Source organism: Frigoribacterium sp. Leaf44 (genome assembly GCF_001421865.1).
Classification (GTDB): Bacteria; Actinomycetota; Actinomycetes; order Actinomycetales; family Microbacteriaceae; genus Frigoribacterium.
The window spans coordinates 1-49,791 of sequence record NZ_LMLG01000007.1; the positions used below are offsets into that span (position 1 = coordinate 1).

Sequence of the window (49,791 nt, forward strand, 5' to 3'; positions counted from 1 at the left end):
GTGCACGCTGTTGAGTTCTCAAGGACCAAACGCACCCGAAACCCGGCCCGTGAAGACCATCGCCCGAAGCTGTTCTGTAACCTTTTGCACTGACCGACGATGTCGAGTCCGTGCCGAAGTCCCTTGCGGAACGAGCCGTAACTCTACATCACTTTGATCAGTGTTCGCAACTCGCTTGGTCCGAGGCTGTGAAGCAACTCGAGGACTTGGAAGTTGGTCCCGCTTGAGGGCCGGGGAAGCTTCGCTCCGCCGCACCTTTGGGGTGACGAGTGATTACTTTACGCAGCCCCTGACGGGTATGGCCAAACGTGCCGCATCCCGGGCGTGTCGCGGTGACGTCCCGAGCGGGGACGGGGCTGCTACCCCAGGGGCAGCACGAGCACGGCGCCCAGGGACACCGAGGCGATGACGATCCACGAGGCCAGGCCCACGAGGACGGCGCGGCCACCGGTGCGGACGAGGCGCTCGAGGCGGATGCTCGACCCGAGGCCGACGAGCGCGAGCCCGAGCATGACCGACTGGACCGTCCCCGCGGTGGCGAGCAGCGCCTCCGGGACCGGCACCACCGTCCGGACGACGACCGCGACGGCGAAGCCGACGACGAACAACGGCACGATGGGCGGCCGGGTGCCCGCGCCGTCACCCCGTCGGCGGACCACGGTCGACGTGATCGCCACGATCGGCGCGAGCATCAGCACCCGCGTGAGCTTGACGATGACCGCGATCGCGAGCGCGGCCGCTCCGGCGGTCTGCGCCGTGGCGACGACCTGACCGACGTCGTGGACGCTCGCTCCGACCCAGGCTCCGAACTCGAGGTCGGTGAGACCGACCCACCCGCCGACCAGGGGCAGGACGGCGATCGCGAGCGTGCCGAACAAGGTGACGAGGGCCACGGGGGTCGCCGCGTCCTTGCCCCGGTCTCGGGTGACGGCACTCATCGCCCCGATGGCCGACGCCCCGCAGATCGAGAAGCCGGCCGCGAGCAAGAGGGGCTGGTCGCCGGGGAGTCGGGCCCATCGGCCGAGCAGGTAGGTGACGCCGAAGGTGATAGCGAGGATCGCGATCACCACGACGACCGTCACCCACCCGAGACCGGCGACATCGATCAGGCTGAGCTGGAGGCCGAGCAACACGACGCCGATGCGCAACAGTCTCTTGGAGGCGAGGGTCAGTCCGGGCTTCCAGCTGCCGTCGAGCACCGGACGGAGGGGCCGGACCTGGGCGACGGCGATGCCCAGCAGGACGCACCAGGTCAGGACGGGCACCGCCGGCAGCACGAGATGCAGGCCCCACGCCACCCCGTACGCGGCCCCGGCGACGAGGAGCCCCGGCACCGGACGCGCGGGCGAGGGCGTGTCGACGGCGCCGGGGCTCACAGGACGGACCTAGACCCGGTTCTTGGCGGGGTTGATCAGCGAGCCGAGGCCCGAGATCGCGACCTCGACGGTCTGGCCCGACGTGAACGGACCGATGCCGGCGGGCGTGCCGGTCAGGATGACGTCGCCGGGCAGAAGGGTGAACACGTCGGTGACGTACTCGATCAGCTCGGGGATCTTGTGGATCATCTGCATCGTCGACTCACGCTGCATGACCTCGCCGTCGACCCGGGTCTCGATGGTGGCGTCCGCCCAGTCGAACTCGTTCTCGATGTAGGGCCCGAGCGGCAGGAACGTGTCGTAGCCCTTGGCGCGGGTCCACTGGCCGTCGGCGTTCTGCACGTCGCGGGCCGTGACGTCGTTGGCCACGGTGTAGCCGAAGACCACGTCCTGGTAGTCCTCGGCCTTCACGCGCTTGGCGATCGAGCCGATGACGATGGCGAGTTCACCCTCGAAGTCGACCCGGCCGACGTCGGGCGGCAGCTGGATCGAGTCGCCGAAGCCGATGACCGTCGTGTTGGGCTTGAGGAACAGGACGGGCGCCTCGGGCGCGGACTGGCCGAGCTCGTCGGCGTGGTCCTGGTAGTTCAGGCCGACCCCCACGACCTTGGAGCGCGGGATGACCGGCGCCAGCAGTTTGGCCTGACGCAGGGACACCCGCTCGCCCGTCGTCTCGTACCCGCTGTACATCGGGTCACCGGCGAGGACGATGAGCTCGCGCTCGTCGACGATGCCGTAGCGGGGGTCTTCTCCGGGCGTGGCAAAACGGGCGATCTTCACGCGTCGAGCCTAGTCATCCAGCCGTGGACGTCGGGACGCCGGCCGTACTGGATGTCGGTCAGCTCTTCACGCAGTGACATGGTCAGTTCGCCGCCGGACGCGGCAGGCGACCCGATGTGGATGCCCTCACCCTTGAGCTCGGCGATGGGGACGACGACCGCGGCCGTGCCGCAGGCGAAGACCTCGACGATGTCACCGGACTCGACGCCGTCCCGCCACTCGTCGATCGTCACGCGACGGCGTTCGACGCGGTGCCCCCGGGCCTCGGCCAGCTCGAGGATCGAGTCGCGCGTGATGCCCTCGAGGATCGAGTCGCTGTCGGGCGTGACGAGGGTGCCGTCCTTCTTGACGAGCACCACGTTCATGCCGCCGAGTTCTTCGATGTAGTTGCTCTCGGACGAGTCGAGGAAGAGCACCTGCTGGCAGCCGTTCTCGTAGGCCTCTTGCTGGGGAAGCAACGACGACGCGTAGTTGCCGCCGGTCTTGGCGGCACCCGTGCCGCCCTTGCCGGCGCGGGCGTAGTTCGTGGTCAGCCAGATCGAGACGGGAGAGACGCCGCCGCTGAAGTAGGCGCCGGCCGGGCTCGCGATGACGTGGTACGACACCTCGTGCGCGGCCCGGACCCCCAGGAACGCCTCGGTGGCGATCATGAACGGTCGCAGGTAGAGGCTCGTCTCGGGGGCCGACGGCACCCACCCGAGATCGGCCCGGACGAGCTGGCGGACGGACTCGACGAAGTCGTCCGTGCTGAGCTCGGGCAGCGCGAGTCGGCGGGCTGAGCGCTGCAGGCGGCGACCGTTGGCGTCCGGCCGGAACGACCAGACCGAGCCGTCCGCGTGCCGGTAGGCCTTCATGCCCTCGAAGATCTCTTGCGCGTAGTGCAACACCGACGCCGACGGATCGAGCTGCAGCGGACCGTACGGGTGGACGGACGCCGCGTGCCACCCGTCGGCGAGGGTCCACTCGATGGTCACCATGTGGTCGGTGAAGTGCTTGCCGAAGCCGGGGTCGCTGAGGATCGTCTCGCGTTCGGCGTCGTCGCGAGCCGTCTCGGACGGCGTCAGCTCGAACTGCAGCGGGAAGTCGGCCGAGTCGTCGGTCGGGGCGGAGACGTTGTCGGTGGTGGTCATGATGCCCTTCAGGCGGAGGCAGACGGGGACAGGGTGCGCACGCGGTCGGCGATCGCCGTGCCGATCTCGGCCGTGCGGCGGGCGGGGACGGACGCGTCACGCGAGGCGCGGTCGGCGATGTCGGCGTCGACGGCCAGGGTGACGCGGGCCGCCGCGTCGGACAGGCCGAGGTGGTCGAGCAGGAGCGCGACCGAGAGGATCGCCGCCGTCGGGTCGGCCTTCTGCTGACCGGCGATGTCGGGAGCCGAGCCGTGCACGGGCTCGAACATGCTCGGGAAGGCGCCGTCGGGGTTGAGGTTGCCCGAGGCCGCGAGCCCGATGCCGCCGCTGATGGCGCCGGCGAGGTCGGTGAGGATGTCGCCGAAGAGGTTGTCGGTGACGATGACGTCGAATCGGGAGGGGTCGACCACGAGGTGGATGGTGGCCGCGTCGACGTGCTGGTAGTCGACGGCGACGTCGGGGTACTCGGTGGCCACGGCGTCGACGGTGCGCTGCCAGAGGCTGCCCGAGAACACGAGCACGTTGGTCTTGTGCACGAGGGTCAGGCGACCACGACGGCTGCGGGCCTTCTCGAAGGCGAAGCGCACCACGCGCTCGACGCCGTATGCCGTGTTGACGCTGACCTCGTTCGCGATCTCGTGCGGCGTGCCCTGCCGCAGCACGCCTCCGTTGCCGACGTAGGGGCCCTCCGTGCCCTCGCGCACGACGACGAAGTCGACCTCGCCGGGCGCCGAGAGGGGCGAGGCGACGCCGGGATAGACCTTGGTCGGGCGCAGGTTGACGTAGTGGTCGAGGGCGAAGCGCAGCTTCAGCAGCAGGCCGCGCTCGATGATGCCCCCGGCCAGCCGCGGGTCGCGGGGGTCTCCGCCCACCGCGCCGAGCAGGATCGCGTCGTGCGAGGCGACGGCCGACAGGTCGTCGTCGGTGAGGATGTCGCCCGTCTCGAGGTAGCGTGCCGCACCGAGCGAGAACGTCGTGACGTCGAAGGCCGCGTCGTCGCCCGCCGCGACCTCGAGCACCTTGAGCGCCTCGGCGACGACCTCGGGGCCGATGCCGTCTCCGGGGATGGCGGCGAGTCTGACGGTGCGGGGCATGGTTCTCCTGGCGTCTCGGGGGGCTCGCCACACTTTACCCGTGGGCAGGAGGGCCGCGCGGGCCGGGCGGCAGGGTCGGTCCACCCGTGCCGGGGTGGCCCGGCACGGCCCGGGCCTCAGTCGGCCGAGGAGGCGCGGCGGAGGGTCGTGAGCGCGACCACCACCGCGGCGACCATCACCAGTGCCCCGACCCCGGCCGTGGCGACGAGGCCCTGGTCGAAGGCGTCGGTGGCGGCGCGCAGCAGGGGCCCGGCGAGCGACTCGGGCAGCCCGTCGGAGACCGCCACCGCGCCTCCCAGGGTCTCGCGGGCGGCCTCGCCGGCCTCGGCGGGAACGCCGGCGGGGACGACGAGTGCACCCCGGTAGATGGCGGTGAGCATGCTGCCGAGCACCGCGGTGCCGAGCACGGCGCCGACCTCGTAGGCCGTCTCGGACACGGCGGAGGCCGCCCCGGCCCGGTTCGCGGGCACCGCCGCGATGATCAGGTCGTTCGAGATCGTCTCGGCAGCGCCCACGCCCAGACCCACGAAAGCGAAGGCCACGACGAACACGACCACCGGGGCCCCGGCGCCGGTGGCGAAGACCGCCCCGTAGGCCAGCGCGGCGGAGGCGAGGCCGATCGCGACGATGGTGCGCGGGCGCAGCCACCGGACGACCCGCACGACGCCGAGACCGGCGAGGATCATGACGACGAGGCCGGGCACCAGCGTCAGCGCGGCCTGCAACGGCCGCAACCCCACGACGAGCTGCAGGTGCTGGGTCGTGAAGAACAGGAAGGCCACGAGCGCCACCACGGCGAGCAGGTTGACCATGACCGAGCCGGCGAACACCGGGTTCGTGAAGAGCCGCACGTCGAGCAGCGGACGCGGGCGGGCGAGCTGGCGCCTGACGAACAGCCAGCCCGAGCCCACTCCCACCACGGCCAGGGCGGCGACGGGCCAGACGAAGCCGTCGGTCGCGAGCAGCTTGATCGCCGCCACGACCGGCGCCATGGCCGCGAGCGACAGCAGCACCGAGAACGGGTCGGCGGGCCCCGGCGCGGGATCGCGGCTCTCGGTCAGCAGCAGCGGGCCGGCGATCAGCAGGGGGACGAGCACGGGCACCGCGATGAGGAACACCGAACCCCAGGCGAAGTGCTCGAGGAGCACGCCGCCGACGATCGGGCCCAGGGCCGACCCGGCGGCGAAGCCCGAGGCCCAGACGGCGATCGCGAGCCGGCGCTGCTCTCGGTCGAGGAAGGTGCTGCGCAGCAGCGAGAGGGTCGCCGGCATGATCATCGCGCCGAAGAAGCCCAGCACGGCTCGTGCCGTGATGAGCTGCTCGGCGCTCGTGGAGAACGCTGCGAGCACCGAGACGACGGCGAATCCGCTCGCACCGATCAGCAGCAGCTTGCGGCGGCCGAACCGGTCGCCCATCGACCCCATGGCCACGAGCAGGCCGGCGAGGACGAGCGAGTAGACGTCGACGATCCAGAGCTGACCTGCGGCGCTCGGCTGCAGGGCGGTCGAGATCTCGGGCAGCGCGAAGCTCAGCACCGTGTTGTCGACCGAGACGAGCAGCACCGGCAGCATGAGCACGACCAGCGCGGCCCACTGTCGTCGGCCGGCACGCGGCGGGACGCCGGTCGGGGTCGTGGCGGTGACGGTGGCGGGGCGGGTCATGGCGTTCTCTCGCGGTCGGTGGAGCGGCGGGTCGGTCGACGGTGCGCCACCGTCGCGCGTCGGCGGCCCGCCGAGGGCAGGAGGCGCGCGTGCCGACCGTCCGGACGGTACAGTTACACCGTCCAGACGGTACAGTAACAGAATGAGCCCTCGACCGTCAGCCCGGGAATCGATGCTCGACACGTTCGAGACGCTCGTCGTCGACGACGGCGAACGCGCCGCGACCTTCGACGCCGTGGCCGCTGCGGCCGGAGTCTCGAAGGGCGGCCTGCTCTACCACTTCCCCACGCGCGAGGCACTGGTCGACGCCCTCGTCGACCGCCTCACCGCGCTGCTCGACGACGACGTCGCGGCGATGACCAGCGCACCGGAGGGCGTCGTGGACTACTTCGTCCGCACCTCGTCACCCGCGGCCATCCCGGCCGACGACCCGCTCGACCGCTGCATCACCGCCGTCTCGAACCTCGCGTCGAGCGGACGCCACCCCCGGGCGCTCGAGGCCCTCACCGCCATGCAGTCCCGCTGGCACCAGGTCGTGCTCGACGCCGTCGGCGACCCCGCGGTCGCCCGGGTGGTGTCGCTCGTGTCCGACGGGCTCTACTTCACGCCGCGGCCCTTCTCACCGGTGGACTCGGGCGGCGACCCGCGCCACGACACGTCGATCGACGACGTCATCGCCGTGCTGCAGCGGCTCGTGCCGCGACGCTGACCCGCGCCTCCTGCGGCCCGGTCAGACGGCGACGATGCAGGCGGGGCTGCCGAGGGTGAACAGGTCGACGGGAGCGCCGGGCAGACCGGTCGTCTCGTCGAGCGGCAGCACCGAGACGGTGTCGGAGCCCTGGTTGGCACAGTAGAGCAGGCCGTCGGCGATGGCGAAGTGTCGAGGCCAGTCGCCACCACAGGGCACCTGCCCGACCAGGCGGAGCCGCGACGACTCGCCACCGTCGGAGCCACCCTCGGCGTCGACCGAGGTCTCGAGCACGCTGATCGTGTCGCGTCCGCGCGTGGCGACGTAGACCCGCGAGCCGTGCACGGCCAGGTGCGACGGGAGGTCGCCCCGCTCGTTCGGCTCGCCCTCGACGACCGCCACCGAGTACGGGATGACGAGTTCGTCGCCCTGGCGGCGGACGACGTACAGCCGGGCGTCGAGCTCGCCCACGACGAGCAGGTCGTCACCGAGCCAGGCGAGGTGTCGCGGGCCCGAGCCGGCGGGCATCGGGTGGACGGCGACGATCGACGGCTCGAGCGTGACGACGTCGACGGCGACCTCGATCAGCCGGTCGGTGCCCAGGTCGCTGACCAGATGCGTGCCCCACGGCGTCGCGACGACCTGGTGGGCGTGCGGCCCGCCCTGGCGATCGGCGACCGGGCCGGAGCCCGACGGGAGCGCGACGGTCGCGGTGACGCGCGCGGGATCGGTGGCCTCGGAGCTCAACACCCCGAAGGTGCCGCCGACGTAGTTCGCGACGAGCAGGGCGTTCGAGGCCGGGTCGTGCGCGATGTGGCAGGGCGAGGCACCGCCGGACGCGGCGACGCCGGCCTCGACCAGGCGGCCCGCCGCGATCGTGTACGACAGCACACGGCCCTCGTTCGTCTCGGCGACGGCGTGCAACGCCCCCTCGGTGACGACCAGGAACGACGGGTCGTCGGCCTCGACGACCTGCCCGGCCTGCCAGCGCCCGTCGGCCCGCGACCGCTCGAGGACGGTGATGCCGACGCCGTGGCCACCGCTGACCGCGGTGTACGAGCCGACGTAGAGGCGCGTCGGGGCGGACGGGTCGGGGTCGCTCACGCGCGGCCCGCCGTCGGGTCGTCGCCCGCGGCGATGCGCTCGTGGTGGTGGATCACCTCGGCGACGATGAAGTTCAGGAAGGACTCGGCGAAGGCCGGGTCGAGGCGGGCCTCTTCAGCCAGGCGGCGCAGGCGCTGGATCTGCACGCGCTCACGTTCGGGGTCGCTCGCCGGCATGCCCGCCGCCGCCTTGAGCAGGCCGACGGACTGCGTGTACTTGAACCGCTCGGCGAGCATGTGGACGAGGGCGGCGTCGATGTTGTCGATGCTCTGGCGGATGCCCGCGAGTTCGTCGATCGCGCCCTGGTCGGCCGAGCTGAGGGGGCTGTCCGCCCCGAGAGGACTGTCGAGTGCCATGCCCCGACCCTATCGGCGCGCCCGTCGGTGAGACCACCGACGGACCGCCCACGCACGAAGGAGGCGCGTCCCGCTCTCGCAGGACGCGCCTCCTTCAGGCCGGGTCGGCCCGGGTGGGTTCAGTCGACCAGCGTGAGCGTGACCTCGACGTTGCCGCGCGTGGCGTTCGAGTACGGGCACACGTGGTGGGCGGCGTCGGCGAGCTCTTGACGACGCTCGGGGTCGACGTTCGGGGTGTAGATGTCGAGCTCGACCGCGAGGCCGAACCCGCCCTCGCCGTTGCCGCCGATGCCGACGCTCGCCGAGACCTCGGCGTCCTTGGTGTCGACGCCGAGCTTCTTGCCCGCGCCGTGCATGGCGCTGAGGAAGCAGGCGGCGAAGCCCGCGGCGAACAGCTGCTCGGGGTTGGTGCCCTCGCCGGAGCCACCGAGTTCTTTGGGGGGCCGCGTGTCGAAGTCGAGTCGGTCGTCTTCGCTGCGGACGTGGCCGTCACGACCCCCACCGGTGGCGTGGGCGATGGCGGTGTAGGCGATGTCGAGTGTCATGAGGAGAAGACCATACCTAGATTCTGGGAGTTGGCTCGGTGGCGGGTGAGTGTGGTAGCGCGGCTCAGCCCAGCAGGTCGTGACGCTGCACGATGGCGTCCCGGCCCGGGCCCACGCCGATCGCCGAGATGCGGGCGCCGCTCATCGCCTCGACGGCGAGCACGTAGTCCTGCGCGGCCTTCGGCAGGTCGTCGAAGTCGCGGGCCCCGGTGATGTCTTCGGTCCAGCCGGGGAACTCTTCGTAGATGGGCGTGGCGTGGTGGAAGTCGCTCTGCGAGACGGGCACCTCGTCGTGGCGGACGCCGTCGACGTCGTAGGCGACGCAGACCGGGATCGTCTCGAGGCCCGTGAGCACGTCGAGCTTGGTGAGCACGAAGTCGGTCACGCCGTTGATCCGCGCCGTGTAGCGCGCGATCGGGGCGTCGTACCAGCCGCAGCGGCGAGGACGGCCGGTGGTCGTGCCGAACTCGAAGCCGTTGGCCCGGAGGAACTCGCCCGAGGCGTCGAAGAGCTCGGTCGGGAACGGCCCGGCGCCGACCCGGGTCGTGTACGCCTTGACGATGCCGATGACGCGCTCGATCCGGCCCGGCCCGATGCCCGAACCGGTCGAGGCGCCTCCTGCGGTGGCGGACGACGAGGTGACGAACGGGTAGGTGCCGTGGTCGACGTCGAGCATGGTCGCCTGGCCCGCCTCGAAGAGGACGGTCTTGTCGGCCTCGAGCGCCTGGTGGATCTCGAGCGCCGTGTCGGCGACCATCGGCTTGAGTCGCTCGGCGTACGACAGCAGCGACTCGACGACCTCGTCGACCTCGATCGCGCGACGGTTGTAGATCTTGACCAGCAGGTGGTTCTTCTGGTCGAGGGCCGCCTCGACCTTCTGCCGCAGGATGCCCTCGTCGAAGATGTCCTGCACGCGGATGCCGACGCGGTTGATCTTGTCGGCGTAGGTCGGGCCGATGCCCCGACCGGTGGTGCCGATCTGGCGCTTGCCGAGGAAGCGCTCGGTCACCTTGTCGAGGGTGCGGTGGTAGTGCGTGATGACGTGCGCGTTGGCGCTGACCCGCAACCGGGAGACGTCGATGCCGCGCGCGATCAGCGCGTCGAGTTCGTCGAAGAGGACCTCGATGTCGACGACGACGCCGTTGCCGATGACGGGCGTGACGCCCGGCGAGAGGATGCCGGAGGGCAGCAGGTGCAACGCGTACTTCTGGTCGCCGATCACCACGGTGTGGCCGGCGTTGTTGCCGCCGTTGAACTTGACGACGTAGTCGATGCGGCTCGACAACAGGTCGGTGGCCTTGCCCTTGCCCTCGTCGCCCCACTGGGCTCCGATGATCACCACTGCTGGCATGGGTTTCTCCTCATGTCGGGGAACGCACCGGGTGAGGTGCACTTGAGTCTACCGACAGGCTCGTCCGGGCCGCCCGGACGGTCGGGGACCCGTCGAGGCGGCGCGGCGCGAGACCCACGGAACACCCCCGGTGGCCATTTGTGGTCACGTACGACAAAATGTGCCCATGAGTCTCGTCGCCGGGGTCGACTCATCGACCCAGAGTTGCAAAGTCGTCGTCCGTGATCTCTCGACGGGCGAACTCGTCCGGCAGGGGTCGGCAGGGCACCCCGAGGGCACCGAGGTACCCCCGGCCGCCTGGTGGGAGGCACTGCTCGCGGCGATCGCGGACGCCGGCGGACTCGACGACGTCGCCGCGCTCTCGGTCGCCGGTCAGCAGCACGGCCTCGTCGCCCTCGACGCCGAGGGACGCGTCGTGCGCGACGCCCTGCTCTGGAACGACACCCGCAGCGCCCCGGCGGCCCGCGACCTGATCGACGAGCTCGGGGCCGACGAGTGGGCCCGACGCACGGGCTCCGTCCCCGTCGCGTCGTTCACCGCGACCAAGCTGCGCTGGCTGCGCGACGCCGAGCCAGAGAACGCGGCGCGAGTCGCCGCGGTGGCCCTGCCGCACGACTGGCTGACCTGGCGCCTCCTCGGTTTCGGCCCTGCCGACGAGAGCCCGCTCGGGCCCGACCTCGACGCCCTGGTCACCGACCGGTCGGACGCCAGCGGCACCTCGTACTGGAGCCCCACCCACGAGGCGTACGACCTCGACCTGTTCGAGCACGCCTTCGGCCGCGGGGCACGCGAGGCCACCGGCTCCCCCGCGGGCGACGACGACCGCATCGTGTTGCCGCGGGTGCTGCAGGCCGACCGGGCGGCCGGGACGACGGTCGCGGACGGCCCCGTGCCCGCCGGCATCGTGGTCGGGGCCGGTGCGGGCGACAACGCCGGCGCGGCCCTCGGCCTCGACGCCACGGTCGGCGACCTCGTCATCAGCATCGGCACCAGCGGCACGGCCTTCGCCGTCACCGACCGGCCCGTGACCGACCCCAGCGGCACGGTGGCCGGCTTCGCCGACGCCGCGGGCGGCTACCTGCCCCTGATCGCCACGTTGAACGCGGCCCGGGTGCTGTCGTCGATCGGCGGGCTGCTCGGCGTCGACCACGACGAACTGGCCCGCCTGGCCCTCGCGGCCGAGCCGGGCGCCGGTGGCGTCACGCTCGTGCCCTACTTCGAGGGCGAACGCACCCCCGACCTGCCCGACGCCACCGCGACGCTCTCGGGACTGACCCTGGCGAGCTCGACCCGCGAGAACCTGGCCCGCGCCGCCGTCGAGGGCATGTTGTCGGCACTGTCCGACGGTGCCGCCGCGGTCCGCCGTCAGGGCGTCGAGGCGACGCGGGTCCTGCTCATCGGCGGGGCGGCCCTCAACCCGGCCGTGCAAGAAGTCGCGCGGCAGGTGTTCGACCTGCCCGTGGTCGTGCCCGAGCCGGGCGAGTACGTCGCCGACGGTGCGGCACGGCAGGCGGGCTGGGCCCTGTCGGGGACGCGACCGTCCTGGGCTCCGGCGACCAGCGCCTCCTTCGAGGCCGACCTGCGACCCGCCGTCGGCGAGCGCTACCGGGCCGCGCAGGGTCTGGGGTCGCTGCCGAGGCCCTGACGCCGGGGCACGGGGCCCGGGCGACGAAGGAGGCGCGGGTGACGCCACCTAGGATCGGACCATGCCCAGCGACCCGGCCAGCACGCGCACGACCATGGCCGAGGACTACCTCAAGGTCATCTGGAAGGCCGAGGAGTGGGCCGAGGCCGGCAGCGACTCCGGCATCTCGACCAACGAGATCGCCGCCACGCTCGGCGTGAGCGCCTCGACCGTCTCGGGCAACCTGCGCAAGCTCGACCGCGACGGCTACCTCGACTACGAGCCCTACCGGCGCATCGCCCTGAGCGACCAGGGCCGGGCGATCGCCGTGTCGATGGTGCGTCGCCACCGCCTCATCGAGACGTACCTCGTCGAACGACTGGGCTACGGCTGGGACGAGGTGCACGACGAGGCCGAGGTGCTCGAGCACGCGGTCAGCGACCGGTTGCTCGACCGCTTCGACCTCGAGCTCGGACACCCCACGGCCGACCCGCACGGCGACCCGATCCCCTCGGCCGACGGCACGGTCGTGCGGCCTCCCGCCCACCCGCTGGGCGACTTCGTCGAGGGCGAGTGCGGCTTCGTCGTCCGCGTCTCGGACGACGAACCCGAGCTGCTGCGCTACCTCAGCTCGCTCGACCTGCGGGTCGGCGCGCACGTCCGCGTCGGCGAGCGTCGCGACTACGCCGGCTCGCTGCAGGTCGTGCTGACCGACGCGCACGACCGCGCGGTCGGCAGCGTCGAGCTGGCCGGCGTCGCCGCGGCGTCGGTGTGGGCGAACTCCGAACCGCACACGCACGCCTGACGCGGCGGCGAGCAGCCCCTCCGGCACGCCTGCCCGCCTGCCCGCCACGAGGACGACGGCAGGAGGCGCGGGTCGGGTCAGGAGGCGCGGGTCACGGACGCCGGGTCGGCCAGCACGGCCGCGAAGGCCAGTTCGGCGGCACCGATCGTCAGCCGGTCCACGCCGAGCGCGGCTCGGGTGATCCGCACGTCGTCGCGGGCGCCGGGCAGGGACTGACCGCGGACCCGCTCGGCGAGCCGGCCGGGGTCGGCCGCGTGCAGCGATCCGAGGAAGCCGCCGAGCACGATCAGCTCCGGATTGAACGAGTTGACGACGCCCCGCAGAGCGACGGCCAGGAAGTCGATCTGACGCCGCACCTCGACGGCCACGGACGAACCGGGACCGGCACCGGCGAGCGCCGCGTCGAGCTGGTCGGCCTGACCGCGGTCGAGTCCGGTGACGGCGAGCAGGCGCGCCTGCCCGACCTCGGTCTCGAGGCAGCCCACGGCGCCGCAGTGGCAGAGCTGGCCGACCGAGTTGACGAGGGTGTGCCCGATCTCGCCGGCGAAACCACCCACGCCGGTCACCGGGCTGCCGCCGATCAGGACTCCCCCGCCGACACCACTCGCACCGCCGTTCAGGAACACGAGGTCGTCGACGCCCCGCCCGGCTCCGAAGCGCCCCTCGGCGACCGCTCCGAGCGACGCGTCGTTGGCGGCCTGCGTCGGCAACCCCGTCGCCGACGCGACGACCGCCGCGAACGGCTCGTCGATCCAGCCGAGGTGCGGGGCGAGGCGCACCACTCCCCCGTCGGAGCCGACCAGGCCGGGCACCGCGAGACCCACCCCGAGCACCCGCACGTCGGGAGACAGCGCGGTGGTCCGCAGCTCGGCGATCACCTCGGCGGCGAGCGCCGCGGCCTGGGGCGCGCTGGGCACCCCGTCGGTCTCACGGCGGACGCGGTGCTGCACGACGCCGTCGAGCCCCACGGCCCCGACCGTGACGGCGTCGATCTCGGGGTTGACCGCGATCGCGACGACACGGGGACTCGGGGCCACGACGGGGCTGGGACGCCCGACCCGGTTGGTGCCGACCGGGTCGGTCTCGACGACGAGCCCCCGGTCGACGAGTTCGCCCACGAGCGCCGCGATCGTCGACCGGTTGAGCCCGGTCGCCTGCGTGAGGGCCGACCGCGAGGTGGCCCCGTCGGTGTGGACGATGCCGAGCACCGTCGCGAGGTTGTCGCGCCGGACCCGGTCGAACCGAGCACCGAGGTCGGGTGTCGCCTCGGTCTCGCCACCGCCCTGCTGTGTCGTCACGCCCCACCCCTCCGTCGATCGAGGCTACCTCGACCTCGACGAGCGGCGCATCGACGGGGTCGTGACGCCCGTCACGGTGCCGCCCGCCGCCGCCCGGCGTCAGACCTCGTCGACCTGCCAGCCGGTGGCGGCGGTCTCGACCGACACCGCGCCTCCTGACCGCGTGACGACGAAGTCGGCGGACTCGCCACCGGGCGTCGTCACCGTGAGCGAGCGGGTGCCGTCGCCGCCGGGGAACACCTTGAGCACGAGACCGTCGAGGTAGTCGTGGTCGGGGCGGTCGTCCCGCGCACCGACCGGGATCACCGCCCCCTCACGCACGTAGAGCGGCAGGCTCAGCACGTCGTGCACCTCGGTGCGCCAGACGCCGGCGCCCGCGTCGACGACGTCGCCGGTCCACCAGTTCGTCCAGCGTCCGGCCGGCAGGTACACCTCGACGGTGCCGTCGGCCGAGAAGACCGGCGCGACGAGCAGGTCGTCGCCGAGCAGGTACTGCGTGTCGACGTGGGCGGCGCCTCGGTCGTCGGGGAAGGCCAGGGCCATCGGACGCATGACCGGCAGTCCCGAGCGCGACGACTCGAGCCCGGCGGCGTAGAGATAGGGCATGAGGGACAGCTTCAGCTTCGTGAAGCGGCGGGTGACCTCGACGGCCTCGTCGTCGAAGGCCCACGGCACCCGGTACGACGAGCTGCCGTGGAACCGGCTGTGGCTCGACAGCAGACCGAAGGCCGTCCACCGCTTGTAGACCTCGGCGTCGGGAGTCCCCTCGAAGCCGCCGATGTCGTGGCTCCAGAACGAGAAGCCGCTCATCGCCAGGGACAGTCCGCCGCGGAGGGTCTCGGCCATCGACTCGAAGGTCGACGTCGAGTCGCCACCCCAGTGCACGGGAAGCGCCTGACCGCCCGTCGTCGCCGAGCGGGCGAAGACGACGGCGTCGCCCTCGCCGCGCACCTCCTCGAGCACCTCGAAGACCGCCCGGTTGTAGAGCTGCGTGTACCAGTTGTGCATGCGCTCGGGGTCGGAACCGTCGTGCCAGACGACGTCGGTGGGGATGCGCTCGCCGAAGTCGGTCTTGAAGGCGTCGACGCCCTGGGCCTGCAGCCGACGCAGGTGCCCCTGGAACCAGGCCGTCGCCTCGGGGTTCGTGAAGTCGACCAGGCCCATGCCGGCCTGCCAGAGGTCCCACTGCCAGACGCTGCCGTCGGGGTTCCGGACGAGGTAACCGGCCTCGGCCGCCTCGCGGAACAGCGCCGAGCGCTGACCGATGTACGGGTTGATCCAGACGCAGACGCGCAGGTCGCGCTCGTGCAGCCGGGCGAGCATGCCCTCGGGGTCGGGGAACACGCGGGGGTCCCACTCGAAGTCGCACCACTGGAACTCGCGCATCCAGAAGCAGTCGAAGTGGAACACGCTGACCGGCATGTCACGGCGGGCCATCTCGTCGACGAAGCCCGTCACCGTCGCCTCGTCGTAGTCCGTCGTGAACGACGTCGACAGCCACAGGCCGTACGACCAGGCCGGAACGTGAGCCGGGCGGCCGGTCAGCCGCGTGTAGCGGTCGAGCACGTCGGCCGGGGTCGGGCCGGCGATCACCAGGTAGCGCAGGGTCTCGCCCGCGACCGAGAACTGCACCCGTTCGACCGACTCGGAGCCGATCTCGTACGAGACGTGGCCCGGGTGGTCGACGAGGACGCCGTACCCGCGGTTCGTCACGTAGAACGGGACGTTCTTGTAGGCCTGCTCGCTCGACGTGCCGCCGTCGGCGTTCCACACGTCGACCGTCTGGCCGTTCTTGACCAACGGGCCGAACCGCTCGCCGAGGCCGTAGACGAGCTCGCCGACGCCCAACGAGAGTTGCTGCGAGACGTAGCTCGGTGCGAGGACGCGTCCGGTGCCGGCCCGGGCGTTGCCGAGCATCGCCCCGTCGACCTGGGCGTCCGCGGCGACCCGGTGGTAGCCGACCGACTTGTGGCCCGACCGGGTGAGCACGGTGTCGCCGTCGCGGAACGTCAGCTCGAACGGTGCCCCGCGACCGACCGTGGCGGTGAGGCGTCCCGAGGTCAGGGTCGCGCCTCCTTCGCTCGTCTCGACCACCCCCACTCCGGCGGGGCCGCCCTCGGAGCCCACCAGGTCGAACCCGATCTCGTCGCGACCACCGGCGAAGTGGGTGACGTCGACGGCGATGACACCCTCCATCGGTGAACTCAGCGTGATCGTGAGCGTCGGGCGGTTGAGCGTGTCGCCCCGCGAGGCGATCACCTTGGTGGGCGCGGTGACCTCGATCGAGCGTCCGTCCTCCCGGGCCTCGACGTCGTGGGCCTCCTGGGCGAAGAGGGACTCGACCCCCGGTCGGATCTGCCAGAAACCGTCGGTGAACTTCATGTGGAGCCTTTCGGGGTGGAACGCGTCACTTGACCGCGCCGGCCGTGATGCCGCGGGTCAGGGTGCGCTGGAAGATCAGGAAGAAGACGAGCGTGGGGATCAACCCGAGCAGGGCCGACGCGCTCGTCGTGGTGACGTCCATCAGCCGGTCGCCCTGCAGGGCGGTGATGGCGACGGGGACCGTCTGGTTGCCGTTCGAGACCAGGAAGGTGAGCGGGATGAGGAACTCGTTCCAGGTCCAGATGAAGAAGAAGATCGCGAGCACCGACAGGGTCGGCCGGCTGATCGGCACGATGACCCGCCAGAGGATCTGCCACCGGCTCGCCCCGTCGAGCGACGCCGCCTCGAGCACCTCTTTCGGGAACGTGCCGTACACGCTCGAGAGCAGGTAGGTGCCGAAGGCGCTCTGGATCACCGTGAAGATGATGATGACCGCCCAGATGTTGTCGTAGAGGCCCACCTGTTTGAACATGAAGTACAGCGGGTAGAGCAGGGCCTCCTGCGGCAGCATGTTCGCCAGCAGGAACAGCACGATGATCCAGGTGCGGCCGCGCACCCGACCGATGCCGAGCGCGTAGGCGTTGAACACCGAGATGACCACGGCGAACAGGGCCACCAGCCCGGCGATCACGAAGCTGTTCCAGAGCTTGGCGGGGAACTCGACACGGTTCCAGAAGTCCACGAGGCCGTCGAAGTACAGCGACGTCGGCAGGCTGAGCGGCCCTCCGGCCGTGTAGTCGGCGGGCGACTTGAACGAGTTGACGAGGATCAACAGGAACGGCAGGGCGATCAGCACGCCGAAGGCGATCGCCGCGCCGAGGATCAGCCAGTCGGTGGCCGTCTTCTTGCGCCCCCGTTGCCTGGCCTTCGGGAGGCGCGGGCTGGGCACCGCGGGACGGATGCGGTCGTCTTTCACCGGCGGCGCGACGGTCGTGGCCATCAGCGGTCCCTCTCTGCTCGTTCGACCCGGTTCTGAGCCCGGATGAAGAAGATCGTGATGACGACGATGACGAGCGTCAGCGCCGTCGCGATGGTCGCGCCGTAGCCGACCTGCTGGCTCTGGAAGAACTCGCTGTACGCGTAGTAGCTCGGCACGATCGTCGAGTCGCCGGGGCCGCCACGGGTCAGGGCGTAGATCGGCCCGAACACTTTGAGGGCCGCGATCGTGCAGGTCAGCACGACGACGAAGATCTCGGGGCGGATGATGCTCACCGTGATCGCCCGGAACCGCTGGAACCAGCCGGCGCCGTCGAGCTCGGCGGCCTCGTAGAGCTCGGGGTCGACCCGTTGCAGCGCGGCCATGAAGATGACGACGGGATAGCCGAGCTGCACCCAGACCATCACCACCATGATGCTGAGCAGGGCGGTGTCGGGGCTGCCGAGCCAGTTGTGCTGCAGGGCACCGAGCCCCACCGCGTCGAGCACGGTGTTGAGGGCGCCGTTCTCGGGGCGGAGTATCCAGCCGATGACGATCGCGGCGATCGCCACGGGCAGGATCTGCGGCAGGTAGTAGGTCGCCCGCAGGAACGATGCGAGGCGGCCGCCGAACTTGCGGCCGATGAGGTCGAAGAGCATCGCGGCGAGCAGCAGGCCCAGCACCGTGGGGACGACCACCATCGCGATGATCAGGAAGACGCTGTTGAGGAAGGACGTCCAGAACCGGTCGTCGCTCATGAGCTCGCGCCAGTTGTCGAGCCCCGCCCAGGTCGGCGGGCGGATGCCCCGGTAGTCGGTGAAGCTGAGGTAGACGTTCCAGATCAGCGGGACCAGGATCACGACGGTGAACAGGACGAAGCCGGGGATCAGGTACAGCCAGAAGCCCGCGCGGCGGGCTCCGGGCAGGAGGCTCTCCTCCGGCGGGAGGGCCGACGACGTGCGTCGGCCCTCGCGACGGGGGCGCGCCTCCCTGGCACCGGGTCGGGTGTCGAGGGAGGTCACGGCTACTTCCCGGTGATGTCGTCGACGCCGCTCTGGTACTGGTCGCCCAGGGTGGTCAGCATCTCGTCCGGCGTGGTCGTGCCGTTGACGAGCTCCTGGGTGCCGGCGACCAGCTGGTCGTAGAAGGTCGGCGTGGGCCAGTCCGGGTAGAACGCCAGGCCGTCGCGGTCGAGCAGGGTGTTGAAGTTCGCGATGAGTTCCTGGCTCTTCGGATCGGTGATGTCGGCGGGGTCGGCCTTCACCGGCACGCCGCCGTTGTTGCCGATGAGGTTCTGGATCTCGGGGCGCATCGTGATGTCGATGAACTCGTACGCGAGGTCCTTGTTGGCCGCGTTCTCGGGGACGACCCAGAGGTTGCCACCCGACCCCGGTGCCATGTCGCTGCCGGGGAACAGGAAGGTGCCCCAGTCGAAGGTCGCCTCGTCGGCGACCCGCCCGGCCCACCAGCTGCCGGAGACCATGATCGGCGCCCCGCCGCTCATGAAGGTCGTGCCCATGTCTTCCGCCTTGATGCCGGTGACGTCCTTCGAGATCCAGCCGTTGTCGACGTACTCCTTCAGCTTGTCGGCGGCGTAGGTCAGCTCAGGGCCCTGCCAGTCGACGTCACCCTCGTAGAGCTGGTAGTCGTCGACGAACGAGCGGTCGGCCTTCGAGAGGGCCAGCTGGTAGAACAACTGCCCGAGCGGGTACTCGCCACCGGCCTCGGCGAGCGGCGTGATGCCGGCGTCGGCGAAGGTCTGCAGGGCTGCCTCGAACTCGTCGTACGTCGTGGGCACCGCGATGCCCTGCTCGGCGAAGGCGTCCTTGTTGTAGTACACCTCGACGTACTCGCCGTAGTTCGGGATGCCATACCAGCTGCCCGAGCCCATGACGCCCTTCTCGTCGTACTTCGAGGTCGTGGCGATCGACGGGGCGAGGTCGTCGTCCCAGCCGTACTCGTCGACGGCGTCGTCGAGGTTCGCGAGCAGCCCCTGGCTCGCGAGCAGGCCCGCCGTGGCGTTGCCCTTGTTGTATTCGAGGATGTCGGGCGCCTCGTTCGAGTTGAGCACCTGGCTGGCGGTCGAGCGGATCTGCTCGAAGCTCTTCTCCTCGAATTCGACCTTCGCACCGGTCTCTTCCTCGAAGGTCTTGATGGCCTGGTCCCAGGCGATGCCCATCGCGCTGGTCTCGCTCTCGAAGTGCCAGAGCTTCAGCACGTTGGGGTCGGAGGACCCTCCGCTGCCGGCCGAGCAGCCGGTCAGCAGGGCCGCGGTGGCCGCGAGGGCCGTCCCGACGGCGACGATGCGTCGTTTCTTCATGTGTCTACCTCCTCGTAGAAGCCCCCTGCCGGCCGTCGAAGCGTTTCGACGATCGGCGTGGAGCGATGTGTTCTGTCCGTCGGATGACGGTGGTGCGGTGCTGCGTTGTTGCGGTGGTGCGGTCGGTGGACGTTCAGGAGGCGCGGGTCGGCCCGGAGACCGAGCCCTTCGCCAGATAGGTGGGTGCGATCAACTCGACGCCCGTGTCGAGACGGCCGTCGATCCGCTCGAAGGCGGCCTCGACCGCCCGGGAGCACATCTCGTCGATCGGCAGCGGGATGGTGTCGAGGGCCGGCTCGAACTCGTCGGCGGGGTAGCTGGCACAGGCCGCCAGCACCGAGAGGTCGCGGGGGATCTCGAGCCCGAGGCGGCGGACGCGCTGGAGGACGGCCTCGGCGGTGGGCTCGCTGCAGTGCAGCACGAGCGCGGTCATGCCGGGCAGCCTCTCGCGGAGGTCGTCGAACGCCCGGACGGCCGACGCCCGCCCGAGGTCCGCCGCCACGGTCAGCGTCTCGACGCCGCGGCTGTCGGCCCGGCCCGCGAAGGCCTCGTCGAAACGGCGGATGAAGCCGGTGTCGCGCTCGCCGTAGGAGGCCGGGTGACCGATGACGCCGATCGTCCGGTGCCCGGCGTCGGCCAGACGGTCGACGCTCTCGGCGGCTGCGGCCGCGAAGTCGAGGTCGATGCAGGCGAGGTCGTCGACGCCCTGCGGGATGCCGATGAACCCGGCCGGCAGGTCGAGTTCGCGCACGAGGTCGACGCGCTCGTCGACGGTCGCGACGCCGATCGCGACGACGCCGTCGACGAGCGAGCTCGAGGCCACGCGCCGGATGCCGGACACCTCGTCGTCGGTGGCGAGGAGCAACACGTCGTAGTCCCGACGACGGGCCGCCTCGACGACGGCGGTGACGAACCGCATCTGGGTGGGCTGGTGGTTGTCGGGCCGGATCGGCGCGCTGAGCGCCAGGATGTTGGTCCGGGCACCGGCGAGCATGCGGGCTCCGGCATGGGGTCGGTAGCCGAGCCGCTCGACGGCGTCGGTGACCCGCTGCCGGGTCGACGCCGCGATCGACCGTTTGCCGGACAGGGCGTACGAGACCGTCGAGATCGACACACCGGCGGCCTGGGCCACGTCGTGGATCGTCGTCATGATGACCTCGCTGTCGGATGTCGAACGGATGCGGAAGCGCTTCGACCGCCGCGGGTCGAGACACTACGACAGCCGCGACGCGGCGCGCAAGTCTTTTGTGGGAGCCCGCGACAAATGACCAGCGCCCCTTCCGATCGACGCGACGACCGGATATGTTGAGTCTCACAACATTCGCGCAGGGGCGGGATCGCCCCACGTGACCGCCCGCTCGACCCTGGAAGGGACACCGATGTCCACCACCCCCACCCGCGAAGACAAGTTCTCGTTCGGCCTCTGGACGATCGGCTACAACGGCTCGGACCCGTTCGGCGGCCCGACCCGCCCGCAGCTCGACGTCGTCGAGGCCGTCGAGAACCTCGACCGTCTCGGCGCCTACGGACTGACCTTCCACGACGACGACCTGTTCGCCTTCGGCTCGACCGACGCCGAGCGCCAGAAGCAGATCGACCGCCTCAAGGGCGCACTCGACGCGACCGGCATCGTCGTGCCCATGGTCACCACGAACCTCTTCAGCGCACCCGTCTTCAAGGACGGCGGCTTCACCTCGAACGACCGCGGCGTCCGTCGTTTCGCCTTGCGCAAGGTGCTGCGCAACATCGACCTCGCCGCCGAGCTCGGCGCGAAGACCTTCGTCATGTGGGGCGGCCGTGAGGGCGCCGAGTACGACAGCGCCAAGGACGTGCAGGCCGCCCTCTCGCGCTACAAGGAGGGCGTCGACATGCTCTCGCAGTACGTGCTCGACAAGGGTTACGACCTGCGCTTCGCGATCGAGCCCAAGCCCAACGAGCCCCGCGGCGACATCCTGCTGCCGACCCTCGGGCACGCCATCGCGTTCATCGAGACGCTCGAGCACCCCGAGATGGCCGGCGTGAACCCCGAGGTCGGTCACGAGCAGATGGCCGGGCTGAACTTCACGGCCGGCATCGCCCAGGCGCTGTACCAGGGCAAGCTGTTCCACATCGACCTCAACGGTCAGCGCGGCATCAAGTACGACCAGGACCTCGTGTTCGGCCACGGAGACCTGCAGAACGCCTTCTCGCTCGTCGACCTGCTCGAGCACGGCTCGCCCCAGGGCGGGCCGACCTACGACGGCCCGCGCCACTTCGACTACAAGCCCTCGCGCACCGAGACGATCGACGGCGTGTGGGAGTCCGCGGCCGCCAACATGCGGATGTACCTGCTCCTCAAGGAGCGCGCGCAGGCGTTCCGCGCCGACCCCGAGGTGCAGGAGGCCCTGGTCGCCAGCCAGGTCGCCGAACTCTCGGTGAACACCCTCGCCGACGGCGAAGGCTACGAGCAGTTGCTCGCCGACCGCGCCTCCTACGAGGACTTCGACGCCGACGCCCACTTCGGCGGACACGGCTACGGCTTCGTGCGCCTGCAGCAGCTCGCCCTCGAGCACCTGATGGGCGCTCGCTAGACGGCCACCCTCCGAACGGTGGCGACTCGCCGCTCACGCCAGGACGTGAGCGGCGAGTCGTGTCCTCTCGGGCAGGTCCCGTCGTGCGCTACCGTGCAGGAGCACCCCGCCCGACCGAACGGACACCGACCTTGCCCGCACGCCTCCGCCGCCGCCGCCACGCCCCGACCGGCCGTCCGTCGGTCGCCGTCATCGGCACCCGCGGTTACCCCAGCTACTACGGCGGGTTCGAGACCGCAGTGCGCCGGATCGCCCCCGCCCTGGTCGACGCCGGCTGGGACGTCACGGTCTACGGTCGCGACGGGTCGACGCGCGACGACGACCCCGCCCGCGACCGTCGCGTGACCTCCCGCCTGACGAAGGGCGTCGAGAGCAAGTCCCTCAGCACCCTGAGTTACGGCCTCACCGCCGTGCTGGACGCCCTCGTGCGCCGGCCCGACGCGGCCCTCGTCATGAACGTGGCCAACGGCTTCTGGCTGCCCTTGCTCAGGCTGCGCGGCATCCCCGTCCTGGTCAACGTGGACGGCATCGAGTGGGAGCGTGCCAAGTGGGGACGCGCGGCGAAGACGGTGTTCCGCCTCGGAGCCAAGGCCAGCGCGCGCTTCGCGAACGGGCTGATCTGCGACGCCCGCGAGATCGTCCGGCGCTGGCAGGCCGACTTCGGCGTGGACGGCCTGTTCATCCCCTACGGCGGCGACCCGGTCCGCGACCTGCCGGTCGAGCCGGGCCAGCGACACCGGGGGTACGCCCTCGTCGTCGCACGCTTCGTCCCCGAGAACACCGTGGTCGAGTTCGTCGAGGCGGCCCGCACGATCGCCGAGCGGCACGACGTGGTCATCGTCGGCTCGACCGGCTACGGCGGTGAACTCGACGACCTCGTTCGCCGACTGGCCGAAGAGGACGACCGCGTGACCTGGCTCGGCCACGTCAGCGACGACGACCGCCTGCACGCCCTCTGGCAACACGCCGGGGCCTACTTCCACGGCCACAGCGTCGGTGGCACGAACCCCGCACTGGTGCAGGCCATGTTCGCGGGCGCCCCCGTCGTCGCGCGCGACACCGTCTACAACCGCGAGGTGCTCGACGGGGCCGGCGTCCTGGTGGCGCCCGAGCCCGCCGCCATCGCCGCCGCCGTCACCGCGCTGCTCGACGACCCCGCCGAGCAGCAGCGCCTCAGCGAGGCGGCCCTCGCTCGTGCTGCGGACGCCTACACCTGGCGGTCCGTCTGCGACGCCTACGAGGAGGCGCTGCGAGCGACCCTGCCCCGCTCGCGCTGACCGACGACCGCGGTGCCGAAATAAGTTGCACAAAGGTGTGCAAGATCGTACGATCGGGGCATGCCTGCCGCCGATGCCCCCGTGCGCGCCACCCGCGCGCCACGCCGTGACGCCACCGCGAACCGCGATGCGCTAATCTCCGCCGCGGCGCTGCTGCTCAACCGCGACCCGTCCGTGTCGCTCGAAGCCATCGCCGCCGAGGCGGGCCTCTCGCGTCGCTCGGTCTACGGCCATTTCGCCACGCGGGACGACCTGGTGCGCGAGGTCAGCCTCCGCGGTGCCGCCCGCATCGCCGTCGCCGCTCGACCCGCCCCGATCGCGGACCCGGTCGTGCAGCTCGCCTCCCTGGCCGCCCTGCTCTGGGCCGAGGTCGAGCACGTGCGGGTCATGGCCCAGCTGACCGTGCGCGGTCCGATGGCCCACGAGGTCGGCGAGGCGCTCGCCCCGCTCCGCAAGGCCGTGCGCGACGTCGTGCGGCGCGGCGTCGAGTCCGGACGCATGCGCGACGACATCGCTCCCCGCACGCTCGCGCACCTCGTCGAAGGTGCCGCCCTGTCGGTGCTCGACGAGGCCACGACGCAGCGACTCAGCCGCGCCGAGGGCCACCGACTCGTCATGCTCGCCGTGCTCGGCGTCGTCGGCCTCGACTGGCGCACCGCCGGAGACCTCGTCGCGACGGCCCCGGAACTCGCGCTCCCTCCCGAACAGGCGACCGGCGCCTCCTCGACGCCCCCGACCGGAGAACCCGCATGAGACTCGAACTGCACGACGTCGCGATCGGCGACGGCCCCGGGGCGGCCCTGCCCCCGCTCAGCGCGGTCGCCGACCGCTGGACCCCCGGCTTCGTGGCGGTCGAGACCGAGAACGCGCCCACCCTCGCGTCGCTCGTCGCGGGGGGCCGCATGCGCCCCGAGGCCGGCCGGGTGACGGTCGACGGTCGGTCGGACGACGCGGCGATCCGCGCCTCCTTCGCCCTCGTCGACACACCCACCGTCGCCGAACCCTTCGCCGCCCTCACGGTCGTGCAGGTCGCCCGAGAAGAACTCGCCCTGGCCGGGCTCCGCGCCGACAAGGCCTCGGCTCGACTGCTGCTCGACGAGATCGGCCTGCGCGAACACGAGCGGACGCGCCTGAGCGCCCTGCCCACCGAACTGCGCGTCCGCCTGCTCTGCGAGTTGGCCGTGCTGCGTCCCGAGGTACGCGGGCTGATCGTGACGACTCCCGAACGTCACGGGGGCGACGTCGCCGCCTGGCTCTCGGTCGTCCACGACCTCGTCGGTCGTGACTACACGGTGCTGACGATCACCGGGTTCGCGGCCCTCGCGACGATCGAGTCGCTGCCCACGCCCGAGTTCGCCCCGACGGCTGCGGTCGAGACCGACACCGTGCCCGAGACCGACACCGCCCCTCCTTCCTCCCCCGACGACACCGTGGTCGCCACCACCACCGACACCCCCGTCGAAAGCGACCAGCCGTGAAGATCTACGCCCTCGTCCGTTCCGAGCTGCAGCGCCTCACCGCCACCCCGCTCGCCCGCCTGGCGCTCGTCGCCCTGATGACCGTGCCGCTGCTGTACGGCGGCCTGTACCTCTGGGCCAACCAGGACCCCTACGCGAAGCTCGACCAGATCCCGGCCGCACTCGTCAACACCGACGCCGGCACGACGGTCGACGGCGAGACGGTGAACTACGGCGACGAGGTCACCGACCAGATCACCGACGGCGGCGACTTCGACTGGCACGTGGTCTCGGCGGCCCAGGCCGCGGCGGGCCTGCGCGACCAGACCTACGACTTCACCTTCACGATCCCGAAGGGCTTCAGCGACGACCTGACCTCGGCGAGCGGCGACGACCCGAAGCGGGCACAGATCACCCTCGCGACGAGCGACGTCAACAGCTACCTCTCGTCCACGATCGCCGAGCAGGCCGCGAAGACCATCCGGGCGTCGATCACCGAGAAGGTGGGCAAAGAAGCAGCGGGCCGCCTGCTGGTCGGTCTCGCCGACGTGCGCACCAACCTGGGCAGCGCGGTCGACGGGGCGAACCAGCTCGTCGCCGGCACCGGCTCGGCCGTCGCCGGGGCGAACCAGCTGGCCGACGGCGCGGCCGACGCGGCGACCGGGGCCCACACCCTCGCCGACGGCACGAGCCAGCTCAGCTCGGGCGCATCCGCGCTGGACACCGGTCTGCAGACCCTGAAGACCCAGACGACGGACCTGCCCGCGCAGACCCAGACCCTGGCGGACGGCGCCGCCCAGGTCGCGGCAGGCAACGACGCGTTGGCCACCGGCGTGGCCGACGCGGCGACGACGAGCGCGACGGCCGCGGCCGCCCTGCCCGCCGCCCAGCAGCAGGCGCAGCAGCAGATCGCCGGAGCCCTGCGGCAGCAGGGGTACACCGACGAGCAGATCCAGCAGATCGCCGCGACCTTCGCCCCCGCGACCGAGTCGCTGACGACCGCCCTCCAGGACGCGAACACTCAGATCCAAGGGCTGAACACCCAGGTGGGGCAGCTCGCCACGGGCGCCGACCAGGTCTCGACCGGTGCCGCGACCCTGTCCGCCGCCACGCCGGCCCTGACCCAGGGCATCTCGTCGGCCGCCACCGGCTCGTCGCAGCTCGCCACGGGTGCGGCGAGCGCCGCCACGGGCGCCTCGACCCTCGCGACCGGCCTCGACACCCTGAGCAGCGGCGCCACCTCGCTGCGCGACGGCGTGGTCAGCCTCGACACCGGCACCACACAACTCCGCGACGGGCTGCAGAGCGGACTCGGCGAGATCCCCTCGAGCACCGAGCAGACGCGTGACGACCAGGCCAGCGCCATCAGCGACCCCGTCTCGGTGAAGGACGCCGCGCTGACCAGTGCCGGCACCTACGGAGCGGGGCTCGCCCCGTTCTTCATCAGCCTCGCGGCCTGGATCGGCATGTACGCACTGTTCCTGATCGTGAAGCCGATCTCGAAGCGGGCGATCACGGCCGTCAAGGCCCCCGTACGCATCTCGCTGGCCGGCTGGCTGGCCCCGGTCGTGCTCGGCGTCGTCCAGATGGTGGCGCTCTACGTGATCGTCACGCAGGCGCTCGGTTTCGAGGTCGCCCACCCGCTCGGCATGATCGGACTGATGGCCCTCGCCTCGGCGGCGTTCGCGGCGATCATCATGACGCTCAACGTCTGGCTCGGCAGCGTCGGGCAGTTCCTCGGCCTGGTGTTGATGGTCGTGCAGCTCGTCACGGCCGGCGGCACGTTCCCCTGGCAGACCCTGCCCGCCCCGCTCGCGGCGCTGCACTTCGTGCTGCCGATGAGCTACGCCACCGACGGCCTGCGCCAGGTGATGTACGGCGGCAGCTCGGCCGCGGCCTGGGGCGACGCCGGCGTGCTGGCGGCCTGGCTGCTGGGCGCGCTCGTGCTGACCTGGGTGGCGACCTCCCGGATGACGCGTGCGCGCACGCTGCGCGATCTGCGGCCGTCACTGATCGGCTGAGGCCGGCGCGGCGGCGGTCGCCGTCGGGAACGCAGGAGGCGCGGGTCGGGTGACCCGCGCCTCCTGCGTTCTCGACGTCGGTCGCGCCGGTCAGCCCGCCTGGGCCTCGAGCGTCGGCAGGACGCTCGGGTCGGCGTCACCGAGGAACGTCGTCAGCCGCTCGACCTCGTCGGTCTCGCCGATGGCGGTCGCGCCCCGACGGAGGGCGAAGAGAGACCGCAGCACGCCGCGGTTGGGCTCGTGCGACCACGGCACGGGGCCCTGGCCGCGCCAGCCCGCCTTGCGCAGGGCGTCGAGCCCGCGGTGGTAGCCGACCCGGGCGTAGGCGTAGGCCTCGAGCTCGGCCCCGCGGGCGGCGGCCTCGTCGCTGAGCAGCGCCCAGGCCAGGGACGACGTGGGGTGGGCCGTGACGACCTCGGCCGTGGTGAGGGTCTCGAGGTCGGCGACGACGGCGGGTTCGGCGGGCAGCCGGGTCTCGGGCACGCCGAGCAGGTTCGTGGAGGTCATGCACCCATCATCCACGAGTCGTCGCCGTGGCCGATCGACCCCGACCCGAGCCGGTGGATTTAATGCAATACTGCGCATGCCACGCGTGACATGACGCCGTCCGGGTGGCGTGCGGTCACCGCACCTGCCCGTGCGTCCTGCCGATCTCCGAGAGGCCCTCGTGCGACCTCACCGCGCCTTCCGACTGCCCGTCTCCACCGACCGAGCCCCCGCCCTGCTCGCCTACCCCATGCACGGGCAGCACAAGCTGCTGCGCGAGGGCTACCGCACCCGCGACGGCCACCTGATCGAGTGGCTGGGCCACGACCTCGCCGACCGCGGCGGCGTCGCCGTCGTGTCGCGCCCCGAGCCGGCCCTCACGCGGGTCGTCCGACGGCGTCCGCCCGGGCGGCCCGCGACCGGCACCCATCCGGTCGAGACCAGGGTGGCGCGGGTGCCCGACCCGCGCGACCGCCGCCGCTGGTGGGCGACGTCGGCGAGGTCGTACCCGGTGCTGCCCGAGTCGGTGGCCGACGTGCCCGCCCTCGTCTGGAACCCCTTCGTCGCCCTCGCCCAGCACGGCGCCAGCCCCTTCGACGGTCGGCGCCGCGTCGTCCTCGACCTGCTCGACGACTGGAGCCGTCACTACGCGTTCGCCGGCGTCCGATCCGCGGTCGACGAGGCGTACGCGGTGGCGTTCGACCGCGCCGACGTCGTCACGGCGAACGGCGCCGGCACGGCCGACCTGGCACGCCGTCACGGCCGCGACGACGTCGTCGAGCTGCCCAACGGCTGCGACCCGCACCGCTTCGACCAGCGGTCGACGGCCATCGGGCCCACGACCGTGGGCTACGTCGGCAAGATCGGACGACGCGTCGACCTCGCGGGAGTCCTCGCGACCGTCGCCGCCCGCCGCGACACGACCTTCGTCTTCGCCGGGCCCGTGCTCGACCGCGAGTACCGGGTGCTCGACCGCGAGCCCAACGTGACGATGACGGGCGACGTCCACTACACGCACGTCCCCGAGCTGCTGCGATCCTTCGACGTCGGGTGGGTCCCGCACCACGTGGGCGAGCGCGAGGTCGGCGGTGACGTGATCAAGACCTACGAGTACCGCGCCGCCGGGCTCCCCGTGCTGAGCACCCCGATCTGCGGCGTCGACCAGAGGGGTCTCGACGGGGTGGTGGTCGAAGACCTCGACCGCCACGCCACCGCCCTCGCCGCCCTGACCAGGGACGGGGCCCGCGTGCCCCGGCGCCCGGCCGCCATCCCGCGCGACGCCACATGGCGCCACAAGGCCGACGTCGTGCTCGCGGCCCTCACCCGGGCCTGACCGCGACCACCTGGAGGAACCCCCGTGGAACTCAGAGCCTTCGTCGCCGTGGTCCGGTCGAGCTGGCAACTCATCGTCGTCCTGGCCATCGGAGCCGTCCTGGTCGGTGCCGTCGCGTCGTTGCTGACGACCAAGACCTACTCGTCCCGCACCCAGCTGTTCGTCTCGGTGTCGTCGCTCGGCGCGTCCGACGCCGGCGACCTCGTCCAGGGCAGCAGCGCGGCCCAGGCCAAGGTGCGGTCGTACGTCGACGTCGTCACCTCGGGGCGCGTCCTGCAACCGGTCATCGACGAGTGGCAGCTCGACACCACACCGGCACAGCTCGCCGCACGCGTCGAGGCGAGCAGTCCGGTCAACACCTCTCTGATCACGATCCGCGTCACCGACACCGACCCCGCGCGGTCCGCCCGACTCGCGGGCGCGGTGGCGGCGAGCTTCGAGACCGTGGTCGAGGACGAGCTCGAACGGCCCGAGGGCGGCGGCAGCAGCCTGGTCACGGTCGAGACGCTCGACGAGCCCGTCGTCCCCACGACTCCGACCAACCCGCGCCCCGTGCTGTGGATCGGCCTCGCCGCCGCGGTCGGCCTGCTCGGGGGAGTCGTCCTCGCCCTGCTGCGCTCCACCCTCGACACACGCATCCGCGGCAAGGGCGACGTCGAGGCACTCGGCGACACCCCCGTGATCGGTGCCGTCGGATTCCACGCGGACGCCTCGACCACGCCGCTCATCGTCCACGACGAGCCTCGCAGCCCCCTCGCCGAGTCGTTCCGTGCACTGCGGACCAACCTGCAGTTCCTGGCCTTCGAGGGCAGCCGCCGATCGTTCGTCGTCACGTCGGCCATGCCGAGCGAGGGCAAGTCGACGACGGCGGCCAACCTCGCCGTCTGCCTGTCCGAGACGGGGGCGAGCGTGCTGCTCGTCGATGCCGACCTCCGCCGCCCCCGGGTCGCCGAGGTGATGGGCCTCGAAGGAGCGGCCGGCCTGACCGACCTGCTCGTCGGCAGAGCCGAGCTCGACGACGTCGTCCAACCGTGGGGGTTCCTCGGACTCCGTGTGCTGCCCTCGGGCAGCGTGCCGCCCAACCCGAGCGAGCTCCTGGGTTCGATGGCGATGGTGAGCCTGCTCACCGAGATCGAAGCCGCGTACGACTTCGTCGTGATCGACTCGCCCCCGCTGCTTCCCGTGACCGACGCCGCCGTGCTCAGCCGGTGTGTGAGCGGTGTCGTCGTGGTCGCCGCGGCACGACGGTCGACCCGCCACCAGCTGCGCCAGGCACTGACCTCGATCTCCGAGATCGGCAGCCGCACCCTGGGCGTCGTCCTCACCATGGTCCCGGCCCGGGGGGCCGGCGCCTACGGGTACGGCTCGTACACGGGGTACTTCACGACACAGTCCGCCACACCAGGGCCCGAAGAGCGACGCCGATGACGCCTCCCGCACCGACCGTCCCGCCCCTCGCGACCGTCCTGACCGTCTGCACCGGCAATCTCTGCCGCTCGCCCCTCGCCGCGGCCCTCCTCGCCGGCGCCCTGCCCGGGGCCGTCCTGCCCGGCGCCTCGACGGGCAGCGCCGGCACCCGGGCCCCCGAGGGTGCGACGCCACCCCGCCCCACCCTCGACCGGGCGCGCGACCTGGGCCTCGACCTCGGACGACACCGGGCCCGGCAGCTCGTCGAAGGCACCCTCGCCGGGACGGGACTCGTGCTGGCCATGGCCCGCGAGCACCGCCGGGCGGTCGTCTCGCTGGTGCCACGCGTCACGCGCGTCACCTTCACCCTGCGAGAGTTCGCGCGGCTGAGCGCCCTCGTCGACCCGGCCCAGGCCGACGACGCCCTGCAGGGCGTGGCCCCCGACGATCGCCTCCGGGTCGCCGTCGCCCTCGTCGCCGCCCGCCGGGGCAGCGGGCCGCTCGTCGGGCCGGAGGACGACGACGTTGTCGACCCGATCGGGCTCGACGCCGCGACCTACGACCTGTCGACCCGCCAGATCGTCGACGCCGTCACGCTGGTGAGCCGCTACCTCGGCCCCGTCGTCGGCTGAGCGTCGACGACTCGACGCGGTCGGGCCGGACGTCGTCGGAACGGGCGCCGTGGGGCCGGACGTCGTCGGAACGGGTGCCGTCCGTGCGGGCGAGGGCACAGAACGCGAAGGCGAGCCCCGACATCGAGAACCACACGAGGTAGTCGAAGGAGAAGAGCACGGTCGCCATGACGATCGTCACCGCCGTCCCCGTCCTCGAGGTCCTCGTCAGACCGACGACGAAGACGCCGACCACGAGGACGAGTCCGATCAGGCCGAACGTCGCGAGGGTCGTCACGAGCTGGTTGTCGACCACCGTGAAGCCCTCCTGCGGCAGCAACCCCCGGGCGTAGAGCTCGGGCTCACTGCCGAAGCCGCTGCCGACGAGCGACTCGGTCGGCGGTCGGGTCACCAACCCCGGAACGGCCCGCAGCGCGCCGACGCGGTTCTCGTACGAGCCCGACGCGACCAGGACCGCGACGGCCGACACGACCTCGGAGGCGAGCAGCACGCCGGCCACGACCACCACCGAGACCGACGACACGATCTTGACCGCCCGGTGGCGCAGGTCGGTCGTCAGCACCACGTAGCCGAGCGCCAGCAGAACCGCCGTCAGCACGCTGCGGCTGCCCGACAGCAGGATGCCCGTCGACAGCACGGGCACGACCGCCCACCTCGCCGCGCTCGAGAAGACGCCGCGCTCGGCCACCACGACGACGACGAGACAGACCGCGAGCAGGACCGCGTACGGGATGGGATGGCCCACCGACCCCTCGACCCGCATGAGGTCACCCGGCAGCACCTTGTTGTCGCTGACGAACGACCGGCCGGTCGCGAGCACCTTGTGGCCCCACGGCACGGGCCGGTGGGTGACCGTCAGCTCGACGACGCCGAGGACGACCTGGGCGACCCCGATGCCGACGAGCCCGCGCAGGAACACCCGGACGTCGGCACGGGACGACGTGGCGACCGCCCACGACAGCGTCAGCCCCACGACGGCGAGCTGCGCCATGAAGACGATGGTCGACGGTGCGATGGCGACCACGCAGCCGACGGCCCAGGCGAACCAGGCCAGGGTCCACGTCGAGGCTCGTGCCCGTTCGACGGGCCAGTCACGAGGCGAGAGCAGCGCCGCCGCGGTCACCCCGGCTGCCACGGCGACCGCCGCGCCCCGGACGTCGGCCGGGACCGTCAGCGAACCGGCCGCCGTCAGCAGGCCGAACGCGACGACGAGGGCGACGCCGCGACGACGGTCGGCGGGCACGAGCAGCCCTCCGACGGCGACGGCGAGGAGTGCGGCAAGGACACCGAGCAGGACGGTCACGTCGGCGGCACCAGGTCGTCGGGCCGCCCGTGGCTGCCCCGGCCGTGGCCGTGACTGCCGGGGCCGTGGCTGCCGGGGCCGTGGCCGCCGGGGCGGTGGGCGACGGCGACGAGTTGCACGACGAGGCCGACGGTCTCGGCGGCGGCGAGCGCGGCGAGTGCCCCCGCGGCACCGGCGCGCTCCCCCAGGACCAGCAGCCCGGGCACCCCGACGGCGGCCGAGCAGGACGCGGCGAGGGTCGTGCACCCGGGGCGGCCGGCGCTGACCAGCGCGAGGCCGGCCCCCCGGGAGGCGCAGACGACCCCCGCGAGGACCCCACCCCACACGGCGAGCGTCGGCGGGACGTCGACCGCGCCGGTGAAGAGCAGCCGACCGACCGAGGGCATGAGGGTGGCGAAGGCGACGCCCACGACGAGCCCGAGCATGGCGTTGGCGAACAGGGACCAGAGGCTGCGTCGGCGGGCGAGGCCGGGCGACGGGTGCCCGACCCAGGTCTGCAGACGGTCGGGCACGGCCGAGACGACCTGCAGCCCCATGCGCAGTGGACGGTCGACGGCCGCGAAGCCGGCCACCGCGCCGGGGGCGACACCGCCCAACATCGCGGAGGGCAACGACTTGTAGGTGGTGGTGACGGCCCGCCCCAGCACCAGGACGCGTTGCTCGCGCACGGTGGCCGGGACTCCGGCGAAGTCCCGTCGGCGAGGTGGACGCGCGGCGTCGTCGAGCAGACTCGCGAGCGCGAGCGCCGCGACGACCGAGACGATCAGCCCGGAGCCGTACACCTCGAGGGGGGCGCCGTGGACGATCGCGACGGCCGACGCCAGCGACGTGACCACCCGCGGAGACGTCTCGGCCAGCAGCACGACGACCGGCCGGCCGAGACCGATGAAGAACCAGGCCGGGCTGAGCGCCCCGAGCGACACCCCCACCGCGACGAGCACCGCCGCCGGGCGGTGTTCCACGACGACGAGGCCTGTGACGACCGCCGCCAGCGGCGTGGTCAGTGCGACGGCGACCAGCCTGCTGGCGAGGGCGGCAGCGTAGAGCCGGGACCGGGCGGCGGGCTGCCGGACGACGCGCTGGGGGCCGACGATCCCCCAACCGAGCTCGGCCACGACGGCTGCGGCCACCCCGACCGAGAGCCCGACGGCGATCGCGGCCCAGCCCGCGGCACCTGCCGTCGACGTCACGGCGGGGACGACCGCCAGGGGTGCGGCCGCCCCCACCGCCGGGACGAGCACGTGCAACGCGAGCCGACGCATCTGTCGCGCCGCCCGCGCCACACCCCGTGTGCCGGTCATCGGCCCTCGCGATCGCGGCCCGTGCCCGACCTCGCACCGCGCCAGTGGCGAGCCCGGCGGTCGCCCCGTACCAGCGCCATGAGGTGTCCGGCGAGCGGCTGCCACGATGCGGCGACGAGCTCGTCGAGCCGTCGGTGCACGTCGACGTCGGAGGAGGGGGTCGACGGGCGCACGTCGACGAGCGCCTGAGCGAGCGACGAGGCGCACCCCGGCTCGGTCTGGACGAGCGACCCGCCGACCACCGCGGCGAGGGGGGCCAGGGCGGACGACCGCTGCGTGATCACCGAGCGGCCGCAGGCGAGTCCCTGCCAGACCTTGTTGGCGACGACGCCGCGGGCCTTGACGGACGTGCCGAACACCCCGAGGACGACGTCGGCGTGGGCGATGTACCCCCTCAGCTCGGACTCGGGCACCGCGCCGACGAACTCGCACCGGACGCCGGGTCCGAGCCCGGCGACGCGGGCCTCGATGCGTCCACGATCGGGTCCGTCGCCGACGAAGACCATCGAGACGTCCCGGCGGCCGTCGATCGCCGCGAGCGCGTCGACCACCAGGTCGACCCCGTGCAGGGGCACGTAGCCGCCGTAGTAGAGCACGCGCAGGTCATCGTGAGGATCCGGCGGGGGCTGCCATCGGGCCCACCCCGGCGCCCCGACGGCGAGGGGCAGCACGACGGCGGCGGGACGGTGCCGACGGACGAGCTCGGCCGCCCGCGGCTCGGTGTCGGTGAGGACGAGGTGGGCGCAGTGCACGGCGAGCGCGTCGAGCACCGCGAGCCGCAGGGCTCCGGGCGAACGCGGTGACGGACGCCCCCAGTCACCGACGGCTGTCTCGTGCGACAGGACGAAGCAGTCCACCAGGAGGCGCGCGCGACTGAGCGACGCCACCGCGCGCACCACGAGCGCCTGGCTGCTGCGGAACTCCGACAGCACCACGAGGTCGGCCCCCGCCGTCGCACGGCAGAGCGAACGCAGGTCGTGCAGTGCCCGCAGGGGCCGGGCCCCCGCCCTCGAGCGCGGGACGACGCGCACCCGGGCGCCCAGCTGTCCCTCGAGGACCGCGCGGAGCCGGGAGTTGCGCGGGTAGGAGGGATCGTGCACGCCGTACTGGACCACGCGGAGCGGTCGACGCCTCGCCGCCGTGACGGCTGCCGCGCGGTTCATCGTGCGGACCCGCCGACCCCGAGCTCGACGAGGCGGTCACGGACGGCGTCGACCGACGCGGTGACGGACGAGCGCGACGCGTTGCCCGCCACGTGGTCGGACATCCGTCGCCGCAGGTCGGCGTCGCCGGCGAGGTCTCGCACCGCCGTGACCCACCGGCCCGTCTCGCCTGTGGGCAGGACGAAGCGTCGGCGCAGCTCGGCGTCGGTCACGAGCAGGGGCGCGGCCCCGTACCGGTCGCCGAGAACGATCGGCAGGCCCGTCGCCGCGGCCTCGACGGCACTGCGACCGAACGCCTCGCGCGAGGCCGTCCCGACGAAGAACCCCGCGCCGTCCCAGAGCTCGGCCGCGTCCGTCCAGCCGGGCATCGACACGATCGGGGGCAGCTCGGCGCGCAGCCCCGCTTCGAGCGGCCCCTGGCCGTGCAGGCGCCCCGGCACCCCGGACCTCTCGGCGATGTCCACGAAGGCCCGAGGGCGCTTGTCGACGTCGAGGCGGGCGGCCCAGACCATGGGCACCGACCGTTCACCGAAGGACGTGCGGGCGGGCAGGCGGATGCCCGCGGGCACGAGATGGGGCCGCCGGACGCGCGCGACGTCGACCCCGAGGACCTCGGTCGTCGCCCACACGTCGTCGGCTCGGCGGAGCGCGGCCGACTCGACCAACCGGAGGGCCACCCGCCGCGCCGTCGACTGCTCACCGGGCGCGGGCCACGGCAGGCCGCGCACCCAGGCCACCCAGAGCCGGCCCCGCCGGGCGGTCGACCGCGACCAGGCGACGTCGCTCTGGGTCACGAGCGTGACGACGACGTCGGCCCGCGCCACCTCGGGCACGTCGTCGAGCACCTCGCGCACCTCGTCGACGACGCCGCGGCCGTGCCGCGTGATCGTCACCTCCCGGACGCCCGGCGTCTCGGCGCGTCGGCCCTGCGCCGTGGGACGCGTGCCGAGCACGGCCCGCCAGTCGAGCCCCCGCGACCGGGCCTCGACGACGAGATCGTGCGTCGAGCGGTAGACGCCGCTGCGGGCCATCAACGGGGCGGCGACGAAGCACACCCGCGTCGGGTCGGACGCGGGTCGCGTGGGAATCGGCGGCACGGGGCGCCCTCGCTTCTGGTCGTGTCACAACCGACGCCCCCTCCGGCCGCCGACGGTCCAGAGTTTATGTGTGACATGTCGGGCGCGTCAACGCGACCGGGCAGAGATCAGAACCGGTGCCGCACCACCCAGGCGTGCATCACGACGGCCGCAGCCGCGCTCGCGTTGATGCTGCGCGTCGAGCCGAACTGCGAGATCTCGAGCACCGCCTCCGAGCCCGCGATCGCCTCGGCCGAGAGACCGGGTCCCTCTTGGCCGAAGAGCAGCACGCACCGCTCGGGCAGGTCGAAGGTCTCGATCGGAACCGAGCCCTCGACGTTGTCGACCGCGAGGACGGGGAGGCGCTGCTCGCGCGCCCAGGCCAGGAACGTCTCGACGTCGGGGTGGTGCAGCACGTGCTGGTACCGGTCGGTGACCATCGCACCGCGCTTGTTCCACCGCCGTCGGCCGATGATGTGCACCGTGTCGGCGGCGAAGGCGTTCGCGCTGCGGACGATCGACCCGATGTTCATGTCGTGTTGCCAGTTCTCGACCGCGACGTGGAAGGGGTGCCGGTGCGAATCGATGTCCGCGACGATCGCCTCCATCGTCCAGTACCGGTAGCGGTCGACGACGTTGCGCCGGTCGCCCACGCGGAGCAGCTCGGGGTCCCAGTGGTCGCCGTCCGGTCGGTCGGCCTCGCCACCGGGCCAGGGACCGACGCCGTGCTCGGGCTCGACGGTCGGTTCGGGGTCGTCCGGGCGGTCGGGGCGGGCGAGCCCCTCGGGCTCGAGCGGGGCGCGGTCGTCGTCCTGGGGCACCCGACCAGGGTAGGTGTTCTCCCCGGACCCGACCGGCGCCTCCTCGGCTCGCAGAGCACCTCGCTAAGGTGACCGCATGGGTTCACGAGAAGACGTCGAGTGCTGGCTGACCGACATGGACGGCGTGCTCGTCCACGAGAACCACGCGCTGCCCGGTGCCGCCGAGCTGATCCAGCAGTGGCAGGACGAAGGCACGCCCTACCTCGTGCTCACCAACAACTCGATCTTCACGCCACGCGACCTCGCCGCACGGTTGCGCGCCTCGGGGCTGCACGTGCCCGAAGAGCGCATCTGGACGAGCGCGCTCGCCACGGCCGACTTCTGCCGCTCGCAGATGCCCGGCGGCTCGGCCTTCGTCATCGGCGAGGCCGGCATGACGACCGCCCTGCACGAGGCCGGCTTCATCATGACCGAGACGAACCCCGACTACGTCGTCGTGGGCGAGACCCGCAACTACTCGTTCGACTCGATCACCAAGGCCGTCCGACTGATCCTCGGCGGCGCGCGGTTCATCGTGACGAACCCCGACGCGACCGGGCCCAGCGCTGACGGCGTGCTGCCCGCGACGGGCGCGATCGCCGCCATGATCTCGAAGGCCACCAACAAAGAGCCCTACGTGGTCGGCAAGCCCAACCCGATGATGTTCCGCTCGGCGATGAACCGCATCGGCGCCCACAGCGAGAACACCGCCATGATCGGTGACCGGATGGACACCGACATCATGGCCGGCATCGAGGCCGGACTGCACACGATCCTCGTGATGACGGGCATCAGCGACCAGGCCGAGATCGACCGCTACCCGTTCCGGCCCAACGAGATCCTGGCCGGGGTGCACGAGCTGGTGCGCAGCGAACCCGTCGAGTCCGACGTGGTGCCGTCCGAGGCCTAGGGCCCCAGGAGGCGCGGGGCGGGTCGACCCGTCAGCCCGCCACCGCGACGAGGCTCGTCGTCAGGGCCTCTCCGCTGCTGCGGTTGACGAAGCACGAATACGTGCGGTCGCCGGCCGCCCAGGCGTCGGCGTCCGCGGGGAAGCTCGCGAGCAGCTGCACGTCGGGATAGGCCGCGGCGGCCTGGCGGTCGAGGGCGTCCGATCCCGTGCAGAGCAGGTTCATCTGGCTCTGCAGCACGTCGGCCCCGGGGTAGGCGGCCGACGCGTCGCCGTCGAGGCTGCCGAGGCGGGTCAGCTGGGCCACGTGCGGCTGAGCACAGTCGGAGACCTCGTAGTCCTGCTGCCAGGCCGACTCGAAGCTCGAGAAGCACTCGCCGCCCTGGAGGTCGGCGTACGAGTGGGTGCCGGCCGCCAGCGGGCCGGCCGGAGCGACCTCGGCGGCGGGTGCCGCGGGGGCGGCGGTCACGGTGCGGGTCCCGGTCGGCTCCGCCGCCACGGACGGGTCGGAGCCCAAGTCGTCGGTCGACGCGAAGAGCGAGCGCGAGATGAAGAACAACGCGACCAGCAACAGCACGATCACGAGGCCGGCGCCGACGGCGGCCAGCGTCCGGTGTCCGCGGACCCAGTCGGCCAGGCCCGGCCCGCGGGGTGTCGTGGCAGGCTTCTCGTCCACCGGACGGGTCTGCGGCACGAAGACGCCGGCTCCTCCGATCTCGCGGCGCGGCCGCTCGCCCTCCGGAGCGGCGGTGGTGCTCATCGAGACGCCGGGCAGCACCGGCGTGGCATCGGCCGGGACGTCCACGTCGTCGCGGGCCTCGTCGCGTGCGGACCGAGGAGGCGCGAACAGGGCGGTCGCGGTCGTCACCTCGGCCGCGTCGTCCAGGCCCTCGTCGTCGTCGTCGACGTCGTCGGACGACCGCTCGACGTCGGACGACGACTCGAGGCCGGTCGACGGCTCGACGTCGAGCAGGGGCACCTCGCCCGAGCCGGACAGGGACCACGCGGCCGGGACCTCCGCCGAGGGCACGGCGTGCTCGGGCTCGGGCTCGTGCTCGTGCCGAGCGTCCACGGTCAGGACGTCCTCGGCGGAGGACGACGGGACAACGCCGAGGATCTCGGTGAAGGTGGGTTCGCGGTCGCCACTCGGAGGCGGCTCGGCCTCGGACTCCTGGCCGGACGACGACTCGGCGGCTGGCGCCGGGGCCGCCACCGAGGGGACTCCGGGAACGCCGGACGCGACCACGCCGCCAGCCGCGGCCGCAGCAGCCGCCGCCTCGGCCAGTCGGCGCTCGCGCCGGGTCATCTCGTGGTGCTCCTCGACCCACCAAGGCGCCTCGGTACCACCCTCGCGGCCCGCGGCGGCGGGCGTGGGCTCGGGCTCGGGCTCGGGCTCGGCAGCTGCGAAGGGCTCCTGCTCCGGAACAAGCTCGGGTTCCGGTAGGAGCTCGGGTTCCAGTACGGGCTCGGGTTCCAGTACGCGCTCGGGTTCCAGTACGGGCTCGGGCTCGGGTACGGGCTCGGGCTCCGGTTCCGGTTCCGGCTCGGGTTCCGGTTCCAGTACGGGCTCGGGCTCGGGCTCGGGTACGGGCTCGGGCTCCGGTTCCGGTTCCGGTTCCGGCTCGGGTTCCGGTTCCAATACAGGCTCGGGCTCGGGCTCGGGCTCGGGCTCGGGCTCGGGCAGAGCGTTCCAGTCGAAGGTCGCGGGTTCGGCCGACTCGGGCCGGGGCACCGAGATCAGTGCCGTGAACGGCCCCGGCTCGTCGCTGACGCCGGCAGGGTCCCCCACGTCCGCGGGGACCGGCGGCGGAGCGGCGGGATCCCCGTCACCCGCAGGCTCCGGGTCGGGCTGCTGCGACTCGGACGGCGCGGGGAGGTCCGGAGTCGGCACGGACGACGGAGGCTGCAACGGTGGCACGGCACCCGTCAGCGCACCGAGGTCGAGGGCCTGGGGGTGGCCCGAGGTCTTCGGCGGCGGCGTCCCCGCCGGGGACTCGGGCACGACGAACGGCAGGGGGGTCGGCGTCGGCGGCTCCCCGGACGAGTCCGACGACGCCTGCCCGACACCCGGGTCGCCCGGGCGCTCGGTTTCGTCGTCGGGTGGGACCTCGACCGCTCGTGTGACCGGCGGCAGGTCGAACGCCTGGGTGGGGACGTCCTCTGGGGCGACGTCGGGAAGATGACCCGCGCCTCCTGACGGGGTGTCGGCCGCGGTGCCGTCACGACCGGCCCCGTCGCCGTCGGAGTCGTCGTCCTCGGTGCCGTCGAACTGCGCCGCGAGCCAGTCGCTTGCGTCGTCCCGCCCGGCGTCGTCGCCGTCGTCACCCCGCCGGTCGTCGGTCACGGCTTCAGCCCGAGGTCTTCCAGGCCGATGGCGGCGTAGTAGGGGTAGCCCGCGGCCTCGATCACCTCGCGGGCGCCGGTGCTGCGGTCGACGACCACGGCGACGGCGGCGATCTCGGCCCCCACGGCCTCGAGGGCCTTGGCGGCCGCGAGGGGCGAGCCCCCTGTGGTCGAGGTGTCCTCGAGCACGATGACGCGCTTGCCTGCGAGATCGGGCCCCTCGACCTGCTTGCCGCGGCCGTGGTCCTTGGGCTCCTTGCGCACGACGAAGGCGTCGTAGTCCTTGCCCAGGGCGACCCCCTGGTGCAGGACGGCCGCGGCGATCGGGTCGGCGCCCATGGTGAGACCGCCCACTGCGAACACGTCGGGCACCTCGTCGATCAGGTCGACCATGACCCGGCCGATCAGGGGGGCGACGCGGTGGTCGAGGCTGACCTTGCGGAGGTCGATGTAGTACGTCGCCTTCTTGCCGCTGGTCAGCGTGAAGTCGCCGTGGAAGACGGCCTCGGAGCCGATGTAGTCGATGAGCTGCGTGCGTGCGTCGGTCACGGTGACCCATGGTAGAGCAGGCGGCCCGGGAACGCCGGGGCGGGCAGGCTCAGCGACCGCCCCGGGACGACCGGTCGAGCGATCGCGTGGTCAGCCGGTGCAGGTCGGCCCACGTGCCGGGCGGCAGGAAGAAGTCCTCGTAGCGGACGACCGCCGAGCGGGCGAGCCGGGCCACACGTTCGTCCACGGAGACCTGGTGACGCTTCGGGTACGTCTCGATGCGAGCGGGGGTGACCCCGCGCGCGCGTTCGTACCGGCTGCCCTGGCCCGGCCGGCCCGTTCCACCTCGCCCCTCATGCGACATGTGTATTTACTAGCGCGTACGTTGCTCGATGGGAAGGGCATCGATGCCCTTTGGGCAACGACTCGGCCGCGACGACCCGTCTCGTGCTCGCCCGGTACCGTGGTCGGCATGCGTGTCGCGACCTACAACGTCAACTCCGTCCGGGCTCGAGTGGGCCGGGTCGTCGACTGGCTCGTCCGTGAGGACGTCGACGTCGCGGGCCTGCAAGAGATCAAGTGCAAGCCCGAGCAGTTCCCTTACGACGCCTTCCGCGAAGCGGGCTACGAGGTCGAGCTGCACGGACTCAGCCAGTGGAACGGCGTCGCGTTCGTCAGCCGCCTCCCGATGGAGGACGTCGAGATCACCTTCCCGTCGCAGCCGGGCTTCGCCAAGGGCCAGGAGGGCCCCGACCAGCCGAAGGAGGCGCGCGCGATCGGCGTCACGGTCGAGGGCGTGCGGCTCTGGAGCCTCTACGTTCCGAACGGGCGCGAACTCGCCGACCCGCATTACGCCTACAAACTCGACTGGCTCGCCAAGCTGGCCGCCGAGACCGAGACCTGGCTGGCCGAACGACCCGATCAGCCGCTCGCCCTGATGGGCGACTGGAACGTCGCCCCCCTCGACACCGACGTGTGGGACATGTCGGTCTTCGAGGGTCACACCCACGTCAGCGCGCCCGAGCGGGACGCGTTCTTCCGCTTCGAAGAGGTCGGCCTCACCGACGTGGTCCGCTCACGGCTGCCCGAGGGCTACACGTACTGGGACTACAAGCAACTGCGATTCCCGAAGAACGAGGGCATGCGCATCGACTTCGTCCTCGGCTCGAAGCCGTTCGACGATCTCGTCACGTCGGTCGCGATCCATCGCGACGAGCGCAAGGGCGACGCGCCGAGCGACCACGTGCCGGTCGTCGTCGACCTCGATCTCGAGACCGGGCTCGACGACGACCGGCCCATGATCTTCTGAGGCCGACCGGACGTCAGGGCTCGACGTCGAAACCGTACCCCTCGGTGACGACGGTCTCGCCCGTCCACGAGACCTGCGTGAAGGTCAGGTCGTAGCGGGTGCCCTTGGCGAGCCAGCGACGGAACTCCCACCGGCCGTCGGCACCGATCGTCGTGTCGCCGAAGGCCGTGCCCCACTGGTTGACCCCGTGCAGGGTCGCGAACGGCGTGCCCGTGCCGCGGAACGTCGTCATGACGTCTCCGTCGTCGACCGTGCCGCCCGAGAGGTCGGGGGTCGTCACGGCCAGGTCGGCGGGCACCGGCACCGTGAGGTGCACGACCACCGAGTCGACGGTCAGCCCGCGGGTCTGGGTGAAGGTGATCTCGTAGCCCGATGAGGTCGGCCCGAGGTTGCGGTCGAAGGCCCACCGGCCGTCGACCCCGACGCGCGCGGACCCCATCGGGGTGTTCCACTGGTTGACCGCGGTGATCCGGGCGCCGACGGTGCCGCGTCCCGAGAAGGTCGCCACCCCCGGCCCGTAGGGGGCACCGTCCCGGTGGCTGTCCACTCCCAGGGGTACGAGCGCCGCCGCGTACTCGAGGTTCAGCGGGACCCGCTGAGGGTCGATGTCGCGCCGCGTCTGCGTGACGGTGAGGCTGTACCCGTCGAGGGTGGGGACGAGGTCGGCCCCGACCGACCACCGACCCGAGAGGGCGGTCGTCGTGCGGGCGATCTCACCGAGCCGTGCGTCGACGACCGTGACGAGCGCGTTCGGGGCCCCGTGCCCGGCGAAGACCGTGGGCCCGGCCGAGTAGAGCTGCCCGTCGACGTGGCTGCCGACCGAGAGCTCGACGGACCCCGCGTAGAACAACTCGAGGGCCTTCTGGTCACTCTCGGCCCCGAGCGTCTGCCTGAAGACGAGCTCGTACGACCGGGTGGTGGGCCCGAGGTTGCGGGTGAAGGCCCAGCGGCCGTTGACGGCGACGGTGGCCCGCCCCATCTCGACACCCCACTGGTTGGTCGCGACGACGGTGGCCGTGGGGGTGCCCGAGCCGAAGAACGTGGCGGGGCCGGCCTCGTACGACTCGCCGTCCGCGTGGCTGAGCACCTCGAGGGGCGAGGTCAGCGCGGCGACCCCGGCCTCGGCGGCCTGCAGGGCCTCGGTCGCGGCCCCGGTCTCGGCACCGGTCTCGATCCCGGTCTCGGCACCGGTCTCGGCACCGGTCTCGACGGGGGCTTCGGGTGGGGCCGACGCGGGCGGCTCGGACGAGGGCGACGGGCTCGGAGTCGCTGGGTCCGGGGGCGGCAGGGTCGGATCGTCCGCCGGTGACGGGACCCGCGCCTCCTGCCCCTCGGGGGTCGACGGCGACTCGGAGGTCGACGGCGACTCGGGGGTCGACGGCGACTTGGAGGTCGACGACGACTCGGACGCGACGGACCCGGCGACGGCGGCCGTCGCCGGGAGGTGCGCGGTCAGGACGAGGGCAGCCGACAGGACGGCACCCGTAAGGACGCGTGCCGGCGGTGGGATCGAGATCAAGGGAGCACCTTTCGTGGAAAGTGAACCCTCAGGGTGTCATTAAAAACGAGTGATGTGAAGTTTCGGTGGTCACATCAGGCGAGCAGGGCCGCGACCACCACGAGCACCGGCACCGACAGCACGGTCGTGGCGAGCACCGTGTCGCGAGCCACGACCACACCCGTCTGGTAGCGCTGGGCGTAGTTGAAGACGTTCTGGGCCGACGGCAGTCCGGCGAGCACGACCGCGACGAACAACTCGTCGCGGCCGAAGTCGAACACGAACGCGCCGAGCAGCCAGGCGGTGACGGGCATCACGACGAGCTTCAGCACGACGGCGACCACGATGTCGGCACGCCCCTGACCGGCCTGGAACGGCTTCGACCCGTACAGGGACATGCCGAACGACAGCAGGACGACGGGGACCGCGGCCCCGCCCACCAGCTCGAAGGGCTCGCGGACGGCCTGCGGGATCTCGAGGCCGGTGACCGCGACGACGACGCCGAGGGCGGACCCGATCAGCAGGGGGTTCGTGAACGGGCGCGCGATCGTCCGGCCGATGCTGCTGCCGCGGTTCGTCACGGTGTCCATGACGGCGAGCACGATCGGCGTGAGCACGAGCAGCTGGTAGAGCAGCACCGGAGCGACGAAGGTGGCGCTGCCCAGCACGTAGGTGGCGACCGGCAGGCCGATGTTGTTGGCGTTGACGTACGCGCCGCCCATCGTGCCGATGGCCGTCTCGGCGGCGCTGCGTCTGAGGACGAGCTTGAGCACCACGACCGAGAGGACGGCCGCGACGAGCGACGCGATGGCCGACACCACCAGGAGGCGCGAGAACAGCACGTGGACGTCGGCCTGCGAGATGGTGGAGAACAGCAGGCAGGGCGTCAGGACGAAGAAGACCAGGCGCGAGAGCACCCGGTGGCCGGACTCCCCGAGCAGATCGATGCGACCGACGACGTACCCGGTCACGATGATCACACCGATGATCGCGAACCCGATCAGCACTCCACCCATGGGTCCATCCTGTCGCACGCCCGGGGCCCTGCCCAGCTCGCCCGAACGGTGCCCGCGGCGCGACCCACGCCTCCTCGGCCCGTCGTCGACCTCCGCGGCGGTCGGCGGTCGGGCAGAATCGACGGGTGACGCGCCTCCACGATCCCTCGGTCCACACGTTCGCCAGCGACAACTACGCCGGGGCCCATCCCGAGGTGCTGCAGGCGATCGTCGACGCCGCCGGCGGCCATGTCGGCTCGTACGGCGCCGATCCCTACACGCAGCGCCTCTCCGAGGTCGTCGTCGAGACCTTCGGCGAGGGGGCGGCGATCGACCCCGTCCTGACCGGCACAGGTGCGAACGTCGCCGCGTTGCAGGCCCTGACGCCGCGCTGGGCCGCCGTGATCTGCGCGACGACCGCCCACGTCTACACCGACGAGGGCGGGGCGCCCGAGCGCCTCGGCGGCATCAAGCTGCTGACCGTGCCGACGCCCGACGGCAAGCTGACTCCCGAGCTGATCGACCGGCAGGCCTACGGCTGGGGCGACCAGCAGCGTCCTCAGCCCCTCGCGGTGACGATCACGCAGAGCACCGAGCTCGGCACGGTCTACTCACCCGACGAGATCCGGGCCGTGACCGACCACGCGCACTCGCTCGGCATGCGCGTCCACCTCGACGGCGCCCGCCTCGCCAATGCCGCGGCATCGCTCGGCGTCCCGCTCCGCGCGATCACGCGCGACGCCGGCGTCGACTCGGTGTCGTTCGGAGGCACGAAGAACGGCCTCGTGTTGGGCGAGTCGGTCGTGACCTTCTCCGAGGAGGCGCGGGCCGGCCTGGTCTACCTGCGCAAGATGGACGCGCAGCTGGCCTCGAAGATGCGCTTCGTCTCGGCGCAGTTCCTGGCGATGCTCGACGGCGACCTCTGGCTGCGGTCGGCGACCCGGGCCAACGCGATGGCCGCTCGCCTCGCCGACGGGCTCGCGACACTGCCGGGCGTCACCGTCACACAGGCCGTCGACGCCAACGCCGTGTTCGTCGTGCTGCCCCGCGAGGCCGTGGAGCCCTTGCGGGCCGCGCACCACTTCTACGACTGGAACCGGGCCACCGGCGAGGTGCGGTTGATGTGCTCGTTCGACACCACCGAGGCCCACGTCGACCGGTTCGTCGAGGACGCCCGAGCGCTCGTCGGCTGAGGCCGGGGTCGCTCAGGCCGGGGTCGCTCAGGCTCGGGCAGCCTCGACGAACGCGCGGATCAGCTCGACGCTCTTCACGCCGCGCGACGACTCGACGCCCGAGCTCACGTCGACCCCGACGGCACCGTGAGGCCGGAGTTCGGCCAGCAGCCCGGCGACGTTGTCCGGGGTGAGCCCCCCGGCCAACAACCACGCCCGGGCAGGAGGCGCGGACAGCAGCGGCCCGACGTCGAAGGTGGCGCCGGCGCCGGGGTCGATCGCGTCGAGCAGCAGGGCGTCCTCGCGGAACGCGACCCGCGCCTCCTCGGGTTCGGCCGCGTAGGCGGCGGCGCTGACGGCGCGGATCACGCGGAAGCCCTCGGCGTGGACGGCGGCGACGTCGGCCGGGGTCTCGTCGCCGTGCAGCTGGACGGTCGACACCGAGGAGGCGCGGGCGAGATCGAGCACCGTGCCGATGCCCTGGCCACGGAAGACGCCGACCGTCTCGACGCCCTCCGGCACGCGAGCCGCCAACTCGCGTGCGCTCTCGGGGTCGATCGTGCGCGGACTGCCTGCCGCGAACACGAACCCCACGGCATCGGCCCCGGCCTCGACGGCCGCGTCGACCGTCTCGGGGGTGGACAGGCCGCAGATCTTCACCCAGGTGCGCATGGTTCCAGTCTGCCGGGATCAGGCGGGCAGGTCGTCCAGGTCGTCGGGCGTGGGCTCGCCGACGTCGTACCGCACCACCGTCAACCCCTCGCCTCCGTCGGCCACGTCGACCCGCACCGTGTCGCCGTCGGCGATCTCGCCTCCGAGCAGCGCCATGGCGAGCTTGTCGTCGATCTGCCGCTGCATCAAACGGCGCAGGGGACGGGCGCCGTAGATCGGGTCGTAGCCGCGGTCGGCGAGCCAGGCCCGCGCGTCGGGGGTGACGGCGAGCGAGAGGCGGCGGTCGGTGAGCCGTCGGCCGAGGCGGTCGACGTAGAGCGAGACGATCTGGCCGAGGTCGTCGGTGCTGAGGGTCGAGAACACGACGATGTCGTCGAGTCGGTTGACGAACTCGGGCTTGAACGCCTGACGCACGAGGCCCTGCACGAGTTCTTCCTTCTCGGGGTCGCTGAGGGACGGGTCGGTGATGACCTGCGAGCCGAGGTTCGAGGTCAGCACGAGGATCGTGTTGCGGAAGTCGACGGTGCGCCCCTGTCCGTCCGTCAGCCGACCGTCGTCGAGTACCTGCAGCAGGACGTCGAAGACCTCGGGGTGGGCCTTCTCGACCTCGTCCATCAGCACGACGCTGTACGGGCGACGACGCACCGCCTCGGTCAGCTGGCCACCGGCCTCGTAACCCACGTACCCGGGAGGCGCGCCCACGAGCCGGGACACGCTGTGCTTCTCGCCGTACTCGCTCATGTCGATGCGGACGAGCGCCTTCTCGTCGTCGAAGAGGAAGTCGGCGAGGGCCTTGGCGAGCTCGGTCTTGCCCACCCCGGTCGGGCCGAGGAAGAGGAACGAGCCGGTCGGGCGGTCGGGGTCGCTGATGCCCGCGCGAGTGCGCCGGACCGCCTCGCTGACGGCCTGGACGGCCGCCTTCTGACCGATGAGGCGCCTCCCGAGCTCGCTCTCGAGGTGCAGCAGCTTCTCGGTCTCGCCGCTGAGCAGCCGACCGACGGGGATGCCGGTCCAGGCGGCGACGACCTCGGCGATGTCGGCGTCGGTCACCGAGTCGCTGACCAGCCGGTCGCCGGACTTCTCGAACGACTCGGCGTCGGCGAGGCGCTTCTCGATATCGGGGATGCGTTCGTAGCTGATGCGGGCGGCGTCTTCGTAACGGCCTTCGCGCAGGGCGCGGTCGGCGTCGATGCGGGCGTCGTTGAGATCGCTGCGCAACGTGCCGACGCCCTGCAGGGCGGCCTTCTCGGCCTGCCACCGGGCGTTCAGGTCGTCGTAGGCGGCCTGCTGCTGGGCGATGGTCTCGCGCAGGGCGGCGAGGCGCACCTGCGAGGCGTCGTCCGTCTCCTTCTTGAGGGCGAGCTCCTCGATCTGGAGGCGCACCAGGCCCCGGTAGAGCTGGTCCAGTTCGACGGGCGACGAGTCGATCTCCATCTTGAGGCGGGAGCCCGCCTCGTCGACGAGGTCGATCGCCTTGTCGGGCAGCTGACGGCTGGGGATGTAGCGGTTCGACAAGGAGGCGGCGGCCACCAGGGCGCCGTCGGTGATCGTGACCCCGTGGTGCGCCTCGTACCGTTCTTTGAGCCCGCGGAGGATGGCCACCGTGTCTTCGACGCTGGGCTCGCCGACGTAGACCTGCTGGAAGCGGCGCTCGAGGGCCGCGTCCTTCTCGATGTACTGGCGGTACTCGTCGAGGGTGGTGGCGCCGATGAGGCGCAGCTCGCCGCGGGCGAGCATCGGCTTGAGCATGTTCGAGGCGGCGACCGAGCCCTCGCCCCCGCCGGCACCCATGAGGGTGTGCAGCTCGTCGATGAAGGTGATGACCTGGCCGTCGCTCTTGGTGATCTCTTTCAGCACGTCCTTGAGGCGCTCTTCGAACTCTCCGCGGTACTTGGCCCCGGCGACGAGGGCGGCGAGGTCGAGGCTGATCAGGCGTTTGTCTTTCAAGCTGTCGGCGACGTCCCCCTCGACGATGCGCTGGGCGAGGCCCTCGACGACGGCGGTCTTGCCGACGCCGGGCTCGCCGATCAGGACGGGGTTGTTCTTGGTGCGGCGGGTGAGCACCTGGCTGATGCGCCGGATCTCGGCGTCGCGGCCGATGACGGGGTCGAGTTTGCCACTACGGGCGATGGCGGTGAGGTCGACGCCGTACTTCTCGAGGGCCGTCTTCTGCTTCTCGGTGGAGGCCGGAGCGCCCTGCATGTTCGCCATGGATGTGCCTTTCTCGAAACTTGAGTGGTACTGGCTCAAGTTTACGCCGACACGCCCGGATCGCAAGCCCTCGCGGTCGTCATGTTGTGCATGCCTTGTTTTGTGTCTAACATTTCACTATCTGTTCGCCTGGCGGCACATCGAGCTGCCCAGACATGAAAGAACACCTCTCTCACATGAAGAAAACTCTCAAGCGGACCGGCGCGATCGGGCTGGCCGCAGCCACGATCGTGACCGGCCTCAGCTTCGGCCCCGCAGCCGCAACGGCATCGAGCCCGTCGGATGCTTCCACCACGGCCCTGCCCGAGCCGGGATCCTCCGCCAAGGTCGTCTCGCCAGTGGGCAACGGCAAGTACTACGGCGGCCTGCCCTCGTCGCCGACACACATCCAGCAATACGCCACGAAGGCCGCCGCTGACGCTGCCTCCGCCGGACTCCGAATCGACTCGACGGGCGAAGGTTGGTTCCGCGCAGTCGTCCGGGACGGGTCAGCCACCGGCGAGTGCCTCAGCATCTTCCCCATGACCGGGGGCGACACACTTCACACCAAGTCCTGCAGCGGCACGAACACGGAGTGGAGCCTGGACGCGCAGGGCCGGATGGTGAACCGCCAGAGTGGCCAGTACGTCACGAACACCGTCCGCTATGTCGACGCGTACAAGCGTTCCTACTTCGCCATGGGGAGCAGTGGCCCCGCTGCGGAGTTCGAAGGCATCGAAGCCGGCCTGTCCGCGAAGGTGGACTCAACGGACATCCCGAATCGGACCGCTGGCATCTCGGGATGGGCTGTTCCCGGCTCGTACGTCGTGATCAATGGTGAGGACCAGGTCCAGGCCGGTACCGACGGCAAGTGGTCCTACGAACTCACCGAGCTGAAGCTCGGGTCGAACCCGGTCACCCTCGAGCAGTACGAGGGCACCGTCAAGACCGGCGAGACCACCCTCGACGCCGAACTGAAGGTCGCCCCCGTGACCGGTGTGGCGTCGTTCCCGGCCGACCACGGCCAGAACGCCGTGCTCTCCGGCACCGCGCAGCCCGGCGCGACGATCGTGATCCGCGACGTGAACGGCGACGAGATCGCCCGCACCGAGGCCCGCCTGGGCTCGGGCACGTGGTCGACCCCGATCACCGCCCCGAACGCCGGCGGCGACTACGACGTCCGCGTCCACCAAGAGATCGACGACGAGGCCACCGGCGAGATCATCGTCGCCGTCGCCTACGGCGCCGCGGTCGTGATCACCGCACCGGTCGAGGGCATGGCCCACGACGGTGGCCCGGTGACCCTGCGCGGCACCGGCGAGGTCGGCGCACAGATCGCCGTCCGCGAACAGGGCCGCAGCACCGTCCTCGGCACCGCCCAGGTCCTCGCCAACGGCCAGTGGACCGTTCGCACCGCGAACGTCGACGACCGCAAGCACGTCCTCGAGGCCACCCAGTCCGGCAAGGGCAACAACACCACCGCCTCCACGGTCACGCTGAACCCCGAGAACGACACCGCCGCACCGGCAGACCTCACCCTCACCAGCCACGAGGACGGCGACACCTTCGCCCAGCCCGGGACCACCACCCTGAGCGGAAAAGCGACGCCGAAGGCCACCGTCACCGCGTACTGGTTCGGCAAGGACTACGCCCAGTACGCCACGACCGTCGTCGCCAACGACGAGGGTGACTACGCGATCTCGCGCAACATGGGCGGAACCCAGCCCTACAACATCACCCTGACCCAGACCGCTCAGGCAGGCAAGGTCAACGAGGTCACCGTGCGCCTGGTGCCCGCCGGAGTCGGCCCTGTCGACCTCACCGTCGGCAGCCACCAGGACGGCGACGCCTTCGCCCCCACCGGTCAGACCACGATCAGCGGCAAGGCGTCCTCCGGCGCCACCGTCACGTTCTACTGGTTCGGCAAGGACTACCCCCAGTACGCCACGACCACCGTCGC

The 49,791-nt window shown here is 71.8% G+C and carries 43 protein-coding genes; 15 read left to right on the forward strand and 28 right to left on the reverse strand.

Translation table 11 applies throughout. The features are described 5' to 3' along the window. Positions 1–359: 359 nt before the first annotated feature. The 5 genes from ASE87_RS14220 to ASE87_RS14240 all read right to left on the reverse strand — a co-directional run bounded on the left by ASE87_RS14220 (position 360) and on the right by ASE87_RS14240 (position 6,041). Positions 360–1,376, reverse strand: coding sequence for a YeiH family protein (locus tag ASE87_RS14220; protein WP_056229757.1), 1,017 nt, complete (start codon positions 1,374–1,376; stop codon positions 360–362). Positions 1,377–1,385: 9 nt separating this feature from the next. Continuing rightward, on the reverse strand, positions 1,386–2,156 hold the full coding sequence (locus tag ASE87_RS14225) for a fumarylacetoacetate hydrolase family protein (RefSeq protein WP_043593169.1): 771 nt from the start codon (positions 2,154–2,156) through the stop codon (positions 1,386–1,388). Then, the gene (locus ASE87_RS14230; protein ID WP_054146213.1) at positions 2,153–3,286 is read right to left on the reverse strand and encodes a branched-chain amino acid aminotransferase; all 1,134 of its coding nucleotides are present in this window, start codon (positions 3,284–3,286) and stop codon (positions 2,153–2,155) included. The genes ASE87_RS14225 and ASE87_RS14230 overlap by 4 nt, the downstream gene beginning before the upstream one ends. 8 nt (positions 3,287–3,294) lie before the next feature. Beyond that, positions 3,295–4,380 (reverse strand): 3-isopropylmalate dehydrogenase, encoded by a 1,086-nt coding sequence (locus tag ASE87_RS14235; RefSeq protein WP_056229759.1) that lies wholly within the window; start codon positions 4,378–4,380, stop codon positions 3,295–3,297. Positions 4,381–4,496: 116 nt separating this feature from the next. Then, positions 4,497–6,041 (reverse strand): MFS transporter, encoded by a 1,545-nt coding sequence (locus ASE87_RS14240; protein WP_056229761.1) that lies wholly within the window; start codon positions 6,039–6,041, stop codon positions 4,497–4,499. A gap of 142 nt (positions 6,042–6,183) precedes the next feature. Between ASE87_RS14240 and ASE87_RS14245 the strand changes: the two genes are divergently transcribed. After that, complete coding sequence (locus tag ASE87_RS14245; protein WP_043593162.1) at positions 6,184–6,750, forward strand: TetR/AcrR family transcriptional regulator; 567 nt, start codon at positions 6,184–6,186, stop codon at positions 6,748–6,750. 21 nt (positions 6,751–6,771) lie between these two features. Here ASE87_RS14245 and ASE87_RS14250 read toward each other — a convergent pair whose 3' ends face one another. The 4 genes from ASE87_RS14250 to ASE87_RS14265 all read right to left on the reverse strand — a co-directional run bounded on the left by ASE87_RS14250 (position 6,772) and on the right by ASE87_RS14265 (position 10,085). Next, positions 6,772–7,833: a beta-propeller fold lactonase family protein gene (locus ASE87_RS14250; protein WP_056229765.1), complete on the reverse strand. Its 1,062-nt coding sequence runs from the start codon at positions 7,831–7,833 to the stop codon at positions 6,772–6,774. Next, positions 7,830–8,189, reverse strand: coding sequence for a chorismate mutase (locus ASE87_RS14255; protein WP_082452693.1), 360 nt, complete (start codon positions 8,187–8,189; stop codon positions 7,830–7,832). The genes ASE87_RS14250 and ASE87_RS14255 overlap by 4 nt, the downstream gene beginning before the upstream one ends. Before the next feature lie 119 nt (positions 8,190–8,308). After that, a complete protein-coding gene (locus ASE87_RS14260; RefSeq protein ID WP_043593160.1) occupies positions 8,309–8,734 on the reverse strand; it encodes an organic hydroperoxide resistance protein in 426 nt (141 codons plus the stop codon). Positions 8,735–8,798: 64 nt separating this feature from the next. Then, a complete protein-coding gene (locus tag ASE87_RS14265) occupies positions 8,799–10,085 on the reverse strand; it encodes an adenylosuccinate synthase (protein ID WP_043593159.1) in 1,287 nt (428 codons plus the stop codon). A 166-nt stretch (positions 10,086–10,251) separates the two neighbouring features. On the opposite strand from ASE87_RS14265, the gene ASE87_RS14270 reads away from it, so the two are divergent. Then, a complete protein-coding gene (locus tag ASE87_RS14270) occupies positions 10,252–11,730 on the forward strand; it encodes a xylulokinase (RefSeq protein ID WP_056229767.1) in 1,479 nt (492 codons plus the stop codon). Between the two features lie 61 nt (positions 11,731–11,791). Next, positions 11,792–12,514: a metal-dependent transcriptional regulator gene (locus ASE87_RS14275; protein ID WP_043593155.1), complete on the forward strand. Its 723-nt coding sequence runs from the start codon at positions 11,792–11,794 to the stop codon at positions 12,512–12,514. Positions 12,515–12,591: 77 nt separating this feature from the next. Here the strand turns inward: ASE87_RS14275 and ASE87_RS14280 are convergent, their stop codons facing one another. From ASE87_RS14280 to ASE87_RS14305, 6 genes are all read right to left on the reverse strand, one after another. After that, entirely contained in the window at positions 12,592–13,812 is a 1,221-nt protein-coding gene (locus ASE87_RS14280) for an ROK family transcriptional regulator (protein ID WP_056229770.1), read from the reverse strand. 99 nt (positions 13,813–13,911) lie between these two features. Beyond that, complete coding sequence (yicI, locus tag ASE87_RS14285) at positions 13,912–16,194, reverse strand: alpha-xylosidase (RefSeq protein ID WP_056229772.1); 2,283 nt, start codon at positions 16,192–16,194, stop codon at positions 13,912–13,914. A gap of 25 nt (positions 16,195–16,219) precedes the next feature. Beyond that, a complete protein-coding gene (locus tag ASE87_RS14290; RefSeq protein WP_056229774.1) occupies positions 16,220–17,134 on the reverse strand; it encodes a carbohydrate ABC transporter permease in 915 nt (304 codons plus the stop codon). Beyond that, positions 17,134–18,132 (reverse strand): carbohydrate ABC transporter permease, encoded by a 999-nt coding sequence (locus ASE87_RS14295; RefSeq protein ID WP_082059778.1) that lies wholly within the window; start codon positions 18,130–18,132, stop codon positions 17,134–17,136. Before ASE87_RS14295 ends, ASE87_RS14290 begins: the two co-directional genes overlap by 1 nt. A 2-nt stretch (positions 18,133–18,134) precedes the next feature. Further along, a complete protein-coding gene (locus ASE87_RS14300; RefSeq protein WP_043593148.1) occupies positions 18,135–19,430 on the reverse strand; it encodes an ABC transporter substrate-binding protein in 1,296 nt (431 codons plus the stop codon). Between the two features lie 133 nt (positions 19,431–19,563). Further along, positions 19,564–20,580 carry a LacI family DNA-binding transcriptional regulator gene (locus ASE87_RS14305; RefSeq protein ID WP_056229777.1) on the reverse strand — a complete coding sequence of 339 codons (1,017 nt, stop codon included), beginning with the start codon at positions 20,578–20,580 and terminating at the stop codon, positions 19,564–19,566. 229 nt (positions 20,581–20,809) lie between these two features. Between ASE87_RS14305 and xylA the strand changes: the two genes are divergently transcribed. The 5 genes from xylA (at position 20,810) to ASE87_RS14330 (ending at position 26,755) form a co-directional block, all read left to right on the forward strand. Beyond that, complete coding sequence (xylA, locus tag ASE87_RS14310) at positions 20,810–22,000, forward strand: xylose isomerase (protein WP_043593145.1); 1,191 nt, start codon at positions 20,810–20,812, stop codon at positions 21,998–22,000. 131 nt (positions 22,001–22,131) lie between these two features. Then, positions 22,132–23,277, forward strand: a complete 1,146-nt coding sequence (locus ASE87_RS14315) for a glycosyltransferase (protein ID WP_056229780.1) — start codon at positions 22,132–22,134, stop codon at positions 23,275–23,277. Positions 23,278–23,337: 60 nt separating this feature from the next. Next, on the forward strand, positions 23,338–24,030 hold the full coding sequence (locus ASE87_RS14320) for a TetR/AcrR family transcriptional regulator (protein WP_056229782.1): 693 nt from the start codon (positions 23,338–23,340) through the stop codon (positions 24,028–24,030). After that, the gene (locus tag ASE87_RS14325; protein WP_052505082.1) at positions 24,027–24,755 is read left to right on the forward strand and encodes a hypothetical protein; all 729 of its coding nucleotides are present in this window, start codon (positions 24,027–24,029) and stop codon (positions 24,753–24,755) included. The genes ASE87_RS14320 and ASE87_RS14325 overlap by 4 nt, the downstream gene beginning before the upstream one ends. Continuing rightward, positions 24,752–26,755, forward strand: coding sequence for a YhgE/Pip family protein (locus ASE87_RS14330; protein WP_056229785.1), 2,004 nt, complete (start codon positions 24,752–24,754; stop codon positions 26,753–26,755). Before ASE87_RS14325 ends, ASE87_RS14330 begins: the two co-directional genes overlap by 4 nt. 90 nt (positions 26,756–26,845) lie before the next feature. On the opposite strand, the gene ASE87_RS14335 is transcribed toward ASE87_RS14330, so the two are convergent. Beyond that, positions 26,846–27,262, reverse strand: a complete 417-nt coding sequence (locus ASE87_RS14335; protein WP_056229788.1) for a DUF3151 domain-containing protein — start codon at positions 27,260–27,262, stop codon at positions 26,846–26,848. Between the two features lie 160 nt (positions 27,263–27,422). On the opposite strand from ASE87_RS14335, the gene ASE87_RS14340 reads away from it, so the two are divergent. Genes ASE87_RS14340 through ASE87_RS14350 form a run of 3 tightly spaced genes read left to right on the forward strand, consistent with a single transcriptional unit; the run spans position 27,423 to position 30,613 of the window. Further along, on the forward strand, positions 27,423–28,574 hold the full coding sequence (locus ASE87_RS14340; RefSeq protein ID WP_043593175.1) for a glycosyltransferase: 1,152 nt from the start codon (positions 27,423–27,425) through the stop codon (positions 28,572–28,574). A 24-nt stretch (positions 28,575–28,598) separates the two neighbouring features. Further along, positions 28,599–30,002: a polysaccharide biosynthesis tyrosine autokinase gene (locus ASE87_RS14345; RefSeq protein ID WP_056229791.1), complete on the forward strand. Its 1,404-nt coding sequence runs from the start codon at positions 28,599–28,601 to the stop codon at positions 30,000–30,002. Then, on the forward strand, positions 29,999–30,613 hold the full coding sequence (locus tag ASE87_RS14350; RefSeq protein WP_056229795.1) for a hypothetical protein: 615 nt from the start codon (positions 29,999–30,001) through the stop codon (positions 30,611–30,613). Before ASE87_RS14345 ends, ASE87_RS14350 begins: the two co-directional genes overlap by 4 nt. On the opposite strand, the gene ASE87_RS14355 is transcribed toward ASE87_RS14350, so the two are convergent. The 5 genes from ASE87_RS14355 to ASE87_RS14375 form a co-directional block, all read right to left on the reverse strand. After that, a complete protein-coding gene (locus ASE87_RS14355; protein ID WP_056229797.1) occupies positions 30,573–31,916 on the reverse strand; it encodes a hypothetical protein in 1,344 nt (447 codons plus the stop codon). The genes ASE87_RS14350 and ASE87_RS14355 overlap by 41 nt on opposite strands. Beyond that, complete coding sequence (locus ASE87_RS14360) at positions 31,913–33,217, reverse strand: hypothetical protein (RefSeq protein WP_157489923.1); 1,305 nt, start codon at positions 33,215–33,217, stop codon at positions 31,913–31,915. Before ASE87_RS14360 ends, ASE87_RS14355 begins: the two co-directional genes overlap by 4 nt. After that, positions 33,214–34,380 carry a glycosyltransferase gene (locus ASE87_RS14365; protein WP_056229804.1) on the reverse strand — a complete coding sequence of 389 codons (1,167 nt, stop codon included), beginning with the start codon at positions 34,378–34,380 and terminating at the stop codon, positions 33,214–33,216. Before ASE87_RS14365 ends, ASE87_RS14360 begins: the two co-directional genes overlap by 4 nt. Beyond that, complete coding sequence (locus tag ASE87_RS14370) at positions 34,377–35,477, reverse strand: glycosyltransferase (protein WP_157489925.1); 1,101 nt, start codon at positions 35,475–35,477, stop codon at positions 34,377–34,379. The genes ASE87_RS14365 and ASE87_RS14370 overlap by 4 nt, the downstream gene beginning before the upstream one ends. A gap of 107 nt (positions 35,478–35,584) precedes the next feature. Beyond that, positions 35,585–36,277, reverse strand: a complete 693-nt coding sequence (locus ASE87_RS14375) for a TrmH family RNA methyltransferase (protein ID WP_056229809.1) — start codon at positions 36,275–36,277, stop codon at positions 35,585–35,587. Positions 36,278–36,353: 76 nt separating this feature from the next. Here ASE87_RS14375 and ASE87_RS14380 point away from each other — a divergent pair, with 76 nt between their 5' ends. Next, positions 36,354–37,166 carry an HAD-IIA family hydrolase gene (locus ASE87_RS14380; RefSeq protein ID WP_043593128.1) on the forward strand — a complete coding sequence of 271 codons (813 nt, stop codon included), beginning with the start codon at positions 36,354–36,356 and terminating at the stop codon, positions 37,164–37,166. A 31-nt stretch (positions 37,167–37,197) separates the two neighbouring features. Here the strand turns inward: ASE87_RS14380 and ASE87_RS16520 are convergent, their stop codons facing one another. From ASE87_RS16520 to ASE87_RS16200, 3 genes are read right to left on the reverse strand one after another with little or no spacing between them, the layout of a single operon-like run. Continuing rightward, on the reverse strand, positions 37,198–39,507 hold the full coding sequence (locus ASE87_RS16520; protein WP_200925488.1) for a hypothetical protein: 2,310 nt from the start codon (positions 39,505–39,507) through the stop codon (positions 37,198–37,200). Next, complete coding sequence (gene pyrE, locus ASE87_RS14390) at positions 39,504–40,055, reverse strand: orotate phosphoribosyltransferase (protein WP_043597383.1); 552 nt, start codon at positions 40,053–40,055, stop codon at positions 39,504–39,506. The genes ASE87_RS16520 and pyrE overlap by 4 nt, the downstream gene beginning before the upstream one ends. A 49-nt stretch (positions 40,056–40,104) precedes the next feature. After that, entirely contained in the window at positions 40,105–40,242 is a 138-nt protein-coding gene (locus ASE87_RS16200) for a hypothetical protein (protein WP_157489927.1), read from the reverse strand. Between the two features lie 225 nt (positions 40,243–40,467). On the opposite strand from ASE87_RS16200, the gene ASE87_RS14400 reads away from it, so the two are divergent. Further along, a complete protein-coding gene (locus ASE87_RS14400) occupies positions 40,468–41,304 on the forward strand; it encodes an exodeoxyribonuclease III (RefSeq protein WP_043597387.1) in 837 nt (278 codons plus the stop codon). A 13-nt stretch (positions 41,305–41,317) separates the two neighbouring features. Here the strand turns inward: ASE87_RS14400 and ASE87_RS14405 are convergent, their stop codons facing one another. Together ASE87_RS14405 and ASE87_RS14410 are read right to left on the reverse strand one after the other, a co-directional pair. Continuing rightward, positions 41,318–42,823 carry a hypothetical protein gene (locus ASE87_RS14405; RefSeq protein ID WP_056229814.1) on the reverse strand — a complete coding sequence of 502 codons (1,506 nt, stop codon included), beginning with the start codon at positions 42,821–42,823 and terminating at the stop codon, positions 41,318–41,320. Positions 42,824–42,897: 74 nt separating this feature from the next. After that, entirely contained in the window at positions 42,898–43,818 is a 921-nt protein-coding gene (locus ASE87_RS14410; RefSeq protein ID WP_043597380.1) for an AEC family transporter, read from the reverse strand. A 125-nt stretch (positions 43,819–43,943) separates the two neighbouring features. Here ASE87_RS14410 and ASE87_RS14415 point away from each other — a divergent pair, with 125 nt between their 5' ends. Further along, positions 43,944–44,990: a low specificity L-threonine aldolase gene (locus tag ASE87_RS14415; RefSeq protein ID WP_056229817.1), complete on the forward strand. Its 1,047-nt coding sequence runs from the start codon at positions 43,944–43,946 to the stop codon at positions 44,988–44,990. Positions 44,991–45,017: 27 nt separating this feature from the next. Here ASE87_RS14415 and ASE87_RS14420 read toward each other — a convergent pair whose 3' ends face one another. Continuing rightward, entirely contained in the window at positions 45,018–45,641 is a 624-nt protein-coding gene (locus ASE87_RS14420; RefSeq protein WP_056229820.1) for a phosphoribosylanthranilate isomerase, read from the reverse strand. 18 nt (positions 45,642–45,659) lie between these two features. Next, complete coding sequence (locus ASE87_RS14425; protein ID WP_082452696.1) at positions 45,660–47,852, reverse strand: ATP-dependent Clp protease ATP-binding subunit; 2,193 nt, start codon at positions 47,850–47,852, stop codon at positions 45,660–45,662. 176 nt (positions 47,853–48,028) lie between these two features. On the opposite strand from ASE87_RS14425, the gene ASE87_RS14430 reads away from it, so the two are divergent. Further along, on the forward strand, positions 48,029–49,791 hold a 1,763-nt coding region (locus ASE87_RS14430), incomplete at its 3' end, for an Ig-like domain-containing protein (protein ID WP_162235893.1).

What these genes read in the sequence shown, in the direction of transcription:
- ASE87_RS14230 (WP_054146213.1), bottom strand. Translation starts at nt 3,286, where the DNA reads ATGACCACCACCGACAACGTCTCCGCCCCGACCGACGACTCGGCCGAC.
- ASE87_RS14235 (WP_056229759.1), bottom strand. Translation starts at nt 4,380, where the DNA reads ATGCCCCGCACCGTCAGACTCGCCGCCATCCCCGGAGACGGCATCGGC.
- ASE87_RS14240 (WP_056229761.1), bottom strand. Translation starts at nt 6,041, where the DNA reads ATGACCCGCCCCGCCACCGTCACCGCCACGACCCCGACCGGCGTCCCG.
- ASE87_RS14245 (WP_043593162.1), top strand. Translation starts at nt 6,184, where the DNA reads ATGAGCCCTCGACCGTCAGCCCGGGAATCGATGCTCGACACGTTCGAG.
- ASE87_RS14255 (WP_082452693.1), bottom strand. Translation starts at nt 8,189, where the DNA reads ATGGCACTCGACAGTCCTCTCGGGGCGGACAGCCCCCTCAGCTCGGCC.
- ASE87_RS14260 (WP_043593160.1), bottom strand. Translation starts at nt 8,734, where the DNA reads ATGACACTCGACATCGCCTACACCGCCATCGCCCACGCCACCGGTGGG.
- ASE87_RS14265 (WP_043593159.1), bottom strand. Translation starts at nt 10,085, where the DNA reads ATGCCAGCAGTGGTGATCATCGGAGCCCAGTGGGGCGACGAGGGCAAG.
- ASE87_RS14270 (WP_056229767.1), top strand. Translation starts at nt 10,252, where the DNA reads ATGAGTCTCGTCGCCGGGGTCGACTCATCGACCCAGAGTTGCAAAGTC.
- ASE87_RS14275 (WP_043593155.1), top strand. Translation starts at nt 11,792, where the DNA reads ATGCCCAGCGACCCGGCCAGCACGCGCACGACCATGGCCGAGGACTAC.
- yicI (WP_056229772.1), bottom strand. Translation starts at nt 16,194, where the DNA reads ATGAAGTTCACCGACGGTTTCTGGCAGATCCGACCGGGGGTCGAGTCC.
- ASE87_RS14290 (WP_056229774.1), bottom strand. Translation starts at nt 17,134, where the DNA reads ATGGCCACGACCGTCGCGCCGCCGGTGAAAGACGACCGCATCCGTCCC.
- ASE87_RS14300 (WP_043593148.1), bottom strand. Translation starts at nt 19,430, where the DNA reads ATGAAGAAACGACGCATCGTCGCCGTCGGGACGGCCCTCGCGGCCACC.
- ASE87_RS14305 (WP_056229777.1), bottom strand. Translation starts at nt 20,580, where the DNA reads ATGACGACGATCCACGACGTGGCCCAGGCCGCCGGTGTGTCGATCTCG.
- xylA (WP_043593145.1), top strand. Translation starts at nt 20,810, where the DNA reads ATGTCCACCACCCCCACCCGCGAAGACAAGTTCTCGTTCGGCCTCTGG.
- ASE87_RS14320 (WP_056229782.1), top strand. Translation starts at nt 23,338, where the DNA reads ATGCCTGCCGCCGATGCCCCCGTGCGCGCCACCCGCGCGCCACGCCGT.
- ASE87_RS14325 (WP_052505082.1), top strand. Translation starts at nt 24,027, where the DNA reads ATGAGACTCGAACTGCACGACGTCGCGATCGGCGACGGCCCCGGGGCG.
- ASE87_RS14335 (WP_056229788.1), bottom strand. Translation starts at nt 27,262, where the DNA reads ATGACCTCCACGAACCTGCTCGGCGTGCCCGAGACCCGGCTGCCCGCC.
- ASE87_RS14350 (WP_056229795.1), top strand. Translation starts at nt 29,999, where the DNA reads ATGACGCCTCCCGCACCGACCGTCCCGCCCCTCGCGACCGTCCTGACC.
- ASE87_RS14360 (WP_157489923.1), bottom strand. Translation starts at nt 33,217, where the DNA reads ATGACCGGCACACGGGGTGTGGCGCGGGCGGCGCGACAGATGCGTCGG.
- ASE87_RS14365 (WP_056229804.1), bottom strand. Translation starts at nt 34,380, where the DNA reads ATGAACCGCGCGGCAGCCGTCACGGCGGCGAGGCGTCGACCGCTCCGC.
- ASE87_RS14380 (WP_043593128.1), top strand. Translation starts at nt 36,354, where the DNA reads ATGGGTTCACGAGAAGACGTCGAGTGCTGGCTGACCGACATGGACGGC.
- ASE87_RS14400 (WP_043597387.1), top strand. Translation starts at nt 40,468, where the DNA reads ATGCGTGTCGCGACCTACAACGTCAACTCCGTCCGGGCTCGAGTGGGC.
- ASE87_RS14410 (WP_043597380.1), bottom strand. Translation starts at nt 43,818, where the DNA reads ATGGGTGGAGTGCTGATCGGGTTCGCGATCATCGGTGTGATCATCGTG.
- ASE87_RS14420 (WP_056229820.1), bottom strand. Translation starts at nt 45,641, where the DNA reads ATGCGCACCTGGGTGAAGATCTGCGGCCTGTCCACCCCCGAGACGGTC.
- ASE87_RS14425 (WP_082452696.1), bottom strand. Translation starts at nt 47,852, where the DNA reads ATGGCGAACATGCAGGGCGCTCCGGCCTCCACCGAGAAGCAGAAGACG.